This window comes from Myroides sp. LJL119 (assembly GCF_054871605.1).
Genome location: NZ_JBTXLO010000009.1, coordinates 57,672 through 115,342 on the forward strand (window position 1 = coordinate 57,672; position 57,671 = coordinate 115,342).

At 32.7% G+C, this 57,671-nt stretch carries 41 protein-coding genes and 4 tRNA genes (2 of these 45 cut by a window edge); 32 read left to right on the plus strand and 13 right to left on the minus strand.

The genetic code is table 11. The features are described from left to right. The 4 genes from ACYSNV_RS10200 to ACYSNV_RS10215 form a co-directional block, all read right to left on the minus strand. Nucleotides 1-1,628: the 5' portion of a phospho-sugar mutase gene (locus ACYSNV_RS10200; RefSeq protein WP_461762465.1), read on the minus strand. It extends 100 nt beyond the left edge of the window; 1,628 of the gene's 1,728 nt are visible here — the first part of the coding sequence; the start codon lies at nucleotides 1,626-1,628; its stop codon lies off the left edge, out of view. Nucleotides 1,629-1,641: 13 nt separating this feature from the next. Beyond that, complete coding sequence (locus ACYSNV_RS10205; protein WP_461762466.1) at nucleotides 1,642-2,598, minus strand: glycosyltransferase family 2 protein; 957 nt, start codon at nucleotides 2,596-2,598, stop codon at nucleotides 1,642-1,644. 36 nt (nucleotides 2,599-2,634) lie between these two features. Beyond that, nucleotides 2,635-3,228 (minus strand): DUF4199 domain-containing protein, encoded by a 594-nt coding sequence (locus tag ACYSNV_RS10210; RefSeq protein ID WP_461762467.1) that lies wholly within the window; start codon nucleotides 3,226-3,228, stop codon nucleotides 2,635-2,637. 229 nt (nucleotides 3,229-3,457) lie between these two features. After that, nucleotides 3,458-4,756: a S28 family serine protease gene (locus ACYSNV_RS10215; protein WP_461762468.1), complete on the minus strand. Its 1,299-nt coding sequence runs from the start codon at nucleotides 4,754-4,756 to the stop codon at nucleotides 3,458-3,460. A gap of 1,356 nt (nucleotides 4,757-6,112) precedes the next feature. Here ACYSNV_RS10215 and ACYSNV_RS10220 point away from each other — a divergent pair. Continuing rightward, complete coding sequence (locus tag ACYSNV_RS10220; RefSeq protein WP_090407597.1) at nucleotides 6,113-6,364, plus strand: type B 50S ribosomal protein L31; 252 nt, start codon at nucleotides 6,113-6,115, stop codon at nucleotides 6,362-6,364. A 118-nt stretch (nucleotides 6,365-6,482) separates the two neighbouring features. Further along, a complete protein-coding gene (locus ACYSNV_RS10225) occupies nucleotides 6,483-7,685 on the plus strand; it encodes a GlmU family protein (protein ID WP_461762469.1) in 1,203 nt (400 codons plus the stop codon). An 84-nt stretch (nucleotides 7,686-7,769) separates the two neighbouring features. Here ACYSNV_RS10225 and ACYSNV_RS10230 read toward each other — a convergent pair whose 3' ends face one another. Beyond that, on the minus strand, nucleotides 7,770-9,641 hold the full coding sequence (locus ACYSNV_RS10230) for a hypothetical protein (protein ID WP_461762470.1): 1,872 nt from the start codon (nucleotides 9,639-9,641) through the stop codon (nucleotides 7,770-7,772). 46 nt (nucleotides 9,642-9,687) lie between these two features. After that, nucleotides 9,688-10,131 (minus strand): DUF4268 domain-containing protein, encoded by a 444-nt coding sequence (locus ACYSNV_RS10235; protein ID WP_461762471.1) that lies wholly within the window; start codon nucleotides 10,129-10,131, stop codon nucleotides 9,688-9,690. Between the two features lie 41 nt (nucleotides 10,132-10,172). Between ACYSNV_RS10235 and ACYSNV_RS10240 the strand changes: the two genes are divergently transcribed. The 9 genes from ACYSNV_RS10240 (at nucleotide 10,173) to fabV (ending at nucleotide 24,114) form a co-directional block, all read left to right on the plus strand. Further along, nucleotides 10,173-10,820, plus strand: coding sequence for an NUDIX hydrolase (locus ACYSNV_RS10240; RefSeq protein WP_461762472.1), 648 nt, complete (start codon nucleotides 10,173-10,175; stop codon nucleotides 10,818-10,820). Nucleotides 10,821-10,959: 139 nt separating this feature from the next. Beyond that, nucleotides 10,960-11,784: a lysophospholipid acyltransferase family protein gene (locus ACYSNV_RS10245; protein ID WP_461762473.1), complete on the plus strand. Its 825-nt coding sequence runs from the start codon at nucleotides 10,960-10,962 to the stop codon at nucleotides 11,782-11,784. Nucleotides 11,785-12,035: 251 nt separating this feature from the next. Next, entirely contained in the window at nucleotides 12,036-14,408 is a 2,373-nt protein-coding gene (locus ACYSNV_RS10250) for a tetratricopeptide repeat protein (protein WP_461762474.1), read from the plus strand. A 726-nt stretch (nucleotides 14,409-15,134) separates the two neighbouring features. Continuing rightward, nucleotides 15,135-16,100, plus strand: a complete 966-nt coding sequence (locus tag ACYSNV_RS10255) for a helix-turn-helix domain-containing protein (RefSeq protein ID WP_461762475.1) — start codon at nucleotides 15,135-15,137, stop codon at nucleotides 16,098-16,100. Between the two features lie 14 nt (nucleotides 16,101-16,114). Next, complete coding sequence (locus tag ACYSNV_RS10260) at nucleotides 16,115-17,281, plus strand: helix-turn-helix domain-containing protein (RefSeq protein WP_461762476.1); 1,167 nt, start codon at nucleotides 16,115-16,117, stop codon at nucleotides 17,279-17,281. Between the two features lie 1,140 nt (nucleotides 17,282-18,421). Further along, nucleotides 18,422-19,711, plus strand: coding sequence for a gliding motility-associated C-terminal domain-containing protein (locus ACYSNV_RS10265; RefSeq protein WP_461762477.1), 1,290 nt, complete (start codon nucleotides 18,422-18,424; stop codon nucleotides 19,709-19,711). A gap of 9 nt (nucleotides 19,712-19,720) precedes the next feature. After that, on the plus strand, nucleotides 19,721-20,656 hold the full coding sequence (locus ACYSNV_RS10270; protein ID WP_461762516.1) for a PorP/SprF family type IX secretion system membrane protein: 936 nt from the start codon (nucleotides 19,721-19,723) through the stop codon (nucleotides 20,654-20,656). A gap of 14 nt (nucleotides 20,657-20,670) precedes the next feature. After that, on the plus strand, nucleotides 20,671-22,644 hold the full coding sequence (locus tag ACYSNV_RS10275) for an OmpA family protein (RefSeq protein WP_461762478.1): 1,974 nt from the start codon (nucleotides 20,671-20,673) through the stop codon (nucleotides 22,642-22,644). 273 nt (nucleotides 22,645-22,917) lie between these two features. Further along, entirely contained in the window at nucleotides 22,918-24,114 is a 1,197-nt protein-coding gene (fabV, locus tag ACYSNV_RS10280) for an enoyl-ACP reductase FabV (RefSeq protein ID WP_461762479.1), read from the plus strand. A 256-nt stretch (nucleotides 24,115-24,370) separates the two neighbouring features. Here fabV and ACYSNV_RS10285 read toward each other — a convergent pair whose 3' ends face one another. Continuing rightward, nucleotides 24,371-26,821 (minus strand): ATP-binding protein, encoded by a 2,451-nt coding sequence (locus tag ACYSNV_RS10285; RefSeq protein ID WP_461762480.1) that lies wholly within the window; start codon nucleotides 26,819-26,821, stop codon nucleotides 24,371-24,373. A 642-nt stretch (nucleotides 26,822-27,463) separates the two neighbouring features. Between ACYSNV_RS10285 and ACYSNV_RS10290 the strand changes: the two genes are divergently transcribed. Next, nucleotides 27,464-29,077 (plus strand): mechanosensitive ion channel family protein, encoded by a 1,614-nt coding sequence (locus ACYSNV_RS10290; protein WP_461762481.1) that lies wholly within the window; start codon nucleotides 27,464-27,466, stop codon nucleotides 29,075-29,077. 264 nt (nucleotides 29,078-29,341) lie between these two features. Here the strand turns inward: ACYSNV_RS10290 and ACYSNV_RS10295 are convergent, their stop codons facing one another. Further along, complete coding sequence (locus tag ACYSNV_RS10295) at nucleotides 29,342-30,484, minus strand: acyl-CoA dehydrogenase family protein (RefSeq protein ID WP_461762482.1); 1,143 nt, start codon at nucleotides 30,482-30,484, stop codon at nucleotides 29,342-29,344. A gap of 99 nt (nucleotides 30,485-30,583) precedes the next feature. On the opposite strand from ACYSNV_RS10295, the gene ACYSNV_RS10300 reads away from it, so the two are divergent. The 13 genes from ACYSNV_RS10300 to ACYSNV_RS10360 all read left to right on the plus strand — a co-directional run bounded on the left by ACYSNV_RS10300 (nucleotide 30,584) and on the right by ACYSNV_RS10360 (nucleotide 42,339). Then, nucleotides 30,584-31,681 (plus strand): anhydro-N-acetylmuramic acid kinase, encoded by a 1,098-nt coding sequence (locus ACYSNV_RS10300; protein WP_461762483.1) that lies wholly within the window; start codon nucleotides 30,584-30,586, stop codon nucleotides 31,679-31,681. 278 nt (nucleotides 31,682-31,959) lie between these two features. After that, nucleotides 31,960-32,679 (plus strand): MotA/TolQ/ExbB proton channel family protein, encoded by a 720-nt coding sequence (locus tag ACYSNV_RS10305; protein ID WP_461762484.1) that lies wholly within the window; start codon nucleotides 31,960-31,962, stop codon nucleotides 32,677-32,679. Next, nucleotides 32,679-33,074, plus strand: coding sequence for an ExbD/TolR family protein (locus tag ACYSNV_RS10310; protein WP_461762485.1), 396 nt, complete (start codon nucleotides 32,679-32,681; stop codon nucleotides 33,072-33,074). Before ACYSNV_RS10305 ends, ACYSNV_RS10310 begins: the two co-directional genes overlap by 1 nt. A 1-nt stretch (nucleotide 33,075) precedes the next feature. Further along, nucleotides 33,076-33,897: an energy transducer TonB gene (locus tag ACYSNV_RS10315; protein ID WP_461762486.1), complete on the plus strand. Its 822-nt coding sequence runs from the start codon at nucleotides 33,076-33,078 to the stop codon at nucleotides 33,895-33,897. A 12-nt stretch (nucleotides 33,898-33,909) separates the two neighbouring features. Continuing rightward, nucleotides 33,910-35,127: a bifunctional folylpolyglutamate synthase/dihydrofolate synthase gene (locus ACYSNV_RS10320; protein WP_461762487.1), complete on the plus strand. Its 1,218-nt coding sequence runs from the start codon at nucleotides 33,910-33,912 to the stop codon at nucleotides 35,125-35,127. Between the two features lie 93 nt (nucleotides 35,128-35,220). Continuing rightward, nucleotides 35,221-35,298, plus strand: a tRNA-Val gene (locus ACYSNV_RS10325). Between the two features lie 44 nt (nucleotides 35,299-35,342). Continuing rightward, nucleotides 35,343-35,417 (plus strand) — tRNA-Val (locus tag ACYSNV_RS10330). 41 nt (nucleotides 35,418-35,458) lie between these two features. Continuing rightward, nucleotides 35,459-35,533: transfer RNA gene (locus ACYSNV_RS10335), tRNA-Val, on the plus strand. A 42-nt stretch (nucleotides 35,534-35,575) separates the two neighbouring features. Beyond that, nucleotides 35,576-35,650: transfer RNA gene (locus tag ACYSNV_RS10340), tRNA-Val, on the plus strand. 218 nt (nucleotides 35,651-35,868) lie between these two features. Further along, on the plus strand, nucleotides 35,869-37,647 hold the full coding sequence (argS, locus tag ACYSNV_RS10345; RefSeq protein ID WP_461762488.1) for an arginine--tRNA ligase: 1,779 nt from the start codon (nucleotides 35,869-35,871) through the stop codon (nucleotides 37,645-37,647). A gap of 95 nt (nucleotides 37,648-37,742) precedes the next feature. Further along, the gene (locus tag ACYSNV_RS10350) at nucleotides 37,743-39,194 is read left to right on the plus strand and encodes an SGNH/GDSL hydrolase family protein (RefSeq protein WP_461762489.1); all 1,452 of its coding nucleotides are present in this window, start codon (nucleotides 37,743-37,745) and stop codon (nucleotides 39,192-39,194) included. A 39-nt stretch (nucleotides 39,195-39,233) separates the two neighbouring features. Continuing rightward, on the plus strand, nucleotides 39,234-40,691 hold the full coding sequence (locus ACYSNV_RS10355; protein WP_461762490.1) for a LysM peptidoglycan-binding domain-containing protein: 1,458 nt from the start codon (nucleotides 39,234-39,236) through the stop codon (nucleotides 40,689-40,691). Further along, on the plus strand, nucleotides 40,678-42,339 hold the full coding sequence (locus tag ACYSNV_RS10360) for an MBOAT family O-acyltransferase (protein ID WP_461762491.1): 1,662 nt from the start codon (nucleotides 40,678-40,680) through the stop codon (nucleotides 42,337-42,339). The genes ACYSNV_RS10355 and ACYSNV_RS10360 overlap by 14 nt, the downstream gene beginning before the upstream one ends. An 81-nt stretch (nucleotides 42,340-42,420) precedes the next feature. Here the strand turns inward: ACYSNV_RS10360 and ACYSNV_RS10365 are convergent, their stop codons facing one another. Beyond that, nucleotides 42,421-42,888 carry a DUF4265 domain-containing protein gene (locus ACYSNV_RS10365; protein ID WP_461762492.1) on the minus strand — a complete coding sequence of 156 codons (468 nt, stop codon included), beginning with the start codon at nucleotides 42,886-42,888 and terminating at the stop codon, nucleotides 42,421-42,423. A gap of 205 nt (nucleotides 42,889-43,093) precedes the next feature. On the opposite strand from ACYSNV_RS10365, the gene ACYSNV_RS10370 reads away from it, so the two are divergent. Then, nucleotides 43,094-43,405 carry a DUF6804 family protein gene (locus tag ACYSNV_RS10370; protein ID WP_461762493.1) on the plus strand — a complete coding sequence of 104 codons (312 nt, stop codon included), beginning with the start codon at nucleotides 43,094-43,096 and terminating at the stop codon, nucleotides 43,403-43,405. 149 nt (nucleotides 43,406-43,554) lie between these two features. Here the strand turns inward: ACYSNV_RS10370 and ACYSNV_RS10375 are convergent, their stop codons facing one another. Continuing rightward, nucleotides 43,555-46,092 carry a heavy metal translocating P-type ATPase gene (locus ACYSNV_RS10375; RefSeq protein WP_461762517.1) on the minus strand — a complete coding sequence of 846 codons (2,538 nt, stop codon included), beginning with the start codon at nucleotides 46,090-46,092 and terminating at the stop codon, nucleotides 43,555-43,557. Nucleotides 46,093-46,999: 907 nt separating this feature from the next. On the opposite strand from ACYSNV_RS10375, the gene ACYSNV_RS10380 reads away from it, so the two are divergent. From ACYSNV_RS10380 to ACYSNV_RS10400, 5 genes are all read left to right on the plus strand, one after another. Then, entirely contained in the window at nucleotides 47,000-47,854 is an 855-nt protein-coding gene (locus ACYSNV_RS10380) for a hypothetical protein (RefSeq protein WP_461762494.1), read from the plus strand. After that, nucleotides 47,855-48,616 carry a sensor histidine kinase gene (locus tag ACYSNV_RS10385; protein WP_461762495.1) on the plus strand — a complete coding sequence of 254 codons (762 nt, stop codon included), beginning with the start codon at nucleotides 47,855-47,857 and terminating at the stop codon, nucleotides 48,614-48,616. Next, nucleotides 48,585-49,295: a LytR/AlgR family response regulator transcription factor gene (locus tag ACYSNV_RS10390; protein WP_461762496.1), complete on the plus strand. Its 711-nt coding sequence runs from the start codon at nucleotides 48,585-48,587 to the stop codon at nucleotides 49,293-49,295. Before ACYSNV_RS10385 ends, ACYSNV_RS10390 begins: the two co-directional genes overlap by 32 nt. Nucleotides 49,296-49,406: 111 nt before the next feature. Continuing rightward, entirely contained in the window at nucleotides 49,407-51,674 is a 2,268-nt protein-coding gene (locus ACYSNV_RS10395) for a cation:proton antiporter (protein ID WP_461762497.1), read from the plus strand. 65 nt (nucleotides 51,675-51,739) lie between these two features. After that, a complete protein-coding gene (locus tag ACYSNV_RS10400; protein WP_461762498.1) occupies nucleotides 51,740-52,585 on the plus strand; it encodes a sulfurtransferase in 846 nt (281 codons plus the stop codon). 49 nt (nucleotides 52,586-52,634) lie between these two features. Here the strand turns inward: ACYSNV_RS10400 and ACYSNV_RS10405 are convergent, their stop codons facing one another. The 3 genes from ACYSNV_RS10405 to ACYSNV_RS10415 form a co-directional block, all read right to left on the minus strand. After that, nucleotides 52,635-53,330: an RluA family pseudouridine synthase gene (locus ACYSNV_RS10405; protein WP_461762499.1), complete on the minus strand. Its 696-nt coding sequence runs from the start codon at nucleotides 53,328-53,330 to the stop codon at nucleotides 52,635-52,637. An 81-nt stretch (nucleotides 53,331-53,411) separates the two neighbouring features. Further along, nucleotides 53,412-54,230: a 3-methyl-2-oxobutanoate hydroxymethyltransferase gene (gene panB, locus ACYSNV_RS10410; protein ID WP_461762500.1), complete on the minus strand. Its 819-nt coding sequence runs from the start codon at nucleotides 54,228-54,230 to the stop codon at nucleotides 53,412-53,414. A 103-nt stretch (nucleotides 54,231-54,333) separates the two neighbouring features. Further along, nucleotides 54,334-55,758, minus strand: a complete 1,425-nt coding sequence (locus tag ACYSNV_RS10415) for an L-serine ammonia-lyase (protein WP_461762501.1) — start codon at nucleotides 55,756-55,758, stop codon at nucleotides 54,334-54,336. 576 nt (nucleotides 55,759-56,334) lie between these two features. On the opposite strand from ACYSNV_RS10415, the gene dnaK reads away from it, so the two are divergent. Next, nucleotides 56,335-57,671, plus strand: the 5' portion of a protein-coding gene (gene dnaK, locus ACYSNV_RS10420) for a molecular chaperone DnaK (RefSeq protein ID WP_461762502.1). Its footprint extends 565 nt past the window's final position; only the first 1,337 of its 1,902 coding nucleotides appear in the window; its start codon is at nucleotides 56,335-56,337; its stop codon lies off the right edge, out of view.

Genomic DNA, 57,671 nt, shown 5'->3' on the forward strand with positions numbered 1-57,671 from the left:
CTGAAATAGAATTTGATTTTAGGTTCAGTTCCACTTGGTCTAGCCGCAATTTTGGTACCATCCTCCAGGTAGTAAATAAGTACATTTGAAGTAGGAACGTGTATTGGTTCTATTTCTTGGGTAATTAGATTATGAGCTTGACCAGTTTTATAATCCTCTATACAAACTACCCTTAATCCAACTATTTCCGTTAAGGGGTTTGAGCGTAAATCCATCATTATTTGATTGATTTGTTGTGCTCCAGATATGCCTTTTTTAACCAAAGAAATCAAATGTTCTTTGTAGTATCTATGATCCATATAAAGATGCATTAGTTCTTGGTATAAACTACTACCAGCACTTTTAGCTAACGCAGCAATTTCACAAACAAGTAGGGCTGATCCAACTGCATCTTTATCCCTAACTTGATCCCCTATCATATAACCAAAGCTTTCTTCTCCTCCTCCGATAAATTTTTGATCCGGACAATCGTTTATAAACTTAGCAATCCATTTAAAACCTGTTAAGCCAACTTTACATTCAACATTATAGCTTTCAGCTAAATCAAGCATCATGGGTGTTGAAACAATAGTGGAACCAATAAATTCATTTCCTTTAAAGCCATGTCTGTTTTTATACTGCTCTAGTAAAAATGCAGTCATTATTACCATGGTCTGATTTCCATTTAAAAGAGTCATTTTCCCTTGTAAATTTCTAACAGCTATTCCAATTCGGTCCGAGTCTGGGTCGGTTCCAATTACTATATCTGCTCCGGTTTTATCGGCAAGCTCTAAGGCCATAGTCAGGGCCTCGGGTTCTTCCGGATTAGGAGATTTAACGGTCGGGAAATCTCCATCTGGGATTTGCTGTTCTTTGACAATATATAGATTTTTATACCCCGCCTTTTCAAGGGTCTGTGGGATTAGTTTAATAGAGGTACCGTGTAAAGAAGTAAAGACTATTTTTAAATTATCTTTAGCACTTTGTGGGATGTTAAAACTTGCGTTTTGAATTGTGGAATTAATAAAGGCTTGATCAAGTTGCTCTCCCACGTAAGTAATTAAGTTATCTTGGCCATTAAAATTAACCTGTTTGTAAGATAGGTTATTAATAATATCGATAACCGCCTTGTCATTGGGTGGAACAATCTGTCCACCATCTTGCCAATAAACTTTATAACCATTATATTCAGGAGGATTATGAGAAGCAGTTAACACAATTCCAGCCTGGCATTTATAATACCTAACAGCAAAGGAAAGCTCCGGTGTTGGACGCATATCCTCAAATAAATAAACATGTATGCCGTTAGCAGTAAACACATCTGCTACTACTTTTGCTAATTCTTTACTATTGTGTCTACAGTCGTAGTTAATAGCAACTTTTAAAGGTTGGTTTGGAAAACTTTCTTTTATATATTGCGCTAATCCTTGGGTGTTCTTACCTAGGGTATATTTGTTTATACGATTGGTCCCAATACCCATGATTCCACGCATACCTCCGGTACCAAATTCTAAGTTTTTATAAAAACTATCTTTTAATATAGCTGGATCCCCGCTAATTAATTCTTTTACTTGTTGTTGTGTTTGCGTATCAAATGGCTCTTGTAACCACTGATTTGCTATGTCTAAAATTTCTTGTTCAATTTGCATAATTAGTTTCTATTTAAAAGCCTTTGCTTTGCGCAATTTTATATCTTTTTATTTTTGATTTTGTTTTTAAAATAATTTCACCTAGAAAACCAGCTAAAAACAATTGAGTTCCGATTATCATTGTGGTTAGGGCTATATAAAACCAAGGGTCTCTAGTTATTAGAATACTTGGTAGACCATGATAGAGTTTGTAGAGTTTGGATATACCGAGAAAGCCTGCAGCAAGAAAACCGATAAAAAACATTAAAACACCTAAAGCACCAAAAAAGTGCATGGGTCTTTTTCCAAACCTACTCAAAAACCAAATAGTGATTAAATCTAAAAAGCCGTTTACAAATCTATTCATTCCGAATTTGGTTTGACCGTATTTTCTGGCTTGATGAGTAACTATTTTTTCAGTAATTAGATTATAACCTTCGTTTTTAACCAACACCGGTATATAGCGATGCATCTCGCCAAATACCTCAATACTTTTTACAACCTCTAATCGGTATGCTTTTAAACCACAATTAAAATCATTTAACTTCACGCCCGATGTTTTTCTAGCAGCCCAATTAAATAGTTTTGAGGGGATATTTTTTGCCCATAAAGAATCGTATCTTTTCTTTTTCCAGCCTGATACTAAATCGTAGCCATCTTTTTTTATTAATTGGTATAAATCGGGAATTTCATCGGGACTATCCTGTAGGTCCGCATCCATGGTTATTACCACTTCTCCACAAGCCTTTTTAAACCCTGCATGTAGTGCTTGGGATTTACCAAAGTTGCGCTTAAATCGAATAGCTTTTATACAAGGATCATTTGTGCATAATTCTTGTATAATATCCCATGAGCCATCGCTACTTCCATCGTCAATAAAAATAACCTCATAACTAAAGTTATTTTGGTGCATAACTCTTGTTATCCAAGTATATAATTCAGGGATTGATTCCACTTCATTTAATAGGGGTATGACAATAGATATATTCATGTGTCCAGGCTCAGATAAGATGTTTGTATTTAAGAATTACTTTTTATTGTTTGCCGGGTTTTCTTGTGGAGGATTTTGTGTTTGATCCCCTGGTTTGGCAACTGTTGTAAATTCCGATTTATTTCTAAATATTGCTGCTAGAAGAAAACCAAGAATACAGTACTTTAAAATACTACCTGCCCAAGAAAATATCTGGGTTTGGAATGTAAAAGGGTTGCTGTCTTTAGCTTGTGCAATTTTTTCTAACCTTTCGGGCTCAGGTAAACCTAGTGAATCTATTCTTTGTATGGCCATATTATATAAAGCATCTCGAAGGGGAAGCTGTGATTCGGGGTCAACAAAATTAAATAGAATATAGTATACCACCATATTGGTTGTAACTCCAATAAGAACAAATATTAAATATGGTGTAAAGGCTTCTTTAAAGGTAATATAACCTCCAATTGTTTTTTTAGCCATTAAAACGCAACCAATCGCAAGGGCGATTGTTACAAAAATATTTAAAAAACCTAAAGGTAAGTTGGTAAATAAATTTTTATCGGTAAAGAAAACTACACAGTCAAAAACTAAGTAGTATGCAGCAAGAATTAAACCAAATCTAATCCCTATTTTGTTAATCGGATTTCCCATTATTTGTAATGCGTAAACTTTAAAAAAACAAATATACTAAAATTACCTGTTACCTTAATTGTCAATTAATATTAAGTATAGTTTACAAAGAGATTAAAAATATTTTTAAAGCAGATTAATTTTGCGTAATGTAAAGAAGAATAATAGTGTATAAGATAGCATATTATAAAAAGACGTGCTTTTAACTAATTTAAAAGCACGTCTTGATTTTTTAATTTTGTTTTTTTATTTAATTTTTAAGCTCTTTTATAGGTTCTAGCCCTGTAAAGTTTTTAAAAGCCTCAAAAAATTCTTTTTGCATTGCTGGGTTCATATTGGCAACTCTAGCTTTATAGTGGTCAGCATTATCAACCATAAAAGATTTAGAATTTACTTTTTTACTAGGTGTTACTCGAGTAGCGCTCCAAGTATCAATGTCACCATAAACATATAGAATATCATTGGCATCGTTATCCAACCAATTTTGAACTTTAATAAGAAGGGAATCGTCAAAACTCTCGGTTGAAGTTCCTTCTGGCATATAAATAGCAGAAGGGTTTTCGCTAAAACTAACATATTTTTTAAACGGAGTTATATCGTAACCATAATATCCCATTTGAGTACCAGCTTGGTAATAATGGGAAGCGAACTTTTTAATTGTTGCATCACTAAAAAAGTCAATGTTGCTTATTTTTAATAGGTTTTGTGTTAAAGCATCAACATCTTTCGTGTTTGGTAATTCATCACAATTGTTGCCCCCTTGCCAAAAAGCAAAATCATATTCTAATACAGCTAAGTCAAAGGCTTTATCTAATGAGCCAATGTAATTAAATTGAAGTTTAGCTCCTTTTGCATACCAAAAAAGCTTTTCTAGAATTTGTTTTTTGTTTTGAAAAAGAGCTGTTTGTACTTTTTGAATTTGTGTACGACAGGCCTTTGTTCCTACTTGATCTAAAAATTCATAAATTCTAGGATCTTGTAATGATTTATTAAATGGAGCTACATAAGGAACAGCTACATCTACATCATCTGGGTAGAAATACTTATAAAATATAGTGGTTTGTCCACCTTTACTAATTCCAGTAGAAATCCACTTACCTTTATATAGTTCTTTAAAGAGTTGATTTACTTGATGTAAATCCCCTGTAGCTTGTTCTAAGGTTAAGTATTGATAAGGTGTATCGTTTGGCGTGGAATCTCCAAAGAAACGATGCTCTACACTTAGGTAGTTTGTATCAAAATATTTTGGTAATTCGGTTTGACCATGGGATAAAGTATATCCGTTTGTTTCCATAACTGTTGGACGGTCAAAACCTCGGTGTATATAGTAAACACTTTGGTCAAAGTAACCTTTAGATTCGTCGTTATGATCAATAGGTTGTCTAACTTTTAATTGATAACGTAGCATAGAGTCATCGGGACTGTCTAATAATGTAAAGGTTACGTTTTTTAAATTATAAAGCGCTTTCTCTACTTGTTTTTGGTCAGGATGGGCTAGAACAAGTACCGAGAAAAGTAAAAATAAAAAGGTTGTAATACTTTTTTTCATTGGTTTGTTTTTGTTAAGGTTAGGTTATTGAGTAATATAATAACTAGCTAATTACAATGGCTAGAAAATTTATAGGGGGTAAATATGGTGAAAGTTTTAAAGCTATCAAAGCACTTTTTGAACAAAAACAACCTATTTGCTATAGGTTGATAGTATTTGTTTTTTTTCTTTTGATTTTAATTTAGTGTAGTTTTCTCACAAATTTCCTAACTATTTTTTCAGTTGTTATTTTTTAAATAGGCTATAAAATAAACTGCTTTAATAGGAGATATTAAATTAAAAAAAAAGGATTAGTGTTTTGAATTATAGTTTTTTATGCTGCTTTTTTTATTATAATTTTATCAAATAGATCTACTTGTTATCAACAAATCTGCTATTGCAACTTATATGGATGGCTAGGTAAGTAGATAGCAGCATGGGGATGAAAAGTAAATTTTATTTTCAAAAACGGACTTTATTTAATTACAATAGTGTGATAATAGGTTATTGTCAAGTTAGATTGAGTTTGCATTTATGTTTTGGATAAATAACATAATGGATCTAAAGCTTATAAGAGATTTTAAAAACATGAAAATTTGCTTTATTAGTAGGGCAACGCCTAGAGCTTTTTTTATCTAACAATTACCCAAATGTTTTTAAAGTCCTATATTCATACTTGGTATTTGCAGTATTTTGTTATATAATTTAAAAAAGGATAGGGGGGAGGATTTTAAGAAAGTTCGTGTTTTGTTATTAAGATTGTAAGGGGGATTTGAATTATTCTCTATTTTGTTTGATTTGGGGCCAGCCAGATCTTATAGTTGGTTTGTATAAAACCAAATGATCGATCAAAATAGTTTTCAAATAAATAAAAAAATTACGCTTTGAAATACTTTACAAGGTAGTTAATAAAGGGGTATATTGACCTTTAATATTTAATCTATACTTATGCTAATTTTAAAACCTTAAAATCAATTAAGGATTTATTTTAAGTAAAATACATTTATTTGTCTACTGTTGTCTGATGAATTTTTTAGTAAAATCATGAAAAAGATTGAATTGTAGGCAAGCAAGTAAAATATAAATTATGTCTTTTTTGACTCTTATGTTTTGAAATATGATTGATATATGTTTACAATATATTAATTATCAGTTTGTTGTAAAAGCATGGTGCTTGTTTTTAAGTTTTACTGAGCAATAGTGAAAAAAAAACAATTAAAAGTAATATTGTTGTTTGTTATTAAAATTTAAATTGTAAATTTGCCCTTCGAAAAGTAAAAAATAATTTAACAAAAAGCTAGTGGAAGTTTACACCTTTCTTGGAACATAGGAAGCTTCGGGATGGAAAATAGCTCTTTAATTAAAAACAGATTTATCATGAAAAAAGGTATTCACCCAGAAAATTACAGATTAGTAGCGTTTAAAGATATGTCAAATGAAGACGTATTCATCACAAAATCAACAGTAGATACAAAAGAAACTATCGAAGTTGACGGTGTAGAATACCCAGTGTTTAAAATGGAGATTTCTCGTACATCTCACCCATTCTATACTGGTAAATCTAAACTTATCGATACAGCAGGACGTATTGATAAATTCAAAACTAAATATGCTAAATTCAAAAAATAATTTGAATTTATTTGATAATACACAAGAGCTTCTATTATTTAGGAGCTCTTTTTTTTTGTGCTTTTTCTAATTTTAGAGCTTAATTGGTTAACTTTGAATCAAAGAAAAAAACATCCATATGAATTATATTTTATTTGACGGTGATGTAAGAGACAATCTTTTGCCTTTCACCTACACACGTCCCGTAGCAGATATCCGTGTTGGAATATTGACTATCCGTGAAAAATGGGAGAAGTATCTTGGGTATACTACCACTACTTTGACCCAAGATTACCTTTCGGATAAGTTTCCTATGGTTGAAATGCAACACAATGTTATGATCAATGCAGCTTATTTGCCCACGCTAGAACTAGTAGAGCAGGTTAAGTCTTTGCAAAAAGATCAAGCAATCATCCACAATCAAGATATTATTGCTTTTTATACCTTAGAGGATCAAGATCAAGTGGATTTTGATACTTATAAAATTATGGCACATAAGGGGGATTTGGTGAAAATTCAAAATACATGGGATATTTTTCAGCAAAATGATTATGCAATCCGCCAGGATTTTACTTTGTTAACCCAGGGTGAAGTTTCTCAAGCTATTCCGGAATCTGTACACGTGATAGGCAAAGAAAACATATTTATTGAACAAGGAGCTCAATTAGATTTTGTGAGTTTAAATGCAAGTAGTGGGCCTATTTATATTGGAAAAGATACCACTATTATGGAGGGAGCTTTAATCAGAGGGCCTTTTGCCCTTTGTCAAGGAGCCCAAGTAAAGATGGGAGCGAAAATATATGGCGCTACTACTATTGGACCAGAGTCCCGTGTAGGAGGGGAGATTAGTAATAGTGTAATATTTGGATACAGTAATAAAGGACATGATGGATTTTTAGGTAATGCTGTTTTGGGAGAATGGTGTAATATCGGAGCAGACTCGAATAATTCTAATTTGAAAAATAATTATGCACCTGTTAAATTGTGGAATATGGGGTTAAAAAAGTACGAATCTACAGGTTTGCAATTTTGTGGATTAATAATGGGAGATCATAGTAAGTGTGGTATTAATACCATGTTCAATACTGGTAGTATGGTTGGAATTGGATGTAGTATTTTTGGTGGTGGTTTTCCAAGTACTTTCATTAATAACTTCACATGGGGCGGTGTAGATTCAAGTGAAGTGTATGATTTACAAAAGGCTCTTGTAACCATGGAGATTGTTATGAAACGTAGAAACTTAGAGCTAACCCAGGAAGACAAACAGATTTTGAAGTACGTTTGGGAAAGTACAAATTTAGAACGATATGAGTTATCAATGCGTAAGGGTGAATTAGAATAACAAAGCGTGTGAAACCTACCTTATTAGATAAAAAAATATAAGCCTGGTAATAGAACTATTACCAGGCTTATATTTTTTTATAGGTTAATAATAAGGAATAGTTTGTGGTCTATCGTAATTAAAGTTAGGTAAGCTCATATCATATTTTCTTCCATTGGCATAGAAAACAGCTTGCTGTGAATCTGGCATTGTAGGATAATAGACTAAAGAAATTGCGATACTACTAAATACTAGATAATCATTGTTTGCCACAATCCCTATACTTAATCTGGAATATAGTTTAGTATCTAAAAATGCTTGTTTTTCATACCCTAAAAATGCGCCTTCTACATTTACATATGGGCTTATGTGGAATCCTTTCCAATTGTAAGGCGCGTAGGCTTGAAATTGATAGGATAAAGCTATTCTCCTTGTACCTCTTAATTTCCAGGCGCGAATACCAGCAATGACAGGTTCTAAATTTAATTCATCTCCCATGTGCTTGTATCTGTGATAACCTAATACTATTTGCGGATTTATAAAGTGTCGGAATTTCCATTTACCTGCATATAGCAATTTTGTGAAATAAGTCATATCCCACCGTATTGCTCCTTGTTCGCTTTTACTACCTACAAAATAACTACCCCATTCCAAATTGGAGGAAAAATACCCCAGATTTGTGTATTTTCCCATGGCTAGCTTTGCCCCAAAGTAACTCCGTGTCTTATTATATTGATTATTAAATCCACCTGTAATTGAAAAAACTTTACCAATTTGAACGTCTTCAATTTTATCATGAGTGAAAATATAGTGGTCTTGTACGTAGTTTATCGAGCTGATACTTAACGAAGCAAGATAAGATTTGGAATTGGAATAATACGATATAGTGTCATAAATGGCCTGAGGTCTTTCCACGTAGTCTCTTTGTATGTATCTAAGAGAAGCTCGTAAATTTGTGATAACCTCACGTTCTTTAAAGTTCTTGGTCAAAGCAATAGAATACCCTGCCCAAAAGTCGTAGTTGTTGTATTTAACAGGTTGCAAACTATAGGTGTTATCTGGTGATACTAAAGAATCTCTACGAAATCGTTGAGTTAAGTTAACACCAGCCCCCCATTTTGCATATGGTGAGTAAAATGGGCGGTCTATTAATGCATACTTTTGATAATTTCCCCAAACATCTGAATCATATAAAATATTAGCTCGTATGAATGTTTTTTGAATATTATTGACATAGTAATTGAAATAATAACCTTGTTTGTCTTGATCAATACGTCTGCGATACTGTACACTAAATTCATGCCCTAATCCAGCAAAATTACGATCAGTTAAACGAATACGCATCGAGCTAGTGGATAGGGATCCATTAGGGTATATGGTCCAGTAATCCAATTCTCTAACCACAACATCTACCGAGTCTACCGAGTTTGTGGCTATTGGGTAAATCAGTACACGTCTAACATACCTTTGAGAACGTAGTAAACGTTCACTCTCTTTGATCATCAGCGAGTCGAATTTATCACCGGGTTCGAAAAGTAAAAAATTACGTATTGTAAATTTTTTAGTTTTTAAATGCATTCGGTTACCAAACTTTTCTGTCTTGTTAGTGGGGACTTTTAAAGTATCGGTTTCAGAGAAACCAAATGGATCTAATGTGGTAATGTCAACATTTCGAATAATCTTACCTTGTCCAATTTCTAAGTTTCTATCAAAGTGAATAACCGGTGCGTTATTTTTTGATTTATTGACATCTTTTACCACCAATTGATTAAACAAGTTGCCCAGAAAAGTTTTTGATTGTTTTGAATCTTTGGTATTGCTAAAGTTTTCTATAGTACTTTTACTTGTAGAAGGGGCGGATAGAAAAACCGGATTATACCCCGGGATACTATCACACTGCATTGTCTGATTTGGTTGTTGTCCCCAGAATAGCGTACTGGACAAAAAGGTTAAAATCAGGATTAAAATGCGATACATGTACAAATATTTTTAAGTAACTATAATTAGTTACCAGTTTTTAAATTTAAGTATTTATTTCCAAGTCTTTGATATAGTCTTCATATTCATAAAAAAATATTTCAAATTGAGTCATGTGCTCATTGAAAAAATCAAAAATTGTAGGCCAAGAGTTTCTATTATTTATGGAAATTCCTGTAATTTCTACCCAAATACGAGAGACTTGTTTGCCATTTTCTAGATAGAAGAACTCTTCAAAGACAGCTTGTGGTAAATGTTCTTGTATTAAAATATTTTTTAAAGATTCTATTTTTTGAAAGTAAATCTTTCTTTTATCTGGATCTTTATGTTCGATATCCAGCAGCACTTGTGCTTTTTTATTATCACAATAGAATTTAAAAGCGAAGTCTTTTATTTTCGTTTTATGAAGCAACCATTTCCTGGGGTAGGTCTGTGCAAATTCAATCCAAAATTCTTTTTTTATTCTTTGTGCTTCTTCTTTACTAAACATAAAAGTTGTATTTTTATTAGAGTATTCTTTTTTACAAACTTATGACATTTGATTCTTTTATACATAAAATACCAGAAATTAAAAGGCTAACTCCTGCAGGTTTGTCCGCGCAGGCTTTAATGGTACCAAAACAACGAGAGAGTTTTTTACATATTAATTCTACTTTAGAGAGTAATGCTCGTCAATCGGCTGTAATGATGCTTTTGTATCCTAAGGGTTCGGATTTATCCGTTTTATTAATTCAAAGAGCGATTTGTGGTGGTGTTCACTCCGGACAAATAGGTTTTCCCGGAGGAGCTTACGATAAAACTGATTTAGATTTAAAGCATACCGCGCTTCGTGAAACCTTTGAAGAGGTTGGTATTGAGTCTAGGCAAATAAGTTGTTTAAAAGAATTTACTAAAGTTTATGTCCCTCCTAGTAACTTTGTAGTTCAACCATTTTTAGGAGTTTTAAGTGAGAGTCCAATATTTAATTGTAATCCTAGCGAGGTTGCCGGTATTATTGAGCTTCCAGTTAAAGCGCTTTTGTCGGATCAAATCGTTCAGCAAGTATCCATGAAAACTAGTTATGCGGATTTTATACAAGTGCCAGCTTTTGTTTATCAAAAATATATTATTTGGGGTGCTACTGCAATGATGCTTAGTGAACTTAGAGAGGCGATAAAGCATTTATACAACAGGCGATAAATTTTCACTCATTCTGTAATTGTATTATCATTTATTATATTTCAAATATGGTAGGTGTTTTGGTAAAATTTAATTTATTTGAATACAAAATTCTTTAAAAGTAGTAAATTTGCTGAAGTTTCTAATTTGAGCTTTTACTATGGGATTATTTAAAAGGAATCCATTTGGTCACTTACTTTTTTTAAAAAGATGGATTATTCGTGTTTTCGGTTTTGCAACACATCAACGTTTTAGAGGATTTAATGATTTGCGAATAGAAGGCTCACAAATATTACGTGACCTACCGGATAATAACGTACTTTTTATTTCTAATCATCAAACTTATTTTGCTGATGTAGTGGCCATGTTTCATGTATTTAATGCTAGTTTGAAAGGTCGAAGTGATAGTATAAAAAACATTTTCTATATCTGGAATCCCAAATTAAATATTTACTATGTAGCTGCAAAAGAGACAATGCAATCCGGAATTTTACCTCGTATTTTATCTTACGTGGGTGCCATTACAGTGGACAGAACTTGGAGAAGTAAAGGCCAAGAATTAAAAGAAAAGAAAAAAGTAGATATTGCCCAGGTTGAGAATATTAAAATTGCCTTACAAGATGGCTGGGTTATAACCTTTCCTCAAGGTACCACAAAGAGCTTTAAACCTATTCGAAAAGGTACTGCGCATATTATAAAAAATTACAAACCCATTGTTGTTCCTATAGTTATAGATGGGTTTCGACGTTCTTTTGACAAGAAAGGATTGCATTTAAAAAAGAAGGGAATCTTACAATCTATTGTGATTAAAGAGCCTTTAAGTATTGATTATCAAAATGATACTGTTGAGCAGATTGTGGAGAAAATTGAAATAGCAATCGAACAACATCCTTCTTTTTTAAAAGTAATACCCCAGGAGTTTTTAGATGAGCAAAAAGAGTTGAATAAACAAAGAATTTATGATTATAAGGAAAATAAGAATTAATTGTAGATAACTAATTTTTCTTCTTGTTTTGTTCTATAACTCAAATTATTTTTTTATTTATGTAAGTAGAATAATTTGTTTGTTTTTTAATTCTATATTAGATTAGCTACCTGATAGATAATAAGGCTATTTTGAAAACTTGTAAATGGCCAACAAACTAACATTACTTCAGGGGTTAGGTAAGATACCTTAAATCTGGATTTTTCTACTTGAGTATCTATCACATAAAGCTAATAAGTATTATAATAAAAATGAGTTATAAACAAGAGCGTTTAAACAAGATTAAAGAACTTTACGATAAGCTAAATTTTGTATCCCCAAACTTGGATCTATCTTCGGATAAAAAAGAAGAAATTTACTTAGATAATAAGCAGTTATCTGAGCATATTTGGACGCTAATTCAAGATATATTAGAACAAGACCCTTATAATAGTGAAGCTTTATTTTGGAAAATTAAAATACACGAGGGGCCTTATTTCAATGATGTATCGGTTATGATACAAACCAGTGAATTTATTATTGAGAACTTAAAAAGTGATCTAGAATCCATTTTTACTGCCTATCATTGGTTGGCTTGGTGTTATGATCATCATTTACAGCTTACCAATAAAAGTATAGAAATTCTCCACGATCTGATTATAGAAATATCATTGATTAAAGATGATATATCTTTGCAAGATAAGAGCTTCGGTGAGGCTTATTATTTACTAGCCCTGTTGTATTGTCAATCAAAGGACTATCAAACTGCAGCTGAATATTACAGATTGTCTACCGAGCATTATCCCGATCATTATAAAGCTAATTACAATGGAGCCTTACTGTTTTTAAATAATCAACAATGGGACCAAGCATTACAATGCCTGCAAAGGTTTTGTACTTATTTTCACACGAAAGAAAAAATTGATTTAGCACAGGAGATTAATCAAAATATAGCCAAGATACCTCCGAGTATTTATTGGGATTTTATCTTACTACAATATCAGATTGAGTTAGAATTTTTTGAGGATTTTCAGGCTAAAAACCGAAAGGAAATTTCGCTAAATTATCAAGAAAAAGCGCAATTAGAATTAACTCAAAATCCTAATAATTTAGCTGCATTACAAATGCGAATTACTCACTTTTTATATGTGGAGAAAAATTCGAAAGTACTGTTTGATTTACTGGATGAGTATTTTGCTATAACCGGAAAGATAAGCAATAGTTATTATAGTGATTATTTTCACCTATCACAAGTGTTAGAAAAGCCAATTAGAGCCTTGGAATTTGATTTAGATGGTTTTTCGGGATATAACCTAATGACCAAATTTTTAGAAAAAGCGGATTCTTATAGAGCAGAAGATTCCAATTTAAAGGCTTTAGTTTATTATGAAAAATCACAAGAAATTGGCTTACATACTTTAGAATTATTTAAAAAATATCAAGATTTTGCAACAGGAGATAAAATAAATAATAATAAGCATAATTTTGCCATGTTGTGTAATAATTTAAGTATAGCGGTAAGAAATATAGCTATTTTAAATAAGGAGCAAGATTATACAAAACTTATTTATTCTCTTTGTATTTCCTTAAATAAAAAAGGATTTGAGTTTTCACCTTTTTGGGAAAATCTAGATAGTGGTTTGCGTTTAAGTAGATTGGTGTCTGATTTTCAAAATAGCCATTATTTTGCTTGCGAGTTATTAAAATATTACGACTCTTATACCGTATCATGGATGGAGGTTCAGGCTTTAATATTAAAGAATTATATAGACCAAGATCATTTTCAAGAAGCTACCAGGTTTTATGAAGAATTTCATAAAGATTTTTTATCGCAAGGTATTTTGGATCAAGATGTTTTGGCCGAAATGGTATATATAGCAGCTGATTATTTTACTTACTTACGTTTTAATAAACAACAATATGATCTTGCCATTACCTACACCCAAGAGTTCTTTGCGCACCCCATTTATTTTGATAATATAGAAAGTATAGCAAAGATTAATTACTGGTTTTCATTGGCCTGGTGTTATCATGCTTTAGAGGATCAGGTGCAGGGCCTAAAATATTTTTCGTTAATCATGGATAATTATAAAGATAATCCAGATTATCAATTAACCATTCAAGAGATACCATTAGAATATAGCCTTCCTGTTGAGCAGCGTCAAGGGATAAACCGTTTGCGAAATTGGGTGAAACTCCCGATAAAAGAATCATTAAAGAACTTTGATATTACAGATAATCAAATCGATCATGTTTCGTATTTAGAACACATCGTTAAATTAATTACCCGAGATCTGCAAAGTAGTGTAAAATCTTGGATAGATAGCGAGGTGCATATCGAGGTTGTGCCTAGACATATTCGTCAAAGCGTTAATATATTGTGTTTTGATACTTACATAGATATTTATTTGGCAAGTAGGAATATTACTCTTCGATTTATACTAACAGAAACCCAACAAGAAAGGAAAACTTTATTTGGATTGATTCGTTCTTTAGTATGGCAAAAGAACTTTACGGCTTATGTTTACTATTACCAGGATTCGGATCAGAATGATTCCTCTGGATTTGAACGTTTTGAAGATTCTTCCCTGGAAATTCAAGAGTTATTACAAGGTTATTGGAACCAGTGGTTATCTAAATTATAGTGTGTTAAACTTTTTTTAATTTTAACATGTTTTTATTATTGTTTAAGCTAGATTGTTTTGATGGTATTAATCTTTTTATTTTTCATATAAGTTTGTTTATTGTTTAAATAATTGTTGTTTTATCTAGATTATTTTCTTCTTGAAAACTGAAATAAGTGTGACTTTCCCCTTACAAATGTGACTTTTTACTTTTTTACTGTCTAAACTATAGAAGCCAAGGATAAAAAAGATGCTTTTTTATATTTTTTATAAAGTGGTTTAAACTTTTTCTTTCCATAGAATAGGGTTTGATACTAGAATTAGAACGTATAGAATAGTGTTATACTTTTTTTATGAAAAACGCCGCTTTTTTAAGCTATACAGTCTTTTAATTATTTTTTAATTGTTAATTAGGCAGAAAATAAACTTAAAGCTCCGTTAATTATATGTAAAATTTTGATGATTCTGCAAAATTGAACTAATGTGTTTAAGTTTTGTTAAAAGTATTTGGGTTTTATTTTAAGATAGTGTAAATCTTTGTTTTATTCTGGAAAATATGACATAGAATTAAATATAAATAATAATTTTGTAACGCTTTAGAAAAATAATTTATAGGTCTTACTATACTTTGTTTGTCCCCACTTTTAAAGTATTTTTAAAATTTACGATTGCTACCTTTTTTATAATATAGAATTGGTACGTGAGAAAGTGTATTCTAAAGTGAGTTATTTTAATACCTTACTGACGATGAATGCTAATAATTATGTTAAACAAAAAATAAAAGGTTTATTTACCTTTAGATTTTTTTTAGGTGTAATGCTGTTTATTTCTATTTTACAGTGTGCCCTGAGTTTATTTGATTCACAGTACTCTGTGATTTGTTTTGCTGTACCCTTGCTGTATATTTATACAAAGTATACAAACAAGCAAATGCTTGATTATCTTGATAATATAAGATGGCATTTAGCAGGTGGAGTAGCAATGTTAGCCTTGCAATTGTTTACCAATAGCTTGGAGTTTACTTTTTTACAAATAAGTTATTTGTTATTATACAGTTTTTTGACCTACCGAAATACTTTTTCGGCGGCAAGAGATAATATGCATAAGATTACCGTTAGTGTAGTGGTTGTCTATAGTTATTTTATAGTTTCTTTTGCACTTGTTAAGATTTTAGAGATTTGTACTGATTATATGCAGTATACTCCTGCCATTGAGTTTGCATTTGTAACTTTTTGTCTAAGCTTATTGGCTGTTATATTTGTCTTTTTAGCAGTAATAGGTGTTAATTTAGATCAATACTATACAAAAGTTAGTTCGGAGAAAAACGATGCTGCAAATCAAAGTATACCTAATCCAGCTCGTAAGGCATTTGTGCTTTCATCTAGCGCTAGTGGAATCATAGAGTTTTTCGAATCTAATCAGGCCGTTTTAAATCCTAATTTTAGTATTGAAGATTTAGCATACTCTGTTAATTTGTCTAAGAGTGAAGTTTCGGAGGTTATTAATCAAGAATTGGCTATTAATTTTTACCAGTTAGTTGCCAAGTATCGAATAGATCACGCTAAGACATTACTACAAACAAAAGATAAATTAACCATAGAGGCAATAGTGGAAGAATCTGGCTTTAATTCAAAAAGTACTTTCAATAAGTATTTTAAGTTGTTTGTTGGGCAAACACCTTCGGATTATCGAAATGATTATATTACTTTGTAACACAGGGAGTTATTATGGATTCTAATGTTTATTTAGTTGTTTTAACTTTGACTATTTCCTTGTCAATAATTTCCTATTATTTAACAAGCTATTTAACGCAAGTTACTTATACGCAAAGGGCAAATAAGATATTTCTTTTATTTTTTATTGCAAGTTGTAGTTTTACTTTATTTACAAAGTTTTACTTACCCCAGCATGTCTTTGTTTATATTGGGGCCCCTTTTATTATGTTTTATGGGCCTTTTTTCTTTTACTTCTTGGTTTGTTTAGATAGGGAGAGAAATAGCTATGCAATTTGCAAGACCAAAGTATGGTATCATTTTTTAATACCTGGAATATTTAGTTTAGTCTATTTATTTGCTGTATTTAACCTAGAGACTTTGGGTATAAAATTTTTAGTTTATTACTATTTGACTTTATATCTAGTTACTGGAGTTACATTGGCTATCTATGCTGTATTTGGGTATTTGATGCTTATGCGTGGACAATTAGCCCATGGCTTTAGACTCTTTTTGTTAGGCGTGGTGTGGTATATGTTATTTATGGCTATTGTTATTGTTGGTTTGGGGATTTATAATGTAATTCCCAACAATGATCAAGATGTTATATACTATGGTAATTTAGTTCTAGCTATTTTATTGTTTCATTACTCTAGACAACAAGTAATAGAGTTTAGAAATCTGCATTTGCAGGCTTTAAAAAGCGAAAAGGTGCAGGTGAAAACTCCGGTGGGTGTAACCTCACAAGTACAGCAAAACACGGTTGCGGATCAAAGCACTTTGGATTATTCAGGTAAGTACATTAAGAGTCAATTATCTGCGGAGTATTTGCGTACATGTCAAAAGAAAATTGAGCATTATGCTGTTGATTTAAAATATTATAAGCAAGCAGACTTTAATGTTGATAAGTTAAGAGCTTTAACTGGTATTCCTAAGTATCATATTGCCCAAGCTTTTACAGTTTTATATGGCATGAATTTCAATAGTTTTATCAATGAAAAACGAATTGAGTATGCACTTTTACTACTCGAGCAAGAGGACTACAATATTTCTGTTAATGATTTATCTGAGCGTTCGGGTTTTAATTCAAGAACGTCTTTTTTTAGAGCGTTTAAAAAAAAGACAGGTATGTCACCAACTCATTACATTGAGGATTTAAAGTATAAAATTAAAAAATTATAATTTTTATTGAATATAGATTCGCAATTAGATCTTGTGAATCCTAACAAATTTTCGCTCAAACAACAAAACAATTTTTTCTAAAAAAACTACTTCAACTCTTTGGAGTAGTTTTTTTTTATACCACTATTACACAAAGAAGTCTTTTTTTAGGAAAGTAGCAGGTCTATAGTTTTTTTAAGTTAAAAATATTTACGGGCTGTAGTTTCTTTTTAAGTCCTATTTGATAGGGTGTTTTTTAGCTTTTGTCTGTTTTTTGTACTAACATTTTTTAATGGGGATTCTTATTTTTTATTTTTTGGAACATAAAAAAAGGGTAGTGGTGTTATTTAGTTGATAGATAGTGTTTTGAAATATTTTTTTTTCGTGAATTTGATAGATGAACTAATTTTATGCACCATGGTTTAATTAATAAATATCGATTTTTGTTTTTTAACTATACGTAAATTAATCTAATGATTTAAAGCGTCTATCCAAGTAGTTGTTTTTATAAAGGTGAGTTGTATAGTTGTTATAAAAGGCTGTAAAGTAGTTTTTTGTTGTCTACTTTATAATTTGTATCCATGTTTTTAAGACAGGTTGTAATTTATGTAATCCGTTTTATAAACGACAAATTAATTTTCTTTCAAGTATCTCGCTGTGAGATGTAAATAAAACAGTATTAAGCCACTTTAGGCTCCTTTGAAAAAGGGAGCCTTTTTTTATGGTTTATTTTGTTTTTTTTAGTTTTCTATTTCGTGCTTTTTGCTTCTCAAAGCATAAATATATGTCTGTTTTAAGTCCAAATAATTGATTTAAATAAGAGTGCTTTTTTTAGATATATCTCTTTTGTGAAAATCTTTTTTTGGCAGGAAATATTTTTTGTTTTTACAGGAAATGATTTGGGTTTAAAAATAACGAAAATTTCTTTTTTTCTTTTTTTTTATACCTGTTAAAGTCAATGGAATCAAGGGATGGGCTACCGTTAAGGTTAATAATCTTGTATAAATTTACCAAATTCTGTTAAAGTTTGTTTTTAAGTTTGTTTTTATTTGTTAAATTTACAATTAAATATATGTTATTCTTGTTTAAAATTGTGTTAATTATAAAATCAAGAATAGATTCAGCCTGTTTATTAATTAAGAATTATTATAGAGAAAGAATATGAAAATAGAACGAGTATATAGTTGTTTGTTTTTGCTTGGTTTATGTATGGTAATTCCGATAAAGGATATGCAGGCACAAACAAGCAATGTGTTTTCAAATAGTGGTGTGTTTTATGTAAGTCCTGGAACGCAAATCGGAGTTGTATCCGAATTTGTTAATGAATCACCTAAGGCTCAAGATATGTTTGAGAATAATGGAAGCATTAGTTTTTTTAATGACTTTACCAATTTAGGTGTTTTTGATTATGATCATAAATTAAATTCAGGAGAGGTGTATTTCTCCAAGGAAATATCGGAGATGGCAATAAAAGGGGCGGACAATCCAACTTTATTTAACCAAGTTTATTTCGAATCGGAATTTAATATTTCTTTGGAAAATGCTATAAGTGTTGGGAAAACGGCATTTTTTAATAAAGGCTTGTTATATGTGAATAAGGATAGTGGAAGTATCACTTTTTTAGAAAACAGTACACACCAAGGCGCTGGTGATCATACCCATGTAGTGGGATTTGTTGAAAAGCAAGGAGATGGTTTTTTTACCATGCCAATTGGCAACGGTTCTTATTACCGCTCTATGAGTCTGGTTCAAGACCAAAAGAGTAAAGATATTTTTGCCGCTAAGTATGTTTATGAAAATCCGATTCTTGGGCGTGAAGGTAAATCTCCTGGTATTATCACTGTGGATAATGCGGAGTATTGGGAATTAGATACATCATCTGCCGATGGTAGGGTTATTATATCTCTTACGTGGAACGAAGCTACTACTCCGCGAGAAATTTATGAAAAAGCAGCTCAAGACAACTTAAGTGTTTTATGGTGGGATCAAACCAATGGGGTTTGGGTAGATGAGGGAGGAGCTGTGGATATGGCCAATAAGACCGTTACAAGTACTACCGAAACAAAAGCCAAAGGTATTTTTACACTAGGAGTAGTAAATCAAGATGGGGGTCCAGATCAAGATGATCAGGTAATTATCTACAATGGAGTTACCCCTAATGGTGATGGTCACAATGATTATTTTATAATTAAAAACATTCATAAATACCCAAACAACAGTGTTGAGGTAGTTAATAGATGGGGAAATACCGTATTTAGTACAACAAATTACGATAGAAATGGAGATGGATCTGATAATGTTTTTGCTGGCCAGGCTAAAGGAAAAGGTGTAAATGCCTCTGGTAAGCTACCATCAGGAACCTATTTCTATATTGTAAAGTATGAATATACCGATAAGAATGGTACTAGGTGGATTAAAAAAGCAGGTTATTTGAATTTAGAAAACAACTAAAACGTGATGATGAGAGTTAAAAATAGTATATCGAAGAAACTAGTGCTACTAGTGTTTTTTCTTGGAGTTCCTTTTCTTGGCTTGGCACAGCAAGACCCACAGTATACACAGTATATGTATAATACAACTAATATAAACCCCGCTTATACGGGTAGTAAAGGACACTTGAGTTTTTTTGGTTTATATCGTGCACAGTGGGTGGGTTTAGATGGTGCTCCCAAAACATTTAACTTCGCTGCCGATTCGCCACTAGGAGATAGTAAATTGTCTTTAGGGGTAAATTTTGTAAATGATAAAATTGGAGCCACTACAGAAAATACCTTTGCAATTAATCTTGCCTATACGGTGAACTTGACCTATGATTTAAAGCTAGCTTTTGGTTTAAAAGGAACCGGGAACTTATTTAATGTGGATTATACTAAGTTAGATATAGAGGACCCAAATGATCCGTTAATGCAGACAAACATTAAAAATAAGTTTAATCCCAATATAGGAGCTGGATTATTTTTATATTCCGATAGAGGATATGTTGGATTTTCCATACCACATCTATTAGAAACCAATGTGGGGGAGATTGATGGAATGAAAATTTTAAGACAAAAGGCCCATTATTATCTAATGGCAGGATATGTGTTTGATGTTAGCCAAAGTGTCAAACTTAAGCCAGCAGCCTTGGCTAAGGCAGTTGATGGTGCGCCAGTTCAAGTAGATATAACAGCCAATGCAATGTTTATGGAAAGATTGACCTTAGGGGTTGCTTACCGGGTAAATGCTTCGGTGAGTGCTTTGGCCGGTTTTCAAGTTAGTGATAATATTTTTATTGGGTATACTTATGATGCTGATACCTCTAAACTTAAAAACTATAATAACGGATCACATGAAATATTTTTAAGATTTGATTTATTTAATCGCTATAACAAGGTGAGTAGTTCGCGATTCTTTTAACAATTATTAGTATTATGAAAGGAAATATAAAAAAAATCTCGATTACACTTTTTAGCTTTTTGTTAGTTTTTACTAGTTGGTCTCAAAACAAGGCGGCTTTACGTGGAAATAAGCAATTTGATAATTTAGCTTATTCCCAGGCTATTGAGACTTATCATCAAGCTGTGAAAAAGGGAGATGATTCGCTAGAGACTTTAAAAAATTTAGCTGATTCATACTTTTTAAATGGAAGGTATGATAATGCGAAAATTTGGTATGAAGAACTTTTTAATAAGCACAAGGATATCAATTCTAGTGATGTATATTATAACTATATACTAAGTTTAAAGTCACAGGAAGATTATCAAAAGGCGGATTCCTTAATGGGGGTAATGGCTCAGCGATTTCCACAGGATAATAGGGTGAGGTTATTTAATAAAGATACACACTACCTAAAGACTTTAGCAATTAATCCTTATGCATATTCTATTCGAGCTTTAGATAAGATAAACACACCCTACGCTGACTTTGGAGCAACAATGTATAAAGGACATATGATATTTGCTTCCTCTCAGGAAAGGAGTGATTATTATCAAAGAATTCACAATTGGACAGGAGATCCGTTTACCAAGCTATATTCTGCTGAGATATTTATCGATGGACAGGTTGGTAAGACAAAGCCTTTTTCAAAAAAGCTAGAAGCAAAGTTCAATGAATCAACACCTGTGTTCTCAAGAGATGGAAATACCATGTATTTCTCAAGTAATGATAGGGATTATAAATCTGTAGAGGATATAAACTATATTCACTTATATAAAGCAACCTATAATGGGAGCACATGGGGTAATGTAATAAAACTTCCAATTAATGTCCCTAATGCAAGTAGTGCACACCCGGCGCTTTCTCCGGATGAAAAATGGTTGTATTTTGTGTCAGACAGAGATGGCGGTTTTGGACAAAGTGATTTGTATCGTGTTGGCATTAACTCTGATCAGAGTTTCTCGGAGGTAGAAAATTTGGGAGAGGTAATAAATACGGAGGCACGTGAGAACTTTCCGTTTATAAGTGATAAGAATGTATTGTATTTTGCCTCCGATGGACATCCTGGGGTTGGAGGTTTAGATATTTATGGTGTACAGATTAATTCCGATGGTAGTTTTGGATCTGTTATAAATTTAGGACCATCTATTAACTCGCCCTATGACGATTTTGCGTTTTATTTAGATAATCATGGTAAATATGGGTTTATGACTTCAAATCGTCCAGGAGGAAAAGGTAAAGATGATTTGTATTTAGTTCGTGAACTTGAGGGAATAGATTTAAGTTTGTATAAAACAATCAAAGGTAAGATATATAATATAGATGGGTATTCCCCTGTGAGTCAAGCCAGAATATCTCTTCATGATCAACAAAATAATGTTGTTGCTCAGGTATATTCCAATGAAATGGGTAATTATAGTTTTGAGGATAAAATCACTTATATCGGTTATACTATTTCCGTGGAAGCTTTAGGATTTAATCAGATTCAGATTGGCTTTACAGGAATGACTCAAAACAATACTATAGTAGTAGACTTTGGTTTAGAACAGGTAAATACTCAACCTATTATAGAAATAGCTGGTACCAAAATTGACAAAGGAATGGATCTGGCAGTTGTGTTACAAATGCAGTCTATTTACTTTGGCTTTGATAAGTACAATATTACCCCTAGGGCAGAAAGACAATTAGAGAATATCCTGCAAGTACTTCGTGAGAACCCAACGGTAACTCTTTTAATAAGATCACATACCGATAGTAGAGGTAATTATAATTATAACTTAGGCCTTTCTAAAAAAAGAGCCGACTCAACCAAAGCTTGGCTGGTTAAAAACGGAATTGAGAATTGGAGATTAGCAACCGAAGGAGTAGGGTCTAATGAGCCACTTAATAACTGTAGACCTGGAGTTACTTGTTCCGAAGAGCAACATGCAGTTAATAGAAGAAGTGAGTTTATTGTAATTGATTTTTAAAAGCAAAGTAAGGTTTATATTAAGGTTTTTTATTAATTTGGGTCTCTTTCTTTTTAGAAATGAGACCTTTTTTTATTTGCTTAGATATTGAATTTTAGTGTTTTGTGATAAACTTGTATAATTGGTCCTTTGGAAATAAGCTTTATGTTTTAGTATAGATACCCCTGGTGAAAATTATGCGATTTAAAAATATTGATTACATAGGTGAATAGTTGCTAGAAATTGCTTAATTTGCAACTTAGAATTAATTCGAAAAGTAGAAAAAGATTTATAATGATAATACAACCTAGAACACGAGGATTTATTTGCTTAACTTCTCATCCACAAGGATGTGCAGAAAATGTTAGAACGCAAATTGAATATGTAAAATCGAAAGGACTAATTGAAAATGGTCCTAAAAAAGTATTGGTTATAGGAGCTTCTACCGGTTTTGGTTTGGCTTCGCGTATTTCTGCTGCCTTTGGATCTAATGCAGCGACTATTGGAGTGTTTTTTGAAAAACCAGCAGCTCCTGGTAAACCTGGTACTGCAGGGTGGTATAATTCAGCAGCCTTTGAGCAACAAGCTCATCAAGCTGGTTTATACGCAAAGAGTATCAACGGAGACGCTTTCTCAGATGAGATAAAAAAAGAAACAATAGAGTTAATTAAAAAAGATTTAGGTCAAGTTGACTTGGTTATTTACAGCTTAGCTTCTCCACGTAGAACTAATCCAAAAACAGGAGTAGCTCATTCGTCAGTTTTAAAGCCAATTGGAGAGACTTTTTCAAATAAAACTGTAGATTTCCACACGGGAGTTGTTTCTGAGGTATCTATTGATCCTATTAAGTCCCAAGAAGACATTGACAATACCATTGCTGTGATGGGTGGTGAAGATTGGAAGTTTTGGATGGAGGATTTAAAAGCGGCAGGTGTTTTAGCACAAGGATGTAAAACAGTTGCTTATTCTTATATTGGACCAGAACTAACTTATCCTATTTACCGTAATGGTACAATTGGTATGGCTAAGAATGATTTAGAAAATACGGTAGATTATTTAAATGGGTTATTGGCCGATTTAAATGGAGTTTCTTATGTATCGGTAAATAAAGCCTTAGTAACTCAATCAAGTTCAGCAATTCCAGTGGTTCCTTTATATATCTCTTTATTGTATAAAGTAATGAAAGAAAAAGGTATTCATGAGGGTTGTATCGAACAAATGCAACGTTTATTTGCCGATCGTCTTTATAGTTCAACTACTCAGGTAGATCAACAAGGACGTATCCGCGTTGATGATTTAGAGATGCGTGAAGATGTACAGGCCGAAGTAGCTAAATTATGGGATGCAGTTACTACACAAAACATTGAAGAGATTTCGGATTTGAAAGGATATAAAAAAGACTTCTTTAATTTGTTTGGATTTGAATTTGATTCTATTGATTATCAACAAGACACTAATGAATTAGTTGGTGTTCCTAGTATTGAAAAATAGTAGAATTAAAAAAAAATAAAGGATAAAAATAAGCTCGGTAGAAATACCGAGCTTATTTTTTTTGATCATTTGATTTTAGGTTAAATCGCAAAACTGAGCTAATAGGTTTTTAAGAACCCTATTTTATTATTTGAAGATAAGATAAATCATAGAGTATAAAGTAAGCAATTCTCATAAGAAAAACTCAAAGTGAAATTTCGCTTTTCTTGGTTATCCTTTAGGGAGTTAGAGTAAATAAAATCTTATCGGGAATAAACTAATTTTTAAAGTGATCCTTTTTAAGTTTATCTAAAACTTCAATAATTTTAGATTGCAAATTCTTAATGTAATCTTCTAACTCTTTTTTGTTGGTTATCTTTATTTGTTTGTCTTCTAACTCTTGCAAGGTATCAATTAGTCCATGGATATTAATTTGCTTAAACATAGGTAGCATTTTATGGGCTATTCTTGCAATTTGGTCTAAGTCATTCTCCTCGGCAGCATATTGTAGATCAAGTAGATTTTCTTGTGTGCTTTCAATAAAAATTAAAAGAATTTTTTGTAGAGCAGCAGGTTCTTTACCAATGAATTTTTGTAAATCCGTTAAATCATAAAGAGTATCTTTTTTAGTTATTACTGATAAAGTAGAATCTTTTTGTTTGTTTTGTCTTTCTATAATGGTTGCGAAATTAGGAATTAAAAGTTTTGCTATTTGGAATAAAAGTTGGTTTAAATTAAGTGGTTTATTATGAGAATCGGTAAACCCAGCTTGGGTGAAATCATTAGTATTCAAATCTCTTTTTCCAGAGAGCGCAATAATTGGTATATTTCGTAATACAGGTGTATTTCGGATTTGCTGTACAAGTTCAAAACCATCTAATTGAGGCATTTGAATATCACTTAATAGAATATCGACGTTTTTATTCTCTAGTATAGGAATAACTTTTGTTGCATCATTAACCAAGATAACTTGTTTGAATAAAGGGGTGAAAATTTCTTGTAAAAGTTGCAATTGAATTTTATCATCATCCACCATCAGAATTGTTTTATCTAAGAAGAATCCGGATTCTGCATAATTATACTCCAAAGAAGTGTTGTGGTGTGAAACAGGATCAAATAATGGTAGTTGAATGTAAAAAGTAGATCCCTGATCGATTTGACTCTCCACCCAAATTTTACCATCTAATAGCTCAATTAATCGCTTAGAGATGGTTAGCCCAAGTCCTGTACCTCCAAATTTTTTCTCTATTCCTTGATGTGCTTGGGTGAATTCAAGAAATATTTGATCTAGTTGTTCAGGCTTGATTCCAATTCCTGTGTCTTTCACGGCAATGTTTAATTCTTGGGAGTTTTTGGTAGCTATAACCTTTACACTTCCTTGTTGGGTGAATTTGATAGCGTTGGAGATAAGGTTAGTTAAGATTTGTTTGATGCGGTATGCATCAATATTAAAATCTTGGTCTAAACTAGGGTCAATATCCCAGTGTAGATCAATGTTTTTATTAACAGCCAACATTTCTAATTCTTCACAAGTACTTTTTATTAGGTATTTTAAATTGGTGTTTGTATAACTGATTGTTATTTTGTTGTTTTCTAAACGTGAGAAATCAGTTAAATCCTGAATTAAATTGGCTATGTATTTTACACAAGATTTAATATTAGCAACATATTGGTTTTGCTTTTGGTCTAAAGAGCTATTTTTTAGTAAGTCGGTAAATCCCACTAGACTTCCAATAGGAGTTTGTAGATCATGAGTAACGGTAGCAAAGAGCATCGTTTTACTACGAAGTAGGTTTTCTTTTTCTTTGTTTAATTCTTCCAAAGCAATTCGATATTGTTGGTTTTGATTTATATCTTTAATAATAATAAAACCTAATATGATAATAACCAATAAGGCCGATCCTCCCATATATGCTATATTGGTAGATGCGGCGCTTATATGATATTTGCTTTCATTTATTTTTTGATAAGAAAGTGCTATTATATTTTGCTCTACATTTAGTAGAATATCATTTAATTGATCGGTAATTACTTTATTGTGTTCAAGTAATTGCAATTCTCTTGTATAAAGTACGTGTTGTTGTTGTTTTATTTTTTCTTGCGTTGCTAGAACTATTCTTTGCATTGAATTAATCAATGAATCGGCAATACTTGGATAAGTTACAGTGGTTTTTATTGTATCGGTGTGGTCCCCTTTAAACAAACGAGCCAGGGCTCCTCTTTTTTCTTTATTTTTGGTTTGTTCGACAATGGGTTCAATGTTTTTTTCAATTTCTTGACGCAGATCATATATTTCAGCAAATGCATCTGCGTAATTACTTTGTTCCTCTATGGCTCTTCTGGCAATTAAAAGTTGATTGAAGCTATTTTTCTTCTTGATTACTAATTCCTTAACAGTAGTTAATTTAGATATTATAACTTTATCACTTACTTGTAATTGAAGTTGATCTATTTGAGATATTACAGTATCTAATTGGGAATAATAGATCTGGATATCTTTTTGGCTATTACTTAAAATAGCATTTCTACTATAAGACTCTGCATTGAAAAGGTTGTTGATAGTGCTACTGATTAAAAAAGCTTTATTGTGCTCTTGTTCCATTAATACTTCGGGTCTAGTAAAAGTTTTGGCCTCTTTATAAATATAAGCTCCAGAAAGTATTACGGTAGAAAAAAGAATAAAATAAAGAATGAAAATCTTAAGCTTTATTGATTTGGTAGCTCTCATGTAATTTGGTGTTATTAAAAGATGTAGCAAAAATACAAAACAAGTTGCAAGTATTTATTGGATTACGTTTTATATGTAAAATAACTTATTTTTATTACTAAAAGCTAGTTAGCGGGAATTTTAAAAGCTTATTGTGGTGTTTAGTTTGTGCTTTTGCATGTAATTTCTACCTATAACAAGCGTATGAAATATCAGGATTGATTGTGCTTTTTGAGTTTTAATTTGTTTTATTTTCCTGAAAAAAAGGGTGTTTATAATAAAATAAAAGGGCTGGTCATTGAATTGCGTTATAGATGGATTTTAAGCAGTAGGCTTTAGTGGGAATTAGAAACATCTTTTTTGTTAATAATACTTCATTTTATTGGACAGTGCATTATATAGTAAACGAATTAGAAACTTAATATATAAGATTATAACAACTTAATACACAATAGTGGTAAATTTCCGTATACAGCCAAGTTAATAGTTAGCTATTACAATTAAGTAGGAGAGATGTGGTATAGTAATGATTTTGTTTTTTGTAAAAAAGTAATATATAAAAATATTTTTAACAAAACTAATAGGTAAATGATTTTTATATACCTTTTTATAACTACATTTATAATTGTTTTTTTAAGATAAATTTTAGTTTTTATTTTTTATATGCAAACAATTCGATTTTTTGTAGTTGTAAGTTTTATTTTCTTGTTTACCGCTGGGTTCTCACAAAATAAAAACAAGAAAACCCCTGTTTTAACCAATACAAGTAAAACCGAGGTGGTAAAAACTGTTGTGGTAGTTATGGAGAAAACACCTGTTATCAATTTCAGGGATACCTTGTTTTATGTTTATGGAAATATCGGTTCGTTTACCTCTAAGCAAAGAGCTAGATCCATTGAAGAAAAAATTGATAACCTGGCCAATAACTATGCTTTTAATAAAGACTCTATTTATTTTGAACAAGCTGGAAGCTTTTTGAATTTAATTTACGAAAAACAAATCCTTATGAGTGTTGATAGTATTCAGGCTGCTCAGGAGGGTAAGACCAGCTTACAGGCCGCTGAATTCTACAAAGAAAAAATAATCCAAGGAGTAGAACAAAGAAAACATCACACTTCTTGGGAGCAAATATCTTTGCAAGTTGCTGGAGTAGTGGTTATTGTTGTTTTAGAGTACTTCTTGCTGAAATTTCTTTATTTTATGTATCGAAAAGCTAGAGTGGCTATTTGGCATGCTCGGGGCAAAAGAATAAAAGGACTCTTTGGTATTATAGATGATCAAAGGGCAATGTTAACCACCATTGCCCTTGTTAAGGCAATACGTTTTTTATTTATGCTGATTTTCCTGTATTTAGGTCTTTTGGCCATCTTTAAACTATTTCCATATACAAAGCATCTATCCGATGAACTTCTAAATTATGTACTTTCTCCTCTTTTTAAAGTTGGAAAAAGTATACAGGGTTATTTGCCTAACTTTTTCACTATCTTAGTTATTGTCCTTTTATTTAATTATGTGCGAAAATTTCTACGTTCAGTAGCTGAGAAAATAAGTGTAAATAAGATTACTATTAAGGGATTTTATCCAGATTGGGCTTTTCCTACTTATCATATTTTAAGGGGTATTCTTTTTATATTTATGTTTATTTTTATTTTTCCTTATTTACCAAACTCCGATTCTCAAATATTCCAAGGTGTCTCTGTATTTGCTGGTCTTATGCTTTCTTTGGGATCCACCTCTGTGGTTGGAAACCTAGTAGCAGGGTTAGTAATTACCTATATGCGTCCTTTTCGTATTGGGGATCGTATTAAACTAGGAGAATTCACCGGAGATGTCTTGGAGAAGACCTCACTTGTAACCCGTATTAAAACTCCGAAGAATGAAATTATAACCATTCCAAACTCTAATATAATGTCTGCTCATACGATTAACTTTTCTCAAAGTGCAAAAGAGCATGGGCTGATTCTTTTTATTGTAGTGGCGGTAGGTTACGAAGTACCATGGCAAAAAGTACATGAAATGCTTTACGAGGTTGCCAATCGTACCGAACATGTTATAAAAAGACATAAACCTTTTGTGTTACAAGATCAATTTCGAGATTCATACATTGATTATCAATTAAATGTTTATGTAAGAGATGCTAAGATAACGGCTAAAGTACACTCGGATTTACGACAACACACCCAAGATGTTTTCCATGAGAATAATATTGAACTTGTGGCCACTAGTTTTGTGGTAAATAAAATAGTGAGCGATATAAATCTGGTACAAACTAAATAAAAAGCACTTTTTTTAAGTAGAATAAATTAGTAGTGCTCGCTTGTTTTGGTGAGTTAAAATTAGCACAAAGTGAATTGGTGAATTTTTTATTTTATGCTAATGGAGATAGATGAAAAACACTTGTTTTACAAAGGATTAATTTTGGTTAAAACAGATAAAATATCCTTTAGCTTTAAAAGTGAGTAGTGGGTATTAAAAAAGGCAGTAATTAACAATTACTGCCTTTTTAATTTATGTTTGTATTAGAAATAAATACCTATTTAGTTATTCTTTTGCAATTCCTCGAGAGATAACAATTTTTTGGATTTCGGATGTTCCTTCGTAGATTTGAGTGATTTTTGCATCACGCATCATTCTTTCAACATGGTATTCTCTAACATAACCATTACCTCCGTGAATTTGAACTGCTTCGATTGTAGTATCCATTGCTGTTTTGGATGCGAATAATTTTGCCATTGCACCAGAGATAGATATATCTTGCCCATTGTCTTTCTCCGCAGCTGCTTTAAAACAAAGTAAACGAGCCGCTGAAATGTTGGTAGCCATATCAGCTAGTTTAAAAGCAATTGCTTGATGATTTATAATTTCAGTTCCAAATGCTTTACGTTCTTTAGCATATTTTAATGATAATTCGTAAGCACCTTGCGCAATACCTAAAGCTTGGGAAGCAATACCAATTCTTCCACCGTTTAAAACATTCATAGCAAAAGCAAACCCAAATCCATCAGGACCAATACGATTAGCTTTTGGTACTTTAACATCTGTAAACATTAATGAGTGTGTATCAGAACCTCTGATTCCCATTTTTTGTTCTTTTGCTCCGATTTCAAAACCAGGAGTTCCTTTTTCTATAATAAGGGCATTAATACCTTTATGTTTTTTATCAGCGTGTGTTTGTGCTATTACAATAAATGTATCTGCTGTACCACCATTTGTAATCCAGTTTTTAGTACCGTTAACCAAATAGTAATCCCCCATATCTATGGCCGTTGTTTTTTGGGATGTAGCATCTGAACCTGCTTCAGGCTCGGATAAACAAAATGCTCCAATTACTTGACCAGATGCAAGAGGAACCAAGAACTTTTCTTTTTGTTCTTCACTGGCGTATTTTTCAAGACCAGCACATACAAGAGAGTTATTTACGGACATTACAACTGCTGCCGAAGCATCTACTTTAGCGATTTCTTCCATTGCAAGAACATAAGAAACACTATCTAATCCACTTCCTCCATATTTTGGGTCTACCATCATTCCTAGGAATCCTAGCTCTCCTAATTTCTTCACTTGTTCTGCTGGGAAGATAGAATGTTCATCTCTTTCAATTACGCCCGGAAGTAACTCGGTTTGTGCGAAATCACGTGCAGCTTGTTGAATCATCAACTGCTCTTCTGATAAATTAAAATCCATTTGTAAATCTCTTATTTAATAGTTATTTTGATTTTTTTAGTTCTCAAATATATAGGAATTAAATTAATAATTCAACCTAGTTTATGTATTTTTATAGCAATGAAAGTTTGTAAATATAATATAATAGGAGTAATGAGTGGAACATCCTTGGACGGGATTGATTTGGCTCATGTTGTATATACGGGTTTAATAGGCGATAAGACCTTATGGAGTTTTGAAATTTTGCAGACCATTACAGTGCCATATAAGGAGTCTTGGAGAGATAGATTGTCGCAGGCATTTGAACTCAATGCTCTTGAAATTAGTAAATTAAATCAGGATTATACCTGTTATTTGGCTAAAGTCATTCAGGATTTTATACTTGAAAATTCTTTGCAAGATATTGATGCTGTTAGTTCTCATGGACATACGGTTTTGCATCGACCCGATTTAGGATATACTTTGCAAATTGGAAATCTTGGATTTTTGGCGGATTTAATAAATACAACAGTCGTTTGTGATTTTCGTGTTCAGGACGTTGAGTTAGGTGGACAAGGCGCTCCATTGGTACCCATTGGTGATATGTTATTGTTTGGTGACTACCAGGCTTGTGTTAATTTGGGAGGATTTGCTAATATTTCTTACGATAATAAGGTTGGTTCGAGGGTAGCTTATGATATTTGTCCTGTTAATATATTACTTAATGAACAGGCTCAAAAATTAGGATTTTTGTTTGATGAAAGTGGATTATTAGCCAGTAAAGGTACAGTAAACAGTGAATTGTTAAATGAATTAAATTCTTTAGATTTTTATAAAATACAAGGACCTAAGTCTTTAGGGATCGAATTTGTAAAGAATTACTTTCAGCCTATTTTACAAAGGTATCCCCTTAGTGAGGTGGACATATTACGGACTTTATGTGAACATATTGCCGTATGTATTTCCAATGATATCAATAAAAATAAGTTCGAGAAGGTATTAATAACCGGAGGAGGTGCTCACAACACTTTGTTAATAGAACGTTTGAAATCTTATTGTAGTTTTACAAGTTTGGTAATACCAAATAAATTTATAGTAGATTATAAGGAAGCAATTGTTTTTGGTTTTTTAGGAGTTTTAGCCCTTCAAAAGCAGATAAATGTTTTATCAAGCGTTACCGGGGCAAGCAAAGATCATTGCAGTGGTAAGATATATACCACTTTTAAACCTGTTTATTAATTTTAAGTTGTTTTAAATTAATTGTTTAGTGTTTTTTATCAATAGATCTATTGTAGAACTAAAAAATAGTCTAATAGATGTAAATCTCGATAAAAACATTTTATATTTGAACTAAATTATTATTTTAGGTAAAAAGTTAGATTTGAAATTCTATTCTAAGAAAAACTAGCATGTATAGGGGTATTAAAAGTAGAATATCAAACGTTATAAAACTAGGCACGACTATTGATTGTGTCTATTGGCAAATAAAGTACTAATAAATTAAATACATATTTTTTATGATTCATTTCTTACAAGTGGATACAGTAGGAGCTGCAAAAGCTGCGGTTGAAGCAGCCGAGTTAAGTGCAAAATCTTTAGAAAAAGAATTACCCTTAAGCGACATTATCTTTTCGGGCGGAATAATAGGACAATCTATTATGGTCGTTTTATTTATCATGCTTTTTTTAACTATCTACTTATACTTAGAGCGTTTTTTTGCTATTAAAAAAGCTGCCAAAGTGGACCAAGGGTTTATGAGTCAAATAAAAGCTTTTCTAGCCCAAGGAAAAGTAGATCAAGCAAAAATGCTTTGCGCTCAAACCAACACTCCAGTTGCTTGTTTGATAGGTAAGGGGATTTCTCGTATTGGAAAACCTTTATCTGATATAAATACTGCTATTGAGAACACAGGGAAATTAGAAGTATATAAGTTAGAAAAAAATTTAAATCTTTTAGCTACTTTATCCGGAGCTGGACCAATGACGGGGTTTTTAGGTACTGTTGTGGGAATGGTAATGGCTTTTCATGAAATGTCAACAGCTAATTCAGCTCGTATAGATATGGGAGTGTTAGCCGAGGGTATTTATACAGCGATGATGACCACTGTGGTGGGATTAATTATAGGAATTATAGCCTATGTTGGGTACAATCACTTAGTTGGGAAAATCGATAAAGTAGTTCATCAATTAGAGGCTAACGCTATTGAGTTTTTAGACCTATTAAATGAGCCTGCGTAATGAATATAAGAGGTAGAAATAAAGTGTCTGCGGAATTCAATATGTCGTCAATGACGGATATTGTATTTTTGCTGTTGATTTTTTTTATGGTAGCCATCACCACGATGACCACAACAAATGCTTTGGATCTGGTTTTACCTAATTCAGAGGGTAAAAGTGATGCCGTAGAAACTTTGGCAGTGAGTGTAGATGAGCAAAGTAATTATTATGTAAATCAAACAAAGGTAGATCCACAAGCCCTAGAGCAGGAGTTACAAAAAGCCTTGCAAGAGGAACAAGAACCAAACTTGGTTTTGCATGTATCGCAAGGTGTTCCAGTTGAAGATGCGGTTTTTGTCATGGATATAGCCTATAGGAATAACTATAAAATTGTATTAGCAGTACAGCCAAAATAATATGAAGATACTTCAAAACGATAGCGAGAGAAAATCCTTTGCCATTACATCTAGTTTATTTGTAGTGTTGTTGCTATTGTGTTTTTTTTGGACATTGCCAAAATCTGACCAGCAACCTGTTTTAACAGGTGGAGAGATTGCTATTAACTTTGGGACAAGTAACGTAGGTAAGGGGCAGGTGCAACCAAAACAGGTTGCTGAGTCTCAACCAGTTCAGGAAGTTAGTCCACAAGTACAACCAGTTCAAAGTGAACCTGTAGTAACTCAAAAAGTGGTAGAAACTCCAGTGGTTGCTAAAACAGAACCGGTAGTTAACCCCAAGCAAACTACCCCGGAGATTCAAAAAAACAAACCAGAGGTAGAACCAGAGAAAAAACCAAGTCAAAGTACCCAAGATGCATTGGCAAGTTTGATCAATGGTCCCAAGGTAAGTGGAGATAAACTCGAAGGACAAGGAGATACTAATCAATCAGGTGATCAAGGAAGCATACAAGGAGATATGTATTCTAACTCAACTTATGGTAGTGGAAAGGGGCAAGGAGCGGGTTCAGGCACTAGTTGGGGATTAAATGGACGCTCTTTAGCAAACAGAGGTCAGGTGGTTCCAGATTGCAACGAAGTGGGGACGGTTGTTGTTGAAATTAGAGTAGATAAACAAGGAAAGGTAATATCTGCCCAACACACAAAGGGAACAACTAATTCAGCGAAATGTTTAACCGACGCGGCCATAGCAACGGCAAAAACCTTTAGATGGAAGCCTGATGATAAAGCACCATCGGTGCAAATCGGGTTTATAGTAATTAATTTTAGACTTGGGGCTTAAGGCCTATAAAAAATGACATATCAACAAACTTTAGATTGGATGTTTGCCCAATTACCTATGTATCAAGTACAAGGAGCAGTGGCCTATAAAGCAGACTTATCTAACATAATAAAATTATCGAATTATTTAGCTAATCCACACACTAGTTTTAAAACAATTCATGTGGCTGGAACAAATGGAAAGGGCTCTACAAGTTCCATGCTAGCCTCTGTATTGCAACAAGCTGGTTATAAAGTAGGTTTATATACATCTCCACATCTTAAAGATTTTAGAGAGCGTATTAAAATTAATGGACAAGAGATAACTAAGGATTATGTAGTGGATTTTATAGCAAGTCATAAATCGTTTTTTGAGCAAGAGGATTTGAGCTTTTTTGAGATGACTGTAGCCTTGGCTTTTAGTTATTTTAAAGAGCAAAAAGTTGATGTAGCTATCATTGAAGTCGGTATGGGAGGAAGACTTGATGCTACTAATATAATTGAGCCATTATTGAGTATAATTACCAATATAGGTATGGATCATACGGCCTTTTTAGGAAATACTTTAAGTAAGATAGCCTTTGAAAAAGCCGGAATAATAAAGCCAAATACCCCAGTGGTAATAGGGGAGTATAATCAAGAAACAAAACCTGTTTTCTTAGATGTAGCAAATAAAAATAATTCCCCAATTTATTTTGCGCAACAAACCTATAAAGACAATACTTTAGTTTCGGATTTAAAAGGGGATTACCAACAAAAGAATATTCGAACTGTTTGTCAAGCGGTGGATTTATTGAAGTCTTATTTTAATATTGATCATATTGATTTAAAATCAGGTCTATTACAAGTTGTTAAGAATACTAAATTAATGGGACGCTGGCAGGTTTTAGGAAATAATCCTACTATCATAGCCGATACTGCGCATAATGCCCATGGTCTTGAGATTGTAATGAAACAGCTGACAGCTCAAGATTACCAAAAATTATTTATTGTTTTTGGCGTTGTAAATGATAAAGATTTAGATTCTATTTTGGGATTTCTCCCTAAAAAGGCAACATATTTTTTCGCAAAGCCAAATAACTTGCGCGCCATGGATCCAGAAGTTTTAAAAAATAAAGCAAAGCAATTTGGGTTAATTGGTCAGAGTTTTAACTCAGTACCAGAAGCTTATGCTAAAGCTAAGGAGTTATGCGGAGCTCAAGACTTGATATATGTAGGTGGAAGTACTTTTGTAGTAGCAGAAATTTTATAAAAAAACTTTCCAAAATACTTGCAAAGTTAAAATCTGGTCGTATATTTGCAGCCGTAATAAACACAAGATTACACGTTCTTAAAAAAGAAAAATGGGCGATTAGCTCAGTTGGTTCAGAGCACCTCGTTTACACCGAGGGGGTCGGGGGTTCGAATCCCTCATCGCCCACCATTTTTTCTAAAATAACGTATTCCAAATTTGTTTAAAACATTTTTGGGCGATTAGCTCAGTTGGTTCAGAGCACCTCGTTTACACCGAGGGGGTCGGGGGTTCGAATCCCTCATCGCCCACAAGAATTTAAGTTATTCAAACTTGTTTTAAAAGACAGTTTGGGCGATTAGCTCAGTTGGTTCAGAGCACCTCGTTTACACCGAGGGGGTCGGGGGTTCGAATCCCTCATCGCCCACAAGAATTTAAGTTATCCAAACTTGTTTTAAAAAGACAGTTTGGGCGATTAGCTCAGTTGGTTCAGAGCACCTCGTTTACACCGAGGGGGTCGGGGGTTCGAATCCCTCATCGCCCACAAAAAATACCCGTAGTACCAGTACTACGGGTATTTTTTTTATATCTAAAGTATGAAAATAGTCACTTTTTGTGTTTTGTTGTAAAAAAGAGGTTTGGCTGGTTGTTCTGTGTACTTGTTTATTGATAAATAGTTCGTTTTAAGTTTAAATTCCTTGCTTTGTGTTCTTATAATGTAGAAATATAAATTATCTTTGTCGTTTATTAAAATTACAAAAAATGACATTAAATCAGATTTTAACTCCTCAGATAGAAAAGGCTGTTCAACAATTATACGGTGTTACCGTAGAGAAAGTTGAGTACCAAGGAACAAGAAAAGAGTTTGAAGGCGATATTACAGTAGTTATTTTCCCTTTTTTACGACAAATAAAAGGGAACCCAGTAGAGATTGGTACTAAAATAGGTGATTATTTAGTAGAGAATACTTCTGTTATCGAGCGGTTTAATGTTGTAAAAGGCTTCTTGAACTTAGTTGTAGCCGATAGTTATTATATCGAGTTTTTTAATAGTGTAAGACAACAAGAGCACTATGGATTTGTTCCCCTTACTAAGGACTCTGCAGCTGTGTTGGTGGAGTATTCATCTCCTAATACAAACAAGCCATTACACTTAGGACATGTTAGAAATAATTTGCTTGGATATTCCGTTGCTGAGATTTTAAAAGCCGCAGGTAATAAAGTATATAAAACACAGATTATAAATGATCGTGGTATTCATATTTGTAAAAGTATGCTTGCATGGAAAGAATTTGGTAACGGTGAAACCCCGGAGTCTACTGGTTTAAAAGGAGATAAGTTAGTGGGGAATTATTACGTTAAGTTTGATGTTGAATATAAACAGGAAATTAGCGCTTTAATGCAACAAGGGTTAAGTGAGGATCAAGCCAAACAGCAAGCTCCTATTATTTTAAGAGCTAAACAAATGCTTTTAGATTGGGAGGCTAATGACCCTGAAGTGATCGAGCTTTGGAAGAAAATGAATCAATGGGTTTATGATGGGTTTGCTGTTAGTTATAAAAACTTAGGTGTTGATTTTGATAAAAATTATTATGAGAGCGATACCTATCTATTAGGTAAAGATATAGTTGAACAAGGTTTAGAACAAGGTGTTTTCTTTAAAAAAGAAGACAATTCGGTTTGGATTGATTTATCCGATGAAGGATTAGATGAGAAATTAGTTCTACGCGGAGATGGTACCTCTGTGTATATGACCCAGGATTTAGGAACGGCAATTCAGCGTGTTAAAGATTTTTCGGATGTATCGGGAATGGTTTACACAGTTGGTAATGAACAAGATTATCATTTCAAAGTATTATTTCTAATCTTAAAGAAACTTGGATTTCATTGGGCTGAACGCTTATATCATTTATCCTACGGGATGGTAGATTTACCTTCAGGAAAAATGAAGAGCCGTGAGGGAACTGTTGTAGATGCTGATGATCTGATGCTTGAGATGGCAGCTACTGCTCAAAGTATTTCGGAGGATTTAGGGAAATTAGAAGGGTATTCTGACCAAGAAAAACACTCTTTATACAATACTATTGGACTAGGAGCATTGAAATACTATATTCTAAAGGTTGATCCAAGAAAACGAATTTTATTTAACCCAGAGGAATCTGTTGATTTTGCTGGTAATACAGGCCCTTTTATTCAGTATACTTATGCGCGTATACAAAGCATTATCCGCAAGGCGGATTTTCAATATGATCAAGATATAACGGGTATTGTATTGGACCCTAAAGAAAAGGAGTTGGTAAAGATAATGAGTGACTTCCCTGAAGTTATTCAGGATGCAGCTAAAAATTATAGTCCAGCTTTGATAGCTAATTATATTTACGATTTAGTAAGAGAATATAATTCGTTTTATCAAACAGTGTCTATTTTAGGAGAAGAAGATCAAACTCTAAAAGTGTTTAGAGTACAGCTATCACATAAAGTAGGTGAAATAATTAAAGACGCTTTTGCTTTATTAGGGATTGCTGTGCCAGAGCGCATGTAATTTATACCTAGGTGAAAAAAGAAAAATCATATATATACCAGTCGCTTGTCATTTTAATAATGGCAAGTGGCTTTTTTTTATTTTTTAAAGCAAAATTGCCTCAAAAAATCTTAAGTGCCGAGCCTGTAGTTAATAAGAATGTTGTTATTGATTCTTTATTATTACAAGCTGTTGCGGATTATAAAAATGATAGTATACAGGGCAAAGAATCTAAAAAAATTAGTCAAACTGATAACCAAAGTAAACAAGTAGATACCCAAGCAGAGGATTCTTTATTGCCTCAAAATCAAGAAACAAGGTATTTAAGCCAACAGGATTTTCAGATTAATTCAGCTATAGGTTCGGATAACTGGAATTATTTAGAGAGTTTTTTTAGTCGTTTATATGAGTTAGAGCACAATAGCTCTAAACGAGTACGTATTGCTTATTATGGTGATTCGATGACAGATGGCGATATGATTGTGCAAGATCTTCGGGCTCAATTTCAAAAAACATACGGGGGCTCCGGAGTAGGATTTATTCCCATAAATGTTGAGTCGAGTCGTAGTAGAGCCTCTATTGTACATCGTTATTCCTCGAATTGGAATACACAGAGTTATGTTAATACAAAACACCCTGCTAATCCCTTTGGCGTTTCAGGTCATGTGTTTTTTGTTAAGGATTCAAGCGGTAGTGCAAAATTATCCATTCAAGCAGGAGGACTTGCCAATATGAAGGCTTTATATAATCCTACTCTATATTATGGAAAAAGCCCTAGAAAAGGCTCAGAAGTACAAGTAATTGTTAATAAAGATACTATCCATAAATCTTTAGCAGCTCAGGGTAAACTTAACAAGTTACTTTTAATTCCAGGAGCTGTATCTAAAATAGATTTAAATTTTGTTGATAGTGATTCGATTGCCTTTTACGGTGTTGATGTAAGTGGGAAAACAGGAGTGCAAGTAGATAATTATTCATCTCGTGGAAATTCGGGACTTCCTATATCTTTATTTAGTCCTTCTTTCATGCAAAGCTTTGATAAAGATTTAGATTATGGTTTGATAATTTTACATTTTGGTACAAACGTTCTTAATTACGGATCCTATAACTATGGTTGGTATACCAAGCAAATGGGACGTGTTGTAGATCACCTAAGACACTGTTTTCCAAATGCAAGTATTTTAGTTGTCTCCACAGCCGATAAGTCAACTAAGTATGAGTCTGTAATGCAAACGGATTCAGCCGTAGTACCTTTAGTTAAAGCGCAAAAAAGATATGCTTTAGACAAGCAAGTTGGTTTCTTTAATCTTTATCAAGCCATGGGAGGTGAAGGCTCGATGGTTAAATGGGTAGAAGAGCTCCCAACAAGAGCTAATAAAGACTATACACACTTTAATTACAATGGAGCCAAACAAGTTGCTGGCTTAATGTTTGATCAGATTCAAAATGCTTATTTAATTTATAAGGAAAAACGCCAGAAACAAGAGGCTGTTTTGCAAAAACAGCAAAGTGATCTACACCAACAAAGCATTAAGAAGCAAGTAGACTCCCTGGAGGTTGAAAATTAAAAAAAATCTAATTGCAATATACTTATTACACCATTTTTTATGTTAAGTAACAAAATTGTCTATATCATTACTTTTATACTGTGTGTTAACACATCATGGGCTTATAATCAGGCTAGAGAACTTACTTTAAAAGATTCCTTATCTGGGGATCAAAAGTATTCTGAGATGCTTGATTCCACAGGAAATCAAATGATATATCATTGGGAAAATCTAAGCCATTTTTGGCAAAAACTACACCAGGTGGATTCCTTAAAACAAGGTAAAGTAAATATTGTTCATATTGGTGATTCGCATATTCAGGCTGATTTTTTCACTGGTAGAATGCGAGAGCTTTTACAGGATCGCTTTGGTAATGCCGGTCTGGGATTTGCTTTTCCTTATAAATTAGCGCGTACCAATGGCAATACATCGGTTAAATATTCATCTAATGTTACCTGGGATAGTTACCGAAATATATTTCCTGTTAATGGGGCCAATGTAGGGTTAAGTGGTATTGCCTTATCTACAAATCAAAAAACACCTGTAATTGAGCTCTCTGTTGATAGTGATCAGTATCGGTTTACTCGTGTCAAAGTATTTACACCAGAAACTCAGCAGGTTTTTAATCTAGGTACAAGTGCTAAAAAAATTGCCCTGAGTAGTGGCACGCCAATGAAAATTACCCACAAGATAAAAAGCGGCGAGTCTTTATCTTTAATAGCTCGCAAGTATCATGTTAGTATATCGGATATTAAAAAGCTTAATAATTTACGTGGGGACAATATTGTAGCAGGTAAGAACTTATTTATCCCTAGTAAGCAAACTCAACCAGTAGAAATAGACTTAAGTGAATTCTCTAGTGAACAAGCTGTTTTTAAAGATGGTTTTTTTGATTTTAATTTAGATAGGGAGGTTAGTCAAATTTACTTTTATCCAAATCAAAACCTAGACTTGTATGATTTAAATGGCATTGTGTTAGAGAATCAAAACCCTGGGATTGTATATCACAGTATTGGAGTAAATGGAGCTCGTTATTCTGATTATACAAAGTATCCTTTATTTTTTGAACAATTAAAGGGCTTAGAACCAGATTTGATTATTATTTCTATGGGAACAAATGAATCTTTTGATAAAATGGATTCCGAGGAGTTTAAAAATCAGGTTAATGAATTTTTGCAAGTCCTTAAAAGCACAAATCCACAGGTAGATGTTTTAATTACATCCCCCCCTCCAAGTTATTTTGGTAGAAATAAACCCAATACCTTGGTAACGGGTCTAAGTAATCAATTAATTGTAAACAGTATAGAGAATAGCTATGCTATTTGGGACCTATACTATAATTTAGGAGGTACGTTAGGATTAAAAAGCCTACAAGAGAAAGGCTATTTAGCTAAAGATTTAGTGCATTATACAGTTAAAGGTTATCAATACTCTGCTGATTTGTTTTATCAAGCATTAATGCATACCTATACACAACTTTTTCAAAATAAACACAATTCATTAGATGAATCTATTTAATATAGAAATACCAATGCCAAGTTATTCTGATTTAATTCAGTGGTTTACTTTTAATGCTAAAGAACCATTGCTTTTTAATTCAGGATTGTTTCTTGGAATGTTTCTTGTCTTTTATTTGTTCTATATAGCCATGCGCAGAACCTTTCATATAAGGTTGTTGTATGTCGTTATTTTCTCCTTGTTTTTTTATTATAAATCAAGTGGATATTATTTTTTAGTACTAATTGGTTCATCCTTGTTGGATTATTACTTGGCAGATATTATCTACAAGACACATAATCCTATTAAAAAGAAAAGTTTACTTACAATCAGTATTATTGTAAACTTATCTTTATTAGGTTATTTTAAGTATACTAATTTCTTTTTGGATGGTGTAAACCTTGTGGCCAATACAAGTTTTCATTTAGATTCTATCATTTTGCCAGTTGGAATTTCCTTTTTTACTTTTCAATCCATTAGTTATATAATTGAAATTTATAGAAAGGAAATAGAACCTACCAAATCATTTTTGGATTACCTGTTTTTTATCTCGTTTTTCCCTCAATTAGTTGCTGGTCCAATAGTTAGGGCAAAGGAGTTTATTCCTCAGATTTATGCAAAAGTATTTGTATCAAGAACCCAAGTGACCGAAGGCTTTTTATTGATTATTGGTGGGGTGTTAAAAAAAGCGGTGATATCAGACTATATATCTGTAAACTTTGTAGATCGGGTTTTTGATGCTCCTAATAGTTATACTGCATTTGAAAATTTAATGGCAACTTACGGGTATGCAATCCAGATTTATTGTGATTTTTCGGGATATTCTGATATGGCCATAGGAATAGCTCTTTTAATGGGATATAGATTGCCAAAGAACTTTGATGTACCTTATCAAAGTATGTCCATAACAGAATTTTGGAGAAGATGGCATATTTCCTTATCTACTTGGCTAAAAGATTTCTTATATATATCGGTAGGAGGAAATCGTAATGGTAGTTTTGCAGGTTATTTTTTCCCAGCTCTATTTTTTCTAGCTATTTTAATTTGGGGAATAATTCAAATAGATCACAGTATTGTTCCTTTATTAATTGCCTTAGGTAGTATACTTGTCTTTGGACTAACTATAGTTCTTTCCAAAGAAAAACATAAAAGTATGGTAACTAATTTTAACCTTTTAACCACTATGTTATTAGGTGGGTTATGGCATGGAGCAAGCTTAAGATTTATCGTATGGGGAGCCTTACATGGAGTAGCCTTAGCGGTTCATAAGATGTTTATGGAATTGTTTCCAAGGGCTAAAGCAGTAAAACCTAATTGGGCTTGGCGATTGTTTAGTATTATACTGACTTTTCACTTTGTGACTTTTTGCTGGATATTCTTTCGAGCTAATTCATTTGATACCGCTTTAGATATTATCTATAATATAGGCAGCTTAGAAATGGACCCCAAGGCTTGGTATATTATTTACCAAGGATATAAAAGTGTTTTTTTAATTATAGCTATTGGATTTATTTGGCATTTTTTACCTTTAAGATGGTTTGATCCTTTACACCAAATCTTTGATGCCTCGCCAATATTGGTCAAATCGGTAATATTAGGGTTTGTATTTTGGGTGGTATTTGCAACTGCAACCGCAGGGCCACAACCATTTATCTATTTTCAGTTCTAATACCTATTTGAATTTCTACAAATATAAACATACCCCCTAAAAAGATTAATTATTTTTGCAGGGGATATGTCTTAAAGAATTCTATCGCAAGTCTGAGGCGTGCTTTGGCGATAAGATAGGTTCTGCAAAAGTTATTACTTTTTCTTCCTCTAAAGCAGCTAAGATTGCATAAACATTGCGGTAATTTGTTTGTGAAGGAATATTTATTACAAAATAATAATCATCCACTACCTCAATTTCGGTTTGCGCATATAAAATTTCATTGTAAAGATCTTGTTTATTGTATGTGTCTTTTTGTACAATTACCTGTATAGTACTATTTCCTGAGTATTGATAAACCTCCTGCATTAAATAGGTATCTTTTTGATCCAAAGGGGTGGCAAAGACAATATCTTCGCAGGAAAGTTCTGGTCCGTAGAAAGGAATATTATCTATTTTAAACAATCCTTTTTCTTTATCCACAATAAGTCCCCAAAGTATTTCTTCTGTTTGCTTCTCTAGTACCTCACTGTGGTAGTTTACAATTATTTGTGCGAATTGTTGTTCCATTATATTTGTTTTTATGGGAATTTTCTACAAATATAAATATTTATTATACCTCACGGCAAAGATTATAAGCTATGGAATTCTTATGCCATAAAGTATAATAGAATTAAATGGAGAAAATGTTAAATTATTAGATAGTTAAAAAACAGTTTTTAACAGTAAAGGTAATTTTTGTATCTTTAATGATAGAGCATTAATTTATTCTAATATGGAAAAAGCAATAAAAATATTTGTAGCAGTTATGTTATTAACCACTGCATTTTCGATGCCAGAGGATTATTACAGGTTAGTAAGCTTTGTTGTATTTGTTGCCTTTAGTATTTTGGCTTATAATTCGCATGTTAATAAAAAACTTGTAGAGGTAATAACCTATCTGGTGCTAATTTTAATTATACAACCTTTTTATGTTTTTGATATAAGCAAAAAAACCTACATAATAATTAATATTATAATAGGAGTAGGATTATTGTTATCTGTTTTTATTAAGCCGAACTCACCTAAGAAAAAGGATATTAAATAGATAAGCTTTTAAATGACTCATTTAAAGAATGTGGTGGGTTTGAAATTTAACTATACCTAGAAATAAAATTAAAAATATAGAATATCCGTAGTTTCTTAGAAGCTACGGATTTTATGGTTTTTTACATATTAATAAGGTAATGTGTTTTATTAGAGTTTTATATTTTTTAAACGCAAGGAATTACTAATAACCGATACCGAAGAGAAACTCATGGCTAAAGCAGCTATCATTGGTGATAAAACTATTCCGAAGATTGGAAACAAAACCCCTGCTGCAATTGGTATACCAATTGTGTTGTAAATAAAGGCAAAAAATAAATTTTGTTTAATATTTACCATTACTTTGTGAGAAAGATTAATCGCCTTTGGAATACCACTTAAATCTCCTTTTAGCAAAGTTATTTTTGCACTTTCAATAGCAACATCCGTCCCGGTTCCCATCGAGATTCCGACATCCGCTTTAGCCAAGGCTGGGGCATCATTGATTCCGTCTCCTGCCATTGCTACAATTTTACCTTCTTGTTGTAGCTTGGTTATAATATCTAATTTATCTTGCGGCATTGCCTTTGCAATGTAATTTTTTATTCCTAATTGATCGGCCACCGCTTTAGCAGTCAAAGGATTATCTCCGGTAACCATAATGACTTGTATTGATTTTTTTTGCAAGTCTTCTACAGCCTTTAATGAAGATTCCTTTATAGGGTCGTATATTACTGCATAGCCTAATAGGGTTTGATCTACTGCCAGAAAAGAGACAGTTTTTCCCTGTGCTTGATATTTTTCAACTTCTTGGATGATACTTTCAGGTATCTCTATTTGGATACTTTGCATTAATGCTTGGTTTCCTAAGGAAACTCTTTGTTTATCCACTACTGCTTGTATACCTTTTCCTGGTGTGTTTTTAAAAAGTTTTACTTGTGTTAACTCTATGCTTTGTTCCTTGGCTTTGTCTGTGAAGGCTTTGGATAAAGGATGCTCACTGTTTTGATTTAAAGATCCACTTAAATAAAGTAGTTGCTCATCGGTATAATCGATATGAACAGATTTTATAAACTCAACCGATGGTCTTCCCATGGTTAAAGTACCCGTTTTATCTGTAATAAGTACATTAACTTTGTTGGCTATCTCTAAGCTCTGAGCATCTTTGATTAATATTCCATTTTGAGCTCCTTTGCCTATCCCTACCATTATAGACATTGGGGTGGCAAGACCAAGGGCACAAGGACAAGCTATGATTAAAACAGCTAAGGAATTTATAATGGCATAAGAAAGTTTATCCGTTGGGGAGAAAACAAACCATATTATAAAAGTTAGGATTGCCACCATTACTACTATAGGTACAAAGTATTTCGAAACTTTATCTGCTAGATTTTGAATTGGAGCTCTGCTTCGAGATGCATTGTTTACCATATCAATGATTTGTGATAGTAGGGTTTGCGATCCAATTTTTTGAGCCTCCATAACAAAACTCCCATCTTCATTTAAAGTAGCACCAATTACTTTATCCGAAACGTTTTTAAAAACAGAAATAGGTTCTCCAGTTATCATCGATTCATTAATGTGACTTTGTCCTTCAAGAATCTGTCCATCTACCGGTATTTTATCCCCAGGTTTAACCACTAATTTATCCCCAACTTTGATATCTTGTATACTAATTTGTATTTCCTGTGCATCGTGGGTAAGTTTTCGGGCTGTGGAAGGACTTAGTTCTAATAAAGATTTTATAGCCGAACTAGTTTTGCTATGTGCTCTAGCTTCCATGACTTGCCCCACTAAAACTAAAGTTAAAATAACGGCAACACTTTCAAAGTATAGATGTATACCATGTTCGGATTGGAAACTCTCAGGAAATAGGTTTGGGAAAAACAATGCAACGATACTAAAAATCATAGCAGCTCCAGCCCCAAGACCTATTAAACTAAACATATTTAAATTCCATGTTTTAAATGAGATCCAAGCACGGTGGAAGAACATCCAACAAGCCCATATAACAGGCAGTGTGAATAAAAATTGCAAATAATTATTAACCGAAAAAGGAATCCAACTTGTTATTGGATTATTGGGAATCATCGGTCCCATAGCTAAAATAAAAACAGGTAAGGTAAAGCCAATGGAAATCCATAGTTTGTTTAGCATATCCCTATAGGTAGTATCCTGGGGTTGAATCAAAACGGTTTTAGCCACTAATGGCATTCCGCAAATAGGGCAGTCTTGTGCCTTGTCATAGGTTTTATCACCTTCACAAAGCATAGGGCAGTAATAAACTGTTTTTTCTTGTTTAGCTGCAGGGATTTGCTCTAAATTCATACCACAAACGGGACAGCCTACGTTTGAGTCATAGGTTTTGTTACCCTCGCATAGCATGGGACAGAAATATTTTCCGGCCTTATCTTGCATGCTGGTAGGAATTTCTGTTTCATGCATATCTTCTGGATCTACCGAAACAGGATCCAATAATTCTTGTGAACCATCCTTTGCTTGTACTATTTCTTGTAGTACGTAGGGACCTTTTTTAAATAATTGTTTTTGAAGCGTTAAAGTGTCAATTTCTTTGGTTAGTTCTAAATCAATTTGATGTAATTCCAAGTTAACCTGGGCTTTTACGTGATCGATTTGGTTTAGAGTATCCTCTACCTTTGTACGACATCCGTTACAGGTCATTCCACTTACTTTATATTTTTTATGTATCATATTAATCAGTATTAGTCTCTTAGCAAATTACAGGAAATATTCGTAAAATACAGTTATACTATTTTTTAAATCTTTTGTATTATTAATAATATAATAATATTTTGATTAAATAGCTAAGATGTTTAGATAACCGTTTTTTAATCATGTTCTTTTCAGAAATACTATTGTTATGAAAATAACTAAAGTAGCTTTTTAAAAGAACTACTTTCTTTTGTTTAAAAGTAAGTCTATTTATTTAGTTTTTTTATTCAAAAAAGGACTCTAGAAACTTTCAATTTACAATAACTAAAAACCACTTTATACTACGCGTATTTATTTGTTTTTGAGTTTAAGTTTTTTACTAGCAATGTTAAATAAATATTTGTATTCATAAAAAGAGTGATGTTTATTAATATTTTTACAATTTAAGTTTTTGCTCATAAAAATATAAGAATCCTCCAATGAGTTATTGCTTACTATTTTTATAGATTACTTTAAAAATAGCAAGGGTAATGATTTTGAATTATGGTCCGTTATAATCTTCAATAAATAAAGTGTTTTTTACCAGTATTCTTACATTACGATGCGAATGAACTTCTTTAACTCACTTATTTTCTATTGAGGTATCCGCCAACAATTTTACAGCACATGTTATTACTGCAAAGTAATAGAGCTACAATGTTCAATGAAGAGCTAATGATATTTTACTTTTTTTAATTTTAATTTATCTGCTTTATATGTTTTTGCTGAGGTGTTTAAATGGGTATGACAAATTAAAAGTATTTAAGGTAACTACTAATTAATTAAAATAGTTATTATCTTTAAATTTTTAAAAAACCATTTTATGTTTGGTTACAGATTATTTATTGTTTTTTTATTTTTTGCTATGTTAACCAGTTGTACTCGGAAAACTAGTTCTAGTACCATGCTCATTCCAAAGAATAAACCTGAAAAAATAGATTTCAATGATTTGGAGTTTGATCAAGGAGTAATTTATTATGACTTAACTATAAGTGATACGATAATACAATCCTTTATAGATTCAATGATTTTTAATTCTACCTATGTCAAAGACAACACTTACAGGCAAAGTAGTGATAGCTTATATGTTAGAGAGTTTATAGCTAACAACCCAAATTTTTGGAAAAACTATGGGTTATTTCCCTACATGAAAAATCAAGTTTATTTAGCAGGTTATGAAGCAGTATATTTAGGGGAGTCTTTGACTTATAAGGTGCAAAATAAATATAATGATTTATTGCAAACCGGTTATATCTACCTGGCAAGTAAGGTGGGGCTTAAAAGCTCAGTGAATTTAATTTATCAGGAAAATAATCCAGTTTTACAACAAGTACAGCTCCCAATTTATCTTTCTTTTTATACCAAAGATTATACGCAAGACACCGATACTTTGAAAATTGCAAATTACACTGTCCAAAGAGCATCCTATACATTAAAAGATAGTCTAGATAACCCCCCAGGTTATTTACCCTGGAAAGTAACGATTTACAGTAGTGATTTATTTTACGCGAGTTTAAATAGGGTCTTGCCTTTTTATGTAGATCAAAAATCTGGTATTTTGCGTATTGATATTACTTTTAATAAACAAGATAGCTACTTTTTCACTTTACAAGCAAACTCAATTGTTCGAAGAGAGATTTTACCACAAGAATATCAGAGTTTACAAGGTAGTATGATATATGATTACAATAACCCTGAGCAATTAAAAAACTTTAAAAACCAATTAGTTCTAATTAAAGAACTTCCAAAAATTAAATAGATGAGTTTTGTGTATTCCCATAAGTTATTTTATTTAGCCTTGCTTGTGATTATACTTTTATTGGTAGTTATCCTTGTTTTGAGTTACAGTTTTTTTAGACGATCTTCTAAATTGGCCAGCTACGAAAAGCAATATCAAGTATTAGAGCAAAAACTAAAATATTTGCAATTGGAAAATTTGGAGTCTAGATTAGACCCTCATTTGTTTAAAAATATTTTAAACTCCGTGCAATCTCTTGCATATCAAACTTATTTTTCTTTGGACCGCATGGCCGGTGTGTTAGATTATATAATGTATGATAGTAAAAATAAAATGGTTACTTTAAAACAAGAGCATGATTTTGCCATTAAATTAATAGATATAAATAAAATTAAACTAAACCCTTTGTTTCGTCTGGATATACGCAGTATCATATCACAACACGATCCGCTTTATGAAAAGGAGTTAATAGCCCCTTTGATTTGTATTGAGTTAATTGAAAATGCATTTAAACACGCCGATTTACAAAGTCAAGATTCTTTTATAAGTGTTTTGTTTAAATTAAAAAATGGCCAATTTGATTTAGTTGTAACCAATAAGGCTTCAGAGAAAGAATCTTTACAGAAACAAAATAGCGGGTATGGATTACAGACTTTAAAACAACGACTAGAGCTAATCTACGGGGTTTATTATAAATTAGAAATACAACAAGATTCCAAAGTATATTCCATTCATTTAAGTTTGAATTTATATGATTTCAAAAGTAAAATGTGTTCTTCTTGATGATGAACTCCTAGGTCTAAAATATTTACAAATGTTAAGCGATCAAATTCCACAGGTGCAAATCGTTGCAGTGTTCAACAACCCGATGGAGTTTCTACAAGCACAGATGAATTTGGATTACCAGGTACTTATCTGCGATATTAATATGCCTGGAATTACTGGTATGGAAATAGCTGAATTGGTGCCAGATAAAGCTATTATATTTTGTACAGCTTATAAACAATATGCTGTTCAAGCATTTGAAATAAATGCTATTGATTATTTGGTAAAGCCCATAAAGAAAGAACGTTTGCAAAAGGCTATAGACAAGGTGTGTATGGTGCTACATGAGAAAAAAAGGCCCACATTTTTAAATGTAAACACCAATAAAGGTAAAGCTATTATTCAGTTTGATAATATTGATTTTATTACCACTTGTGAGACTGATCCCAGGGATAAGGAACTATATTTTGACAATCAAACTAAAATAATTTTAAAAAACACCACGTTAGATAAGTTAATGAGTAGCCTACCTAAGGCTAACTTTTGTAGGGTAAATAAAAGGGAGATTATAAACTACAGAATAGTTAGCTTTTATAGTTACGATCAGATCCATACCACGGTATTAGACTCTAGTGGTAAGCCAATTTTAGTTTCATTAGGAGCAAGTTTTAAATCTGATTTTTTGGCCAATATTTAGTTTATTACATTTTTTCTAGGTTTTATTACACAAGTCTTTTGTTTTAAAACAAAAGCGGTTTTTAGCGCTGGTAAAAATCACATTTTTGTATGGAAATCAAACCAAAAGTTTATGAAGAAATACAAGAATACATTTCTATACGTTACCTTATTAGGAGGATGCTCTTTATTAATGTTTTTAGTAGTTAGTAAAGGAAGTTTACTCGAGCAAGACGTTATATATAATGTGAGTGATAAGTCAGTTTTTGAAAATTTTTATTTGACTTTATATCAGAATCTAAAAAACCCTCTTGCTTTGTTATTGGCACAAATAGTTACTATTGTTTTAGTGGCTCGTGGTTTTGGATGGTTTTGTAAAAAAATAGGTCAGCCGTCTGTAATTGGAGAAATTGTGGCTGGTATTGCTTTGGGCCCCTCTTTTTTAGGCATGCACTTCCCGGAGTTTTCCCAAATGATTTTCCCAGTAGATTCATTGGCAAACCTTAGTTTTTTAAGTCAGATAGGCTTGATACTATTTATGTTTGTTATAGGTATGGAATTAGACCTTAAGGTCTTAAAAAACAAAGCACATGATGCAATTGTAATTAGCCATGCAAGTATCATCATACCCTTTACCCTTGGACTTACTCTGGCTTATTATATCTTTGAGAGTTTTTCCCCAAAAGGGGCAGAGTTTTTATCCTTTGGTCTTTTCTTGGGGATCTCAATGAGTATAACTGCTTTTCCAGTTTTGGCCCGTATTGTGCAAGAAAGATCATTACATAAGACAAGAATTGGATCTATTGCAATTACATGTGCTGCTGCAGATGATATTACTGCTTGGTGTTTATTGGCGGCTGTAATTGCTATTGTGCAAGCAGGAAGCTTTGTGAGTTCTTTGTATACAATAGCTCTGGCTCTTATTTATGTAATAGTGATGCTTAAGTTGGTAAAACCTTTTTTAGCAAAAGTTGCAAAGACTAATGCATCACATCAAGCCATGAGTAAAAGTTTTGTGGCATTGTTTTTAATTATCCTTATAATTTCATCTTACGCCACAGAAGTTATTGGTATTCATGCCTTATTTGGAGCTTTTATGACTGGTGTTATTATGCCTGAAAACACAAGGTTTAGAGAGCTGTTTATGCAAAAAGTAGAGGATGTAGCTGTTATTTTATTTTTGCCTTTGTTTTTTGTTTACACCGGATTAAGAACTGAAATTGGTCTTTTAAATGAACCTTATTTATGGAAGATAACCGGGATTATTATTTTAGTGGCAACCGTTGGTAAGTTTATAGGTAGTGCTTTAACGGCAAAGTTTGTTGGGATAAATTGGAAGGATAGTTTGGTGATTGGAGCCCTGATGAACACAAGAGGACTAATGGAGCTAATAGTATTAAATATCGGATTTGATTTAGGTGTATTAACCGGAGAAATCTTTGCTATGATGGTTATAATGGCTTTAGCAACTACTTTTATGACAGGGCCATTATTGGATTTGATAGATTTTATTTTTAAAAAGCAGAAGCATTCGGATGAATTACAACCACAAGAAAGACCTCTTTCTTATCAGGTAACATTATTGTTTGATAAAGTAAGTAAACCAAAAGATCTTTTAAAATTAGCTTATAGTTTTGTGGGAACAAACAGTATTAATACTAGTGTTACTGCTATGAATGTGGTGGATTCTAATGAAATTAAACCATATAATGTAGCAAGTTATGAGACAGAAGTTTTCGAACCTGTATTACAACAAGCGCAAGACCTTGGGCAAGAGATCCGAACTTTGTATAAGGCTTCTCTTAGTGTTTCAGATGATATTGTTGAGTTGATTAATCAACAAGGATGTGATTTGTTTTTAACCGAAATGGGTTATTCTATTTATAGAGGAACCTTATTGGGTAATATATTAGGATTTACAACCAATATCATAAACCCTAATACTTTATTAAATAGAGTTACAGGAAAAGAGAAGCTATTTGAGCAGTCTTTATTTGATATTCGTACCCAAGAGATACTCTTTAAAAGTCAGGTACCTGTTGGGGTGTTTATTAATAAAGAATTCAAAAGTGTGGACAAGGTTTTCTTTCCTGTGTTTAAAAAAGGAGATTTAGAACTTTTAAAATTTGCCCAAAAATGGATTTTAAATGCAGGATCTCAAGTAACAGTACTAGATGCTCTTGAACAAATTAGTTCCAATATAGATTTCAAGGAACAGGTACGTTTGATAGAACATTATAAACCTAATCATATTCGTATGATAAAAAAACGTACAATCCGCAAAGAGTTCATAGAGCAATTTGATATTATGATTATTAGCTTAGACTCCTGGAAGCAATTAGTCGCTACAAGAAGTCGTTGGCTGCATTTTGCACCTTCTATTTTAATTATAAAAAATTAAATAAGTTAAAAAAGCAGAATACTAAATTATCACAGAAAAAAACTGTAAATTCCACAATAAAAAAAATGACTATAAATACATTAGTACAGCCCCAGGAGTTATTACAGTGGATTACTCAAAACAAACAAGATTTGATTATCTTAGAAGCTGTAGGTGGGCCGAATGCTTATCAAGATTACTTGAAGGAGCACCTAAAGGGTGCGGTATATGTTGATATGCACGATTTAGCTAGTAAAGAGATCGACCCTAAAAACGGTGGTAGACATCCCTTACCTTGTAAAGATGAGTTTTCTTTAAATTTAAAGAAATGGGCAGTACAACCAAGTAGTACCGTGGTGATTTATGATAGAAATAATGGAGCTAACGCTGCAAGTCGTTTATGGTGGATGTTACAAAGTATTGGCCATAGCCAGTGCTTTGTATTAGATGGTGGTTTTCAAGGGGGAAAAGAAATAGGTATTAAAGTAAATAATCTTATACCAGAGCTTAAACAAGTAGAACCTTATCCTATTGCTGATTATTTATGGCCAAGAAAAACATTGTCACAAGTTATAGAATTGGCTAAAAGTAAGGATCATATAGTGGTTGATGTGCGTCAAAGACAAAGGTATCAAGCAATACATGAACCTATTGATTTAATCGCTGGACACATTCCTGGTGCAATTAATCTTCCCTTTGAGATGAATCTACAAGATAATGGTAGGTTCTTATCCCCCAAACAATTAAAAAGTATTTATGAGTTGGAATTCGAACATATACCAATTGAGAATATAACGATTCATTGTGGGAGTGGAGTCACCGCCTGTCATACTATTTTAGCTCTTGCCCATAGTGGTTTAGGATTAGCAAATTTATATGTTGGGTCTTGGAGTGAGTATTCTAGGCAAGACTTACCCATTGCCACTAAATAAAAATAGCCCAAGAGTAGAGGTTTGAAAAATCTACTTTTGGGCTTTATTTTTATAAAGAAATAGCATCCCATAGTACATCACTAGGGGGTGGAGCCACAATGGTTAACGATTCTTTACTCACCGGGTGAGTGAAATTTAACTCTCTGGCATGAAGGTGTATGCCACCATCGGGATTACTACGATCAAATCCATACTTTAAATCTCCTTTTATAGGACAACCAATAAAGGATAATTGTGCTCTTATTTGATGATGCCTACCTGTGTGAAGATCAATTTGTAAGGCTGAATATTTTTTGAATTGATGAAATATTTTATAAGATAATTTAGCTTGTTTGCTATTTGGTACCTGTTTTATATGAGCCTTAGATGTATTGTTCTTGGGATTTCTTACCAAAAAATGCTCTAGGGTATCTTCCACTTTTGGAGGAGCATTTTTCACAACTGCCCAATATGTTTTTTTTGTATCTCTGTTTTTAAAAGATTCATTTAAACGTGTTAGAGCTTTAGAGGTTTTAGCAAATACAATAATTCCTGAAGTTGGTCTATCTAATCGATGAACCACTCCCAGGAAGGCTTCTCCTGGCTTATTGTACTTAGCTTTAAGGTAGTGCTTAACAATATCACTTAAAGGTGTATCATTGGTTTTATCACCTTGTACAATATCTCCTACGCGTTTATTGATTATAATAAGATGGTTATCTTCGTATAAAACCTGTAGATTATCTATGTTAGAAACAATTTTCATAAGTGCTTATTTTAAACAAAAATATCCTTTTTATAAAAAAAGGATACCTTGTATACAATATAAAATTTTTGTAGAACCTAATTAATACTGCTCGTTTTGGTTAGGAAAATCAACTGACTTTACATCTTGCACGTACTGTGAAACAGCGGAAGACATTTGTTCGTAAATATTTAAGTAACGTCTTAAGAATTTAGGATTAAATTCATTTGTTAATCCAATCATATCATGGATAACTAACACTTGTCCATCCACTCCGTTACCAGCTCCAATTCCAATAACTGGTATAGCAATACTTTGTGCTACTTTTTTAGCTAATTCAGCGGGTATTTTTTCTAAAACAAGCGCAAAACATCCAATTTCTTCTAGCATTTTAGCATCTTGGATTAATTGTTGTGCTTCCTGTTCTTCTTTAGCTCTTACCGTATAGGTACCAAATTTATAGATACTTTGTGGCGTTAAACCAAGATGTCCCATTACTGGAATACCTGCATCTAAAATTCGTTTAATACCGTCTTTAATCTCATGACCACCTTCCATTTTAACAGCATGCGCACCACTTTCTTTCATAATACGGATTGCAGAGCGAAGTGCCTCTTTTGGATCGGATTGGTATGAACCAAATGGTAAGTCAACTACTATTAAAGCTCGATCAGCACCACGTACTACTGATTGGGCATGATATATCATTTGGTCAAGGGTAATAGGTAGGGTTGTTTCGTGTCCAGCCATTACATTACTAGCCGAGTCGCCCACTAACATTACATCTACACCACCAGCCTCTAGAGCTTTTGCCATCGAGTAATCATAACAAGTTAACATAGATATTTTTTCGCCATTGGCCTTCATATCTATTAGTGATTTTGTAGTCACTTTTTTATAATCTTTTTTTGCTACTGACATCTTTATGCATTTTTATAAGCTGTAAAGGTAAATAATTTAGTAGTAATACCATTTTTAAAAGCTCAAAATCTGTTTTTTATATTAATTCTAAAAAAATATTGCTTTAGCAATCCGATAGGCTAACAGCTACAGCTAAACCTCCCTCAGAGGTTTCTTTGTATTTATTGTTCATATCTTTTGCTGTTTCCCACATGGTGTTAACTACTTTGTCCAATGGAACTTTTACATTTTTAGGGTCTGTATTAAGGGCTAATTCTGCAGCATTGATAGCTTTAATTGCCCCCATTGCATTTCTTTCAATACAAGGAACTTGCACTAACCCTGCAATAGGATCACAGGTAAGACCTAGATGGTGTTCCATAGCAATTTCAGCAGCAACAGTTACTTGTTCTGGAGTTCCTCCCATTAATTCACATAATGCTCCAGCTGCCATCGCACTAGATACACCTATTTCGGCTTGACACCCACCCATGGCCGCGGATATAGTGGCTCCTTTTTTAAATATACTACCAATTTCCCCTGCAACTAATAAAAACTGGGCGATTTCTTTTTCAGAAGCCTTATGGTTTTCAATAACTAAATAATACATTAAAACAGCTGGGATTACCCCTGCACTCCCATTGGTAGGAGCAGTTACAACTCTTCCTAAAGAGGCATTTACTTCATTTACAGCTAAAGCAAAACAACTAACCCATTTTAATATCTGGCGGAAATATACTTTTGTTTTGCGAATAGTTTGTAGCCATTCTTTGGGATTATTATAAGGTAAGTCTCCTTTTAAGCTTTGGTGCATATCATAGGCTCTACGACGAACATTTAGGCCTCCGGGTAAAATACCTTCAGTGTGACATCCAATATACATGCATTCTAACATGGTGTCCCATACACGCATTAATTCCGCATGAATTTGTTTGTCATCTCTTAACGATTTTTCGTTTTCGTACACAATCTCAGAAACCGATTTATTTTGCTCTTTGCAATAGGCCAATAATTCGGTAGCTTTACTAATCGGGAAAGGGAATGTGGCCTTAATTTGATCGTTTTCTATATTTTCTGCAGTTTCTTGTTTAACCACAAAACCTCCTCCTATGGAGTAGAAAGTGGATTCATAAATTTCATGCTCGCTAGTTTTTGCAGTAAATGTCATACCATTGGCATGAAACGGCAGAAAATCTTTGTGAAATATAATATCTTGTTTTGGCTGAAAAGCTATAGGAATCTGGCCTCCTAAATTTAAGGTTTGGGTGTGATTTATTTGTTTAATAATTCCACTGATATCTTCAATGGGTACATACTCGGGGTCAGCTCCGCTTAAACCTAACATTACGGCAAGGTCTGTTGCGTGACCTATACCTGTTAAAGATAAAGAGCCAAATAAATCTATACCCACATGGCTAACTTTGTTAAATAATTGACGCTCTTTTAGTTCTTTTAAAAAAAGCTCTGCAGCACGCCAAGGGCCTAATGTATGCGAACTAGATGGTCCTACACCGATCTTAAGCATATCAAATACAGAAATACATTCCATAAAGTAGTTGGTTTTAATAAATACGAAGATAAGTAAATAATAATCTGAAGCAATGATTTGTTTAAGTTTTGTTATTGGTTTACTCACTTGATTTTCTTGGCTTTGTAAAGGTAAATAAGTGTTATTTATTAGAAATAGGCTTATATGTGTTAAATGGTGTTGTTTTTTTTAGTAAAAAACTTGTTAGTGGTGATGAAAAAATATTTTGTTAAAAAAAAGGTTATTAGGCTTGTATTAAACTTATAATATTTGTACTTTTATCTTATAAGCTATTAAAAATATATTTATTTAAGTTTTTACACAAATACTTGAATAGTGTTTTAACAATGTTTTGTGGAAGTTTGCAACCGAGAGTCATAGGTTTGTGACAAAAATGTAGGCTTGCCTGGTTTATAGAACCATGAAAATGACAATATGACATAACTTTACAAGATGGTTGTTGAGAAAAACAGTAAAAAGTGACATGATTTTGCCTTGGCATAGAGATTGTTTATATACAGGCAAGCAACGAGCTTAGATAAATTAGAATAATCGAAACAAGTAAAAAACAAGTATAAAGTAAAATATAAAAATATTATGAGTAAAATTATTGGTATAGACTTAGGGACTACAAACTCATGTGTTGCTGTAATGGAAGGTAACGAGCCAGTAGTTATTCCAAACGCAGAAGGAAAAAGAACAACTCCATCTGTTGTAGCTTTTGTTGAAGGTGGTGAGATTAAAGTGGGAGATCCTGCTAAACGTCAAGCTGTGACTAATCCAACAAAAACTATCTCTTCGATCAAGAGATTTATGGGAGAAACTTATTCGCAGGTTAAAGAAGAGGTAGATACTGTACCTTATAAAGTAGTAAAAGGAGATAATGATACTCCACGTGTAGATATTGATGGACGTTTATATACGCCACAAGAAATTTCTGCAATGATTTTACAAAAAATGAAAAAAACCGCAGAAGACTATTTAGGACAAGAGGTTTCTGAAGCAGTTATTACGGTACCAGCATATTTTAACGATGCACAACGTCAAGCTACAAAAGAAGCTGGTGAGATTGCAGGATTACAAGTAAGACGTATTATTAACGAGCCAACAGCAGCAGCCCTTGCATATGGATTAGATAAAACAGGTAAGGATCAAAAAGTTGTTGTATACGATTTAGGAGGAGGTACATTTGATATTTCTATCTTAGAATTAGGTGATGGTGTTTTTGAAGTATTATCTACAAATGGAGATACTCACCTAGGAGGTGATGACTTTGATAACGTTATTATCAACTGGCTTGCAGAGGAGTTTGAGAAAGAAGAAGGTGTGGATTTGCGTAAAGATCCAATGGCATTACAACGTTTGAAAGAGGCTGCAGAGAAGGCTAAAGTAGAGTTGTCTTCAGCTACACAAACTGAAATCAATTTACCTTATGTAACTGCTACTGCTGCAGGACCAAAACACTTAGTGGTAACGTTAACAAGAGCTAAATTCGAGCAATTATCTGATGAGTTAGTTCGTCGTTCTATGATTCCTTGTGAAAAGGCATTAAAAGATGCTGGAATTTCTAAATCAGATATTGATGAGGTGATTTTAGTAGGAGGTTCTACTCGTATTCCTAGAATTCAAGAAGAAGTTGAGAAATTCTTCGGTAAAAAACCACATAAAGGTGTTAATCCGGATGAAGTTGTAGCAATTGGAGCTGCTATTCAAGGAGGAGTATTAACAGGAGATGTGAAAGATGTATTACTATTGGATGTAACGCCTCTTTCTTTAGGAATTGAGACAATGGGTGGTGTGTTTACTAAGTTAATCGAAGCAAATACAACAATTCCAACTAAAAAATCACAAATATTCTCTACGGCAGCTGATAACCAACCGTCTGTTGAGATTCACGTATTACAAGGTGAAAGACCAATGGCTGTTGATAACAA

Bases quoted from the DNA above. Each gene is read 5' to 3' on its own strand.
- ACYSNV_RS10365 (WP_461762492.1), bottom strand. From the start codon at position 42,888: ATGGAACAACAATTCGCACAAATAATTGTAAACTACCACAGTGAGGTA.
- ACYSNV_RS10250 (WP_461762474.1), top strand. From the start codon at position 12,036: ATGAGTTATAAACAAGAGCGTTTAAACAAGATTAAAGAACTTTACGAT.
- ACYSNV_RS10265 (WP_461762477.1), top strand. From the start codon at position 18,422: ATGAAAATAGAACGAGTATATAGTTGTTTGTTTTTGCTTGGTTTATGT.
- ACYSNV_RS10245 (WP_461762473.1), top strand. From the start codon at position 10,960: ATGGGATTATTTAAAAGGAATCCATTTGGTCACTTACTTTTTTTAAAA.
- ACYSNV_RS10260 (WP_461762476.1), top strand. From the start codon at position 16,115: ATGGATTCTAATGTTTATTTAGTTGTTTTAACTTTGACTATTTCCTTG.
- ACYSNV_RS10290 (WP_461762481.1), top strand. From the start codon at position 27,464: ATGCAAACAATTCGATTTTTTGTAGTTGTAAGTTTTATTTTCTTGTTT.
- ACYSNV_RS10235 (WP_461762471.1), bottom strand. From the start codon at position 10,131: ATGTTTAGTAAAGAAGAAGCACAAAGAATAAAAAAAGAATTTTGGATT.
- ACYSNV_RS10320 (WP_461762487.1), top strand. From the start codon at position 33,910: ATGACATATCAACAAACTTTAGATTGGATGTTTGCCCAATTACCTATG.
- ACYSNV_RS10220 (WP_090407597.1), top strand. From the start codon at position 6,113: ATGAAAAAAGGTATTCACCCAGAAAATTACAGATTAGTAGCGTTTAAA.
- ACYSNV_RS10400 (WP_461762498.1), top strand. From the start codon at position 51,740: ATGACTATAAATACATTAGTACAGCCCCAGGAGTTATTACAGTGGATT.
- ACYSNV_RS10255 (WP_461762475.1), top strand. From the start codon at position 15,135: ATGAATGCTAATAATTATGTTAAACAAAAAATAAAAGGTTTATTTACC.
- ACYSNV_RS10310 (WP_461762485.1), top strand. From the start codon at position 32,679: ATGAATATAAGAGGTAGAAATAAAGTGTCTGCGGAATTCAATATGTCG.
- ACYSNV_RS10225 (WP_461762469.1), top strand. From the start codon at position 6,483: ATGAATTATATTTTATTTGACGGTGATGTAAGAGACAATCTTTTGCCT.
- ACYSNV_RS10275 (WP_461762478.1), top strand. From the start codon at position 20,671: ATGAAAGGAAATATAAAAAAAATCTCGATTACACTTTTTAGCTTTTTG.
- ACYSNV_RS10300 (WP_461762483.1), top strand. From the start codon at position 30,584: ATGAAAGTTTGTAAATATAATATAATAGGAGTAATGAGTGGAACATCC.
- ACYSNV_RS10355 (WP_461762490.1), top strand. From the start codon at position 39,234: ATGTTAAGTAACAAAATTGTCTATATCATTACTTTTATACTGTGTGTT.
- ACYSNV_RS10370 (WP_461762493.1), top strand. From the start codon at position 43,094: ATGGAAAAAGCAATAAAAATATTTGTAGCAGTTATGTTATTAACCACT.
- ACYSNV_RS10385 (WP_461762495.1), top strand. From the start codon at position 47,855: ATGAGTTTTGTGTATTCCCATAAGTTATTTTATTTAGCCTTGCTTGTG.
- ACYSNV_RS10390 (WP_461762496.1), top strand. From the start codon at position 48,585: ATGATTTCAAAAGTAAAATGTGTTCTTCTTGATGATGAACTCCTAGGT.
- ACYSNV_RS10405 (WP_461762499.1), bottom strand. From the start codon at position 53,330: ATGAAAATTGTTTCTAACATAGATAATCTACAGGTTTTATACGAAGAT.
- ACYSNV_RS10230 (WP_461762470.1), bottom strand. From the start codon at position 9,641: ATGTATCGCATTTTAATCCTGATTTTAACCTTTTTGTCCAGTACGCTA.
- ACYSNV_RS10215 (WP_461762468.1), bottom strand. From the start codon at position 4,756: ATGAAAAAAAGTATTACAACCTTTTTATTTTTACTTTTCTCGGTACTT.
- ACYSNV_RS10205 (WP_461762466.1), bottom strand. From the start codon at position 2,598: ATGAATATATCTATTGTCATACCCCTATTAAATGAAGTGGAATCAATC.
- ACYSNV_RS10240 (WP_461762472.1), top strand. From the start codon at position 10,173: ATGACATTTGATTCTTTTATACATAAAATACCAGAAATTAAAAGGCTA.
- ACYSNV_RS10380 (WP_461762494.1), top strand. From the start codon at position 47,000: ATGCTCATTCCAAAGAATAAACCTGAAAAAATAGATTTCAATGATTTG.
- ACYSNV_RS10295 (WP_461762482.1), bottom strand. From the start codon at position 30,484: ATGGATTTTAATTTATCAGAAGAGCAGTTGATGATTCAACAAGCTGCA.
- panB (WP_461762500.1), bottom strand. From the start codon at position 54,230: ATGTCAGTAGCAAAAAAAGATTATAAAAAAGTGACTACAAAATCACTA.
- argS (WP_461762488.1), top strand. From the start codon at position 35,869: ATGACATTAAATCAGATTTTAACTCCTCAGATAGAAAAGGCTGTTCAA.
- ACYSNV_RS10270 (WP_461762516.1), top strand. From the start codon at position 19,721: ATGAGAGTTAAAAATAGTATATCGAAGAAACTAGTGCTACTAGTGTTT.
- ACYSNV_RS10305 (WP_461762484.1), top strand. From the start codon at position 31,960: ATGATTCATTTCTTACAAGTGGATACAGTAGGAGCTGCAAAAGCTGCG.
- ACYSNV_RS10395 (WP_461762497.1), top strand. From the start codon at position 49,407: ATGAAGAAATACAAGAATACATTTCTATACGTTACCTTATTAGGAGGA.
- ACYSNV_RS10360 (WP_461762491.1), top strand. From the start codon at position 40,678: ATGAATCTATTTAATATAGAAATACCAATGCCAAGTTATTCTGATTTA.
- ACYSNV_RS10210 (WP_461762467.1), bottom strand. From the start codon at position 3,228: ATGGGAAATCCGATTAACAAAATAGGGATTAGATTTGGTTTAATTCTT.
- ACYSNV_RS10285 (WP_461762480.1), bottom strand. From the start codon at position 26,821: ATGAGAGCTACCAAATCAATAAAGCTTAAGATTTTCATTCTTTATTTT.
- fabV (WP_461762479.1), top strand. From the start codon at position 22,918: ATGATAATACAACCTAGAACACGAGGATTTATTTGCTTAACTTCTCAT.
- ACYSNV_RS10315 (WP_461762486.1), top strand. From the start codon at position 33,076: ATGAAGATACTTCAAAACGATAGCGAGAGAAAATCCTTTGCCATTACA.
- ACYSNV_RS10415 (WP_461762501.1), bottom strand. From the start codon at position 55,758: ATGGAATGTATTTCTGTATTTGATATGCTTAAGATCGGTGTAGGACCA.